A 44,567-nucleotide genomic window follows, 5' to 3' on the forward strand; every position below is an offset into this window, starting at 1 on the left:
CCACCACAGACACCCCGGCCAAACAAACCCTCCAGGTCGTCGACGTCGCACAACTCCTCCTCGACTCCGTCAAAACACCCCCCGACCCCACCGGCGGCGACAGCGAACCGGAACCTCAGCCCGCGCGGTAGCCACGTACGGCACGGCGACTGGAAGTGACGGAGGGGCCGCCCGATGGCGGCCCCTCCGTCACTTCCAGAGCGGCTCGCCGGCAGCCCCCGCAGCGGCGGGCACGCCGTTCCTCACGCCGCCCTGCTGCGGGCGTGCAGCGGTGGGCGTCACCGCGGTGGGCCGTGCCGGTGAACTGCTGCTCAGCGCCCGCCAGGCCGGTCCTGGCCCCTGACGCCGGGACTGGGGACCTCCGGCGCCCGGACAGCGCTCCGGCGCGCGCCAGGGCAACCCGGGCCGGCCCAGGATCCCTGGAATGCGGCGTGAGTCCCGCCGTGCACGGTGGACCGGGGGAGGGTGGACCGCGCCGGAGAGCGTCGACGGCGAGGCGTCCCGGCCTGCCGCTGTCGTCACGTGTTCTCGCTGGTCAAAGGCCACGCAAGGGGGACGGGGGCGGGCTGCGGGGACCGTTCGCGCGCGGCGGCGGCGGCAGGAACCCGGCCGGGGGCGAGCCGGCGCAGTGCCGTGGCGGAACTGTCCAGGAGTGCCACGGCGGTACCAGTCGGAGGCAAGGTCCGCTCACCATATGGAAACCGCCCACGCGGTTTGTTAATCTGAGCACGCGGTTTCCTTCCACCGTGCTCACTCCGACCCAGAAAGGGGGCTGTCATGACGATGGTGTGCAAGCCCTCCGCGCACGAAGCGGAATCGGAATCGGTCTACGCGCGATGCGTCGCGGCCGAGCCGGAGTCGGCGCTCGGTGATACGTCGGAGCCCCTCGTCGGCGGACCGCCGCGACCAAGGGCTGCCAGGCTCCGCCGGCCCGCGCGGCCGAGGAGCGCCGGGCGGATCTGATGCCCCCGCCGAGCGGCCGACCGGGGCCCGGCCGAGGTCGACGACCGCTCCCGGGGCCGCCCCGCCCTTGATGCGCCGCCACGGTGCCGCCAGCAGGAGCACCGGACCGCCGATTTCGTGAATATGGCGAATCCCCACGTCACGTGTACCTTGCAAGCGGCGCGAGATGTCGGTGTTTCTGCCGACTTTACGACGTCCCGTTGCCCAGGAGACAGCACATGGTCAAGCAGGAGCGAGCTGCCCGAACCCGGCGTTCGTTGATTCAGGCCGCGGCCGAGGTGTTCGCCGAGCAGGGCTTCGTCCCCGCGTCGCTGGGCGCCATCAGCAAACGTGCCGGTGTCAGCAACGGGGCGTTGCACTTTCACTTCGCCAACAAGAACATGCTCGCCGAGGCGGTCGAAACGGAGGCCGCCGAGGCCGTCCGCCGGCTCACCGAGGCGGCGCGGGCCCGGCAGGGCAACTCCCTGCAGTCCGTCGTGGACGCCACGCACGACCTGATGCGCAGCCTGCTCCAGGACGCCATCGTGCGCGGCGGCTTCGAGCTCGCCGGTGACATGCAGCGCCGTACGAAGTCCCCGCTGCGCTCGGAGTGGCGGCAGTGGGTGGAGGACAGCCTCCGTGCCGCGCAGCGCGCGGGCGTGCTCGCGGAGGGGGTGTCTGCGGCGGAGGCCGCCCGGGTCGTCGTCGCCGCGACCGTGGGTCTGGAAGTGCTGGGCGGTGCGGACCCCTCCTGGTTAAGCCGCCAGAACGTCACCCGCTTCTGGGAGATGCTGCTGCCGCGGATCGCGGACCGGCGGCGTCTGGGCACGCTGGTGTGCGCGGGCTCCCGGCCGCCGGCCGCCCCCTCCGAATCGGCGCCCGGGCAGTCGCAGTAGAACGGCCGGCGGTACTCGGCAGGCAAGAGCGCACAAAGACGTCCCCGAGCAGTGAGTGCTCGGGGTTTTTGTCGCCGACTGAAAAATACGAACCATGCGGTTTCATTTTGACAGACCGGTCGCGCTGTTTTTAGTGTGCTCGGCGTCGGTCTTGTGGCCGTCAAGGGTGGGACGACCGGAGTACTCGGGCACGAGATAGGGGAAACCCCGTGAACATCAAGGTACTGGGCAGTCTGGACGTCAGGGAGAACGGTGTCTCGGTGGTGCCCACCGCGCCGAAACCGCGTCAGGTGCTCGCGCTGCTCGCGCTCCACGCCGACCAGGTGGTCTCCGTCGCGGCGCTCACCGAGGAGCTGTGGGGCGCCACGCCGCCACGCAGCTTCCGTACGACGCTGCAGACCTATGTGCTGCAACTGCGCGAACTCATCGCCGCCGCGCTGGAGGCGGGCGGGCCCCAGAGGGACGGGCAGGGGCGCACCGCCAAGGACGTCCTGGTCACTCTGCCGGGCGGGTACCTCCTCGCCGGCGGTGACGGGACCAGCGACGTGCGGGAGTTCGAGCGGCTCGCGGGCGTCGGCCACCGGGCGATGGACGCCGGGGACCTGCCGGGCGCGGCGCGGCAGCTGAGCCGGGCCCTCGCGCTGTGGAGCGGGCCGCCCTTCGCCGACGTGCAGGCGGGCGAGCAGCTCCAGACGGAGGCCCAGCGCCTCGAGGAGACCCGGCTGTGCGCGCTCGACCAGCGCATAGAGGCCGACCTGAGACTCGGCCGGCACCGCGACCTGCTCGCCGAACTCACCGTGCTCGTCAACCGCTACCCCCTGCACGAGACCCTGCGTGGCCAGTACATGCTGGCCCTGCACCGTTCCGGGCGGCGCAGCGAGGCGCTCGAGGCGTACCAGCGGCTGCGTGCCGTCCTCGTACGGGAGATGGGGCTCGAGCCGTCGGCGGAGCTGCGGCGGATGCAGCGCCTGATCCTCAGAGCCGAGCCCGACGCCGTGTCGGAGCAGGTGGCGGGCGTGACGGGGCAGAGACGGAGCGGCTGACGCGCAGCGGCTGAGCGGGAGGTGTTCCGCCCGCCGCCGGGCCGAGGGCGGGGGGCCGACGGGCGGTCCGCCGGTCCGGGGCGCACGCGGTCGAGTGTGGGGCAGAAGGTTTTCAAGCGGTTCAGTGTGCTTTTTCGGTCAATTCCAGGCAGGTGAACTTTCTTCTCGCTTTTGCTTTTCTTTAATCTTGATTTACCTTGTTTGTTTGCGCTTTGAGGATTGCTCAAATATCGCTGAAGGAACCGATTCCTCCGCCGCGGGTACGGCTAGCGTGCAAGCTCGCCGACGACTTTCCGCCATCGGGAGTGCCCGACGACGAACGGAGGGAACCATGGAGATTCAGGTTTTGGGTCCGCTGTGTGCCGCCGTAAACGGGGGGTCAATCGTCCCGACCGCCGGGAAGCCCCGACAGATCCTGGCCCTGCTCGCGCTGTACCCGAGCCGCGTCATGCCGGTCTCGACGCTGATGGAAGAGATCTGGGGGACGGATCTGCCCCAGAGCGCGATGACGACGCTGCAGACGTACATCATGCAGTTGCGCCGTTGCCTCGGTACCGCGATGGGCCCCGACGCACCGGGCGCCGCGAAGAACGTGCTGGCGACCCGGCACGGCGGCTACCTGCTGCAGATACCACCGGAATCGGTGGACGTGCACAGCTACGAGCGGCTCGTCGCCGAGGGCCAGGAGGCCTTCGACGAGGGCGACGACGAGCGGGCCGCCCGCTCCTTCCGGCAGGCGCTCGCCCTGTGGCAGGGGCCCGCGCTGGTCGACGTACGACTCGGCCCGGTCCTGGAGATCGAGGTCATGCGCCTGGAGGAGTCCCGGCTGGTGACCGTCGAGCGGCGGATCGACGCCGACCTGCGGCTCGGCCGGCACGCCGAACTGATCGCCGAGCTCACCGATCTGATCGCCCGCCACCCCCAGCACGAGGGCCTGCACGCGCAGGCCATGGTGGCCCTGTACCGGTCCGGGCGGCAGGCCTCCGCCCTGGACGTCTACCGGAAACTGCGGGAGGGCTTAATAGAGGACCTCGGAGTGGAACCCTCGCCGCAGCTGCAGCGCCTGCACCAGGCGATGCTCTCGGTCGACCCGGAACTCGACGTCGTGGCCGGCCCGCGGCGCGGCTCCACCTTCGACCGGTACGCCGCGTAGGGTCCGCCGTCCGGACCGGCCCGGCCGTGAGACGCGGTGCCTCCCGGCCGGCCCGGACGGGATCCGGTGCGTGCGGCCGCAGGGCGGAGGGTGCCGACGCGAGGGGGCCCCTTCCGCGCGAGCGGCGAGCGGAGCCGATCGCGCGGGAGACTGATCGCGCGGGAGGTGGCGATCGCGCGGGAGGCGGCGAGTGACGGCCACGCCGCGATGTGCCGGCCGGACCCTCGACGCCGGAATGATCAGGACGACAGCCCGGGAAGCGCGCCGCGGCTGTGCGTCAGGTGCCCCGTACGCCTCGGTCCGGTTTCCAGCCGGACTCTAGGCGACCGGGGGATTCTCCAAGTGCGCCCGCGCGGGACCGGGGCGGTAGAGGAGGATGCCATGCCTGACGAACAGCCGGTGCGACTCCACTGTTTCGCGCACTCCGCTGAGGGTGTCTTGGCCTTCGACGACTGGGCCGCGCACGTCGGCCCCGGCGTGGAACCGGTCCCGGTCCACCTGCCGGGCTCGCAGCCGCGTCGCACCGAACCCCGGGTCACCACCCACGAGGCGCTTCTCGCCGACGTGCTGCCCCGGTTCACCGAACCACAGCCCGGCCCCTACGTCCTGTACGGGCACGGGCTCGGCGCGATGGTCGCGCTCACCGTGACGCGCGCCCTGCACGAGGCCGGCCTGCCCGGCCCGGCGCTCCTCGCCGTCGGCGCCTGCTCGCCGCCGCACGCGCCCGCCGAGCTGACGGACGCCCGCTCGGCGACGGACGCCGAACTGCTGCACCTCCTCAGCGGCAAGGGCGCGGTGCCGCCCACCAGCGACGAGGGCATCTGGCTGCGGACCATGCTGCCGGTGCTGCGCGCCGACCTGGAACTGGCCCAGGACCTCGACGAGGCGGCCCGCAAGCCCTCCCCGGCCGGCCCGCTCACCACCCCGGTGCTCGTCGTCGCCTCGCAGGACAACCCGCTGGCCCCGCCCTCCACGGCCGACGTCTGGCGCCAGTGGACCGGGGGCCCCATCTGGCAGCGCACCGTCCCCGGCCACCACTTCTTCGTACGAGGCCGGCAGCTGCCGCGGCTCCTGGGCCGCGCCTGCCGTGTCACCCGCCGACTGGTCCGAGAACCGTCGCCGGTCGGCTGACCGGAGTTCCTGGTTACCGGCCCCGGCCATTCGGGAAGCCCCGGTCGAGTCAGAAACGACAAACTGTCGCGCGCCGGTTCACGTCTGCTTGCTCAGCGCTTCATTCGACCCTCATTCCGCTCTTCCTCAAGCGGTTCTCATTCCGTCGTCTGAATTCTGTTCGCGGCCCGGCCGAGGCCATGTGAAGAGAGAGGTGTTCAGATGTTTGGTGAGCGTGTGGGCCGGGCGACCCGGAAAATACGAGTGGCCGCGCCCGCCGGTGTGGTGTACGCCCTGATAGCCGACGCGTCGAAGTGGCCGCTCTATTTCTCCCCGAATGTCCATGTAGAGCGCCTGGAATTCGACGGCGTGCGGGAACGCCTGCGCATGTGGTGCGTCATGGACGGGCAGCTGGCCTCGTGGACCACCTGGCGACGCCTGGACCCGGTCGCGCGCCGCGTCGAATTCCGCCAGGAACTGCCCGGGGCCTCCCTGCACGCCCCCGGCGGCGCCCTGACCGTCCACGAGAAGGGCCCGCACGACACCGAGCTGGAGCTCCGCTACGACTTCAGCGTCAGCGACGACCTGCCCGACGACGTGACCTGGGGGGAGCGGGGCGCCGACCGGTACAGCCGCAGTCAGCTCGTCGACCTCAAGCACTTCGCCGAGCAGTGGACGCGCCTGGACGAACTGGTGCTGTCCTTCGAGGACTCGATCCGCATCAAGGGCCCGGCCGAGCTGGCCTACGACCTGCTGTACCGGGCCGGCGACTGGCCCGAGCTGGTGCCGCACGTCACCCGCGTCGCCCTCGTCGAGGACACCCCCGGCGTGCAGCGAATGACCCTGCAGACACTGAACGAGTACGGCGCGCACAGCAGCGAATCGGTGCGCATCTGCTTCCCGCACGCCGGCCGCATCGTCTGGAAACAGACCGCGATGCCCGCGCTGCTGGCGGGGAGCACCGGCGAGTGGACCGTCGTACCGGACGAGCGGGGAGTCACCGTCACGGTGCGGCAGAGCGCCGTACTGAGCGAGGAGCACGTCACCGGGGTGCTGGGCGGCGGCGCCGGTCTCCCCCACGCCCGCCGGTACCTGCGGGAGGCGCTCGGCGATCACTGTCGCTCTCTGCTCTCGCTGGCCAAGCTGCACGCCGAGAGTGCCGTCCGCATGCTGTGACCGGCCGGACCCGGCGGACCGCTCGAGAACCGATCGAGCTCCGGCCGAGCTCCGTGCCGGTCCGTGGCGGCGCATCGTGGAGTGCGCAGTACCGTGGGCAGGCGATCCGGCCACGGCACGGCACCGCGCGGCGTCCGGGGGCACAGGCGTCCCCGAGCCGTGCCGCCCCGTGCGCGGGCTGCGCTTTTCCGGCCCCGACAGGCCGCCGGAGCCCGCGGGTGCCGACCGGAGCGTACGGGCCGGCCGGTCCGCGCCGGACGGGAGAACCGGCGCCTGCCCCGCCCCGCGCCCGACGTCTTCGCCCTCGTCCGGCCGGGCGCCGACCGCCCGCCGTTCTCGGGCACTGCTCGGGTGCCACTGCACACCCACTTGGGGAAACGGACTTCGGGCGCGTACTGCCACTAGCGTGCACAGCCCGACCGTTGTGGACACCGGCAGGTGCGGAGGCCTCATGGCAGAGCGACAGTACGGCCAGGCCCGGCCCACGGGCGGCGCGTTCCCCGTTCATGTCGCATTCGCCCCTTCCGCCCCGGCCCCGCCGCGGCCCAGCATGACTGTCCGCCCCGCCGCGCCGCCGCCCCGCCGGCCCGGCCCGGGAGGGCGCCCGTAGGCACGGCACGGCGACAGAACAACCCCGAAGCCCCGTATGCCCGTTCGCGCCCCGAGGAAGGAGAGAGGGTACCCGGCCACCCGCAGCGGACCGCACACCCGGACACCATGACTGTTCACCGCTTCCCGCACGCGCCGATCTCCGTGGTCGTCACGCCAGGCCCCCCTCCGAACGCGACACCGTGGGACCTGGAACTGCACGGCCCGCTGGACGCCGCAGCGCTGGAACACCTCCTGGGCGAGCTCACCGCCGCCGACCCGGGCCTGCCCGCCTGGCAGCACCTGCTGCTGCGGCACGGGCCCGACCACCACACCCTGCGGTTCTGCGCGCCGCAGGGCACGCCCGCCGCCTTCGTCCCGGGCCGCGTCGCCGACCGGCTCACCGAGCCGCCGCCGCCCGCCGACCGCCCGCTGACCCCCGCCCAGCGCGCCGCCCTCGCGCGCGGCGCGGGGGACCGGTACGAGGCGGTGCTGGTCGAGCCGGAGACCGTGCCGGACCCGGACACGCTGCGCGCGGCGCTGCGCACCGTCGTGGCCGCCCACCCGCAGCTGCACGCCCGCCTCGATCCCGTGGTCGGCTGGCGCACTGCGCGCGCGCGGGGCGGAGCCAGGGACGGGCGGGAGCAGGATCCGGTGGTGGAGGGGGAGTTCGCCGACGAGGACGGGTTCGCCGCGCTGCTGGAGTCGGCCGGCGGCACGCTGGACGCGCACGCCGGTGTCCAGCTGCGCGCCCTGTTCGCCAGGGACCGCCGCCCGGCCGGGCCGCGTGCCGACCGGCTCGTCGTGATCGCCCACGAACTCGCCGTCGACGCCACGTCCTGGCGCATCCTGCTGGACGACCTGACGGCCGCGCTCGGTACGGCCCGCGGCGCGGGCTCCGGTACGGCTGCCGGAGGGCGCGCTCCCGGGCGGCCCCGGCCCCGGCCCCGGCCGAGGTCCGTGCCCGACGGGCTCGCCGACTGGGTCGCCGAACTGCGGGAGCTGGCCCGCGACTACGCCGAGACCCGGCACTGGAGCCTGGTCGCGGAGCTCCGGTCCCGTGCGGCCGAGGTGGACGCGCGTAGCGTCACCGGGTGGGGGGAACGGCAGGGCGCCGCAGAGGAGGGTGAGGGCGGTGGGCGGAGGCGCACCGGGTTCGTCCTCGACGCGCAGGTGACCGAGCGGGTCATCCAGGGCCTCGCCCGGCGGCTGGCGCTGACCACCCGCCAGGTGCTGACCGGCGTGTTCGCGCTGGCCCTCGCCCGCTGGGAGGAAACCGACGAGGTCGGCTTCGACGTACGCAGCGACCCCAGGGCCGCATGCCAGAGCCTGCGCCGGCACGTCGGCCGGCTCACCGACCCCTACCCGGTCCGGCTCGCCGTGGACACCGGCCGCGACCCGCTCGGCCGGCTCACCGCGCTGGCCGGGGCGCTGGCCGCCTGCGCCGGGCGCGCCGAGGGCGGGGCGGGCTTCGGGGCCTGCCGGGAATGGAGCCCCGACCCGGCGCTGCGCCGCGCCCTGCGCGAACTGCCGCCCGCCCGCGTCTGCCTGACCCTGGACGAGACCGACGGGCCGCTGCCCGTCGGCGCGGCGGGCGGGCCCGCGTACCCGCTCGAGGTGCGGGCCCGGATCGCCGGAGGCCTGCTGCACATCGGCATCGACCGGTCGGCCGGCCACATCGGCGACGCCTCCGCGGCAGCCCTCGAGAAGGTGCTGCGCACAGTGCTGAGAGAACTGGCCGACGCGCCCGTCGCCCCCGTGCCGCTCGTCTTGCGGCCCACGCCCCAGCAGGCGGCGCTGTACCGGGGCGGCGACGCGCGGCCCGGCACCGGGCACCACGTGGAGCAGCTCGTGTGGGTCTGGCACGGCCCGCTCGACCCCCAGCGCTTCACCGCGTCCTGGCAGTCGGTCTTCGACCGCGAGACGGTCCTGCGCACCGCGTTCACCGGCGGCCCCGAGCCCCTGCTCGTGGTGCACGAGCGGGTCGCGCCCGAGATCACCCACCGTGTCGTCGGCGACGGCGACTGGTCACCCCTGATCGAACAGGACCGGCTGCGCGGCTTCGACCTGAGCCGCCCCGGAGCGCTGCGCCTGACCCTGCTGGAGACGGACCGGCCCTCCGCGGACCGGCCCTCCGCGGACCGGCCCCTCCCGGTCCGTGGCTCCGCGCGGGCCGCCGCGCCCGTCCGGATCCTCGTCACCTACCACCGGGCCCTGCTCGACCCCTGGAGCGCGCACATCCTGCTGCGCGAGTTCTACCGTGCCTACCTCGCGGGCGGCTCCCTGCCCGGTGGCGAGCGCCGCCCCGACCTGCGCGACTACACGGCCTGGGTCGCCGCCCAGGATCCCGGGCCCGCCCGCGGATTCTGGACGGCGGACGCGCCGCCCGACGGCGCCGCGTCCCGGCCGGGACGGTTCTCCAAGGTCACCGGTCTGACCGGTGTCGGCCGGGCCCAGGTGCGCCTGGACCCCGTCGACACCAGCCGCCTCGCCCACTGGGCGGCTACCTGGGGCACCACCGAGAGCAGCGTGCTGCAGGCCGTGTGGGCCATGCTGATCCACTGGTCCTCCGGCGCCACCGGACCGGCCCCCGTCTGCTTCGCGGTGACCGTGTCGGGGCGCGGCATCCCCCTCGACGGCGCGGCCCGGCTGCCCGGACCGCTGCGCAACCCCCTGCCGATGTCGGTGGAGGTGGACCCGGCGGGCACCGTGCCGCAACTGCTGCGTCGGCTGCGCGACCGCGCCCTGGACATGGCCGCCTACGAGTGGGTGCCCGCCGACTGGATCCGCGCCTGGAACCGGGGCGGCGCGGACGCCGACACCGTCATCGTCTTCGAGGACTCACCGCACCCCGTGGACGGACTGGAAGCCGAACTCGCCTCCCGCGGCCTGCACGCCGAGTTCTCCGAGACCCTGCCGGCCCGCTCCGCCCTGCCCATCGGGCTGCTCGCCCGGCACGACAGTGCGGGCGGCCTGATCCTGACCGGCGTGCACGACCGGGCCGTGCTCGACGAGGACGAGGCCGCCGAACTGCTCGCGCAGAGCGCCCTGCTGCTGCGCGCGCTGCCCCTGACGGCGGGCGAGTCCACCACCGTCGGGGAGGCACTGGAACTGCTGCGGGGCAGGGCCGTACCGCGCGCGGCCGGGCCCCTCGCGGCCGAACAGCCGGACCCCCCGCTGGTCACGCTGCGCCCGGCACGCCACGACGGGGCGGGCCGGATCTGCCTGATCCCGCCGCCGGGCGCCCCCGCGTCCTGCTACGACCTGCTGGCCCGCGGCTACCCGGGCCCGCAGGAACTGCTCATGCTGCCCGCCGGCACCGACGTCGAGGCCGCGCGCCCCGCCCTCGCGGCACTCGGCACCGGCAGCCCCGTGCTGCTCGCGGGCTTCTCCGGGGCCGGGGTGCCGGCCTGCGAGATCGCCCGGCAGATCGCGGCCGACGGCGGGCGCCCGCCGCGGGTGGTGCTCGCCGGGGCGTCCGCCGACGAGCAGGAACGCGCCCGTGACCTGGCCCGGGTGCTGCAGGACGCCATGGGGGAGTGACGGCTGCGCGGGGCCGGTTCCAGCGAGGTTCATCCCCGGTTCGAGGGTTTCTCGTGTTCCGTCCTGCACTGTGGCATGGATCACTCGCCCGGCCTTCGGCGCCGTACTCGCGGCGCGTGCCGGACCACCATCCCCATCGACACAGACGAATCAGCGGGAGGATCCAAGGTGTACGACACCACAGAGGAGGACGGCAGGCCGGCGGAGGAGCCCGCGGATACCACCCTGGTCGGTACCCCGCCGTCGCTCCGTACCACGCCGCTGCTCCGCACGCCGCCGCTGCTCCTCGCCGGCGTCGACGAGGACGGGTGGGAGCTCCACCTCGTACGCGGCATCGACTGACGCCCCGCCGCAATCGCACCCGTGCCGTCCTCGAGCGATCCGCTAGCCGGCCCTGCGAGCCTGTGCGGAACCCGGCGAGCGACGGCACGGAGGAGGCGAGCATGCGACGGTGGCCGCGGCTGCGGGGTGCCCGGCGTGCGCTGTCCGACTTCGTCGTACGACGGCTCTGGCAGTCCCTCGTGGACTTCGGCGCCGCACACGACCCCTACGCCGCCCGGTACGCCGACGACGAGCAGCCGCCGCGGCAACGCCCCGGAGGACCGCCGCCCGCCCACCCCGAGCGCCTGCGTGAGGACATCCCGCTGAGCGCCGAGGAGCTGCGCATCGCGCGTGAACTGTGGCCGGCGCACTCCGAACGGCACTCCGGCCGCCGGGCCCCGGACGCCACATGAGGCGCCGACCGCCCGGCCGGCGCCCCCCGACGGATGTCGCGGACGGATGTCGAAAAACGGAGCTCAGACGGTCGTGACGACCTCGCCGGCGTCGAGGCGCGGTGAGCGTCCGAGCCAGGCGTCAGGGCCCGGCCTGCCGATGTTGACCACCATCAACGGCGTGTGGTCCTCGTCCAGGAAATCCTTCTGCACGGCCGCGTGGTCGAAGCCGTTCATCGGCCCGGCCGCGAGCCCGGCGGCGCGCACGCCGATGATGAAGTACGCCGCCTGCATCGCGCCGTTGAGCCGCGCGGACGGCTCGCGGACCTCGCGCGAGGCGAAGAACACGTCCTTGGCCTGCGGGAAGTGCGGCAGCAGCCGGGGCAGCTCCTCGTGGAACTCGTTGTCCGCGGCGAGGATCGCCACCAGCGGGGCGGCGGCCGTCTTGGCCCGGTTGCCCTCGGCCATGTGCCCGACCAGGCGCTCACGGGCCTCGGGGGAGCGGACCAGGACGATGCGCAGCGGCGACTGGTTGAACGCGGTCGGACCGTACTTGACCAGGTCGTAGATCGCCTGGACCTGCTCGTCCGTCACCGGCTCGTCGGTGAAGGTGTTGGCCGTGCGGGCCTCACGGAACAGCAGGTCCTGGGCGGCGGGGTCGAGGGCGAGTGACATGCGGGACAACCTCTTCGGCTTCGTTCGGCTTCGGCGGACGGGGCGTTCGGCTGGGGGAGTGACGTGTCGCGGCGGCCCGGCTCACCACTGGACCAGGGCGAAGCTCACGGCCATGCCGCCGCCGAAGCCCGCCAGCAGGATCAGTTCCCCCGGACGGATCCCGCCCGCGCGGACGGCCGCGTCCAGGGTGATCGGGATGGAGGCGGCGCCCGTGTTGCCGTAGTGCTGCACCGTCTGGTGCATCGTGGCGCGCGGCAGGGCCAGGCCCGAGAACACCTCGTCGAGCATCACGCCGTTGGCCTGGTGCGGGATGAAGTGGTCGACGTCCGCGGCCTCCACGCCGGCCTCGTGCAGGAAGGCCTTGACCAGCTGCGGCAGCTGCTCCACGACGAAGCGGCGCACCTCGCGCCCCTCCATCGCGAAGTACTGCAGCCCGGCGTCCAGGGCGGCGTGGTCCAGCGGCTGACGGCTGCCGCCCCCGGGCACCTGGATCAGGCCCGACAGCTCACCGAACGTGTGCAGCGCGACATGCCGGACGTAGGGGCCCTCGGTGGTGGGGCCGAGGACCAGCGCGCCCGCGCCGTCCCCGAACAGCACGACCGTCCTGCGGTCCGCCGGATTGAGGATGCGCGAGTACACGTCGGCGCCGATGACCAGCGCGTAGCCGCCGCGCCGCAGAATCACGCTGCCGACCGCGGACAGCGCGAACACCGTGCCGGAGCACACCGCGTTGACGTCGAACGCGGCCGTGCCGGAGGCGCCGAGGTTCTGCTGGACGTAGGCGGCCGTCGGCGGCTGGGGCCGGTCCGGCGTGGACGTGGCGACCGCGATCACGGACAGTTGTTCGGCGGTGATGCCGGCCGACTTCATCGCGGCTCGCGCGGCTGCCGTGGCCAGGTCCGACGTGGCCTGTTCGGGCTCGGCCCAACGGCGCTCCCGGATCCCGGTCTTGCGGGTGATCCAGGCGTCGTCCACGGCGGCCGGCGCGCCGACCTCGTCGTTGGAGACGACCCGGTCCGGCACGCAGGCACCCGTACCGAGGATCCTGACTTCCCTGATGGGGCTGCCCGTACGATAGATCGTTCCGTCCATCGCGGCTGCCCTCCCCTCACATGGTCTTGATCAACTGTGCGACAGGGCCGGCGGGTGCGCGGCCGTGCGGGGCCCGTGCGCGGGCGGCCGGGACGGGCCGCCCGCGCACGGGCCCGGAAAAGGTGCTCGTGGCGTCGCGTGCGGAGGCGTGCGTGTCCGTGTGGACACGCACGGCGCTCAGCGCTTGGCGTAGAGGCGCTTGTGGTCGCTGATCCCGGCGAGCCGGAACGGCCCGCTGGTCTGCTCCGGGTTGGAGTGGCTGCCGCCGTCGGCCGGGAGCCGGTGTTCGTGCAGCTCGCGGTAGGCGGCGTAGTCGAGCGGCTTGCGCCGGTCGATCGCCTCGCGGTTCGCCTCGGTGCGCAGGTGCTCCTTGTACCCGGGGACGACGGTCCCCGCGAAGAACTCCGCGACCGAGCCCGAGCCGTAGCTGAGGAAGCCGATCGGGCGGTCCGTCAGGTCGTCGGCCTGGTCGAGCAGGGAGGCCAGCGCGAGGTACACCGACGCGGTGTAGCTGTTGCCGGTCACCGTGTTGTACGCGGTGGTCTGCCCGATGGCGCGCGCGATGTCGTCCTTGTCGGTGTCGTAGCCGCAGTAGTTCAGCAGGTGGCGGTGGGCCTTGTACGCCATCTTCGTGAACGGCTGGTGGTAGCAGAACGCGGCGAAGTCCTCCAGGGACCGGCCGCCCTGCTCCGTGTAGTCCTTCCAGGTGCCCTCGACGGCCTGCAGGTAGGCGCCGATCGACTCCTGCCCGTCGACCAGGGCGGCGTCGCGGTAGTTCGGCCGCCAGAAGTCCATGACGTCGGCGGTGAACAGGCCGGACGGGTCCTCGATGCGCACCAGCGCCGGGTCCGCGCTGATCAGCATGGCCACCGCCGCCGCGCCCTGCGTCGCCTCGCCGGGACTGTCCAGGTCGTACTTGGAGACGTCACTGGCGATGACGAGGACCTGCTGCGCGGGGTCGCGCCGCACCAGGCCGATGGCGAACTGCAGGGCCGCCGTCGCCCCGTAGCAGGCCTGCTTCAGTTCGACGACGCGGGTCGCCGACGACAGCCCGATCAGCGAGTGGACGTAGATGCCGGCCGCCTTGGCCTGGTCGATGGACGACTCGGTCGCGAAGACGACGGTGCGGATCCGGTCGGTGCCGTGCCGGGCGACGATCGGCGCGGCCGCCGAGGCGGCCATCGTGACGATGTCCTCGTCGGCGGCGGGCACGCTCATCGACTCCTGGCCGATGCCGACGTGGTACTTGCCGATGTCGGTGCCGTTGTACGCGGCGAGCTCGGTGTGCGGCAGGACGTACTCGGCGGTGGCGAACGACAGATCGTGGATCCCTACGGAGATGGACATGCCCTATGCACCAACCTTTGCGGTCTTGTTGTCGCGTTCCAGCTGGACGTGCGCACGCATCAGTTCGCCCGGGTTCGTCTGTGCCGCGAGCAGGGACAGCTCACCGCACAGCACGGTCGCCGCCGCGATGACGGCGAGGCGGCGCGCGTTCTCCCCGGGCTCCCTCTCGGCGCGGCAGCCCAGCCGGGTCAGGTTCGTCTCCACGAAGCCGAGGCCCTTGCCGTTGCCCACCGAGCCCACGATGAGGTTCGGCAGCGTGCAGGCGAAGTACAGGTCGCCGTCGCGGTCCTCGGCCATGACGACGCCCTGGGAGCCCTCGACGATGTTGGCGGCGTCCTGACCGGTCGCCAGGTAGAAGCCGAGCAGCATGTTCGCGAAGTGGGCGTTGGCCGAGCGGATGCCGCCGGCGAGCAGCGTGCCGAGCAGGTTCTTGCGGATGTTCAGCTCGACGATCTTCGCGGCGGTGGTGTGCAGGACGTTCTCGACGATCTCGCGCGGCACGAGCAGCTCGGTGACGACGTTCTTGCCGCGGCCGAGGATGCCGTTGATGGCGGTGGCCTTCTTGTCGGTGCAGTAGTTGCCCGAGATGGAGGCGTAGGAGATGCCGGGGATCGTCTTCAGCAGGTGACTGAGCAGCGCGTCGGAGGCGAGGGTGGCCATGTTGTGGCCGGAGGCGTCGCCGGTGGTGAACTCGAAGCGGACGAACAGCAGGTTGGCGTTGATCTCGTGCCGGATGTTGATCAGCTGCGCGAACCGGCTGCAGCCGCGCACCACCTCGCGCAGCTCGTCGATGCTCGCGTGGATGGCCTGCGCGGCGTTGTACGCGGTCTGCGCGTCGGTGGCCTCCACGAGCACCGAGCGGGTCATCCGCTCGTCCACGAGGGTGGCGACGATGCCCTTGTCGACCAGCCGGGAGATCTTCGCGCCGCGGCCCACGGACGGCCACAGCGGCGACTCGTAGGTGGCCAGCGGGACATGCGTCTCGGTCTCGGCGACGTTCCCGGATATACGAATGGGGCCCACCCACCGCATGGGGACCCCGGCAATGGCGTGCGTGTCGGTCATCGTGTGCTTCCCGTCGTCTTGTGGAGGTCCCCGGCGGAGCTGGAGCGGCGGGCGAGCGGCCCGGTCTCGATGCCCCGGTCGGCACAGAACGTCCGAAGGGAGCCGTGGATCAGCAGATCGCAGTTCTGCAGGTCGGCGGGGGTGCGGGCGCCGAGCATCGTCTGCAGCGCGGCCAGCTGGTCGAGCCAGGTGGTGAGCTGGCCGATCAGCGCCTCGACGCCGTTGTCGAGCAGCGTGCGCAGGAACCCGCCGGACGAGCCGACGCCGTGCGCGCCGAGCGCGAGGGCGCGGGCGACGTCGAGCGGGTTGCGGACCCCGCCGGAGGCCAGCAGGGGCAGGCCGGCGTCCTGCGCGTCCAGCAGGCAGGCGGCGGCGGACTGGCCCCAGCCGTGCAGGAAGGCGTACTCGCCCAGCGCCCGGCGGCCGTTCTCGATGCGGGCGAAGTCGGTGCCGCCCCGGCCGCTGACGTCGGCCACGGACACGCCGAGGTCCTTGAGCGCGAGGACGGTCTGCCGGCTCAGGCCGTTGCCGACCTCCTTGACGATGACGGGGATGTCGACGGCGGCCGCGATCTTCTCGATCTGCCCGGCCCACGCGGAGAACGACCGGTCGCCCTCCGGCATGGCCGTTTCCTGCGCGGTGTTGATGTGGATCTGCAGCGCGTCGGCCCGGATCAGCTCGACGGCCCGCCACACGTTCTCCACGGAGGCGTTCGCGTTGACGTTCGCCATGACGAACCCGTCCGGGTTCTCCTTGCGCAGCACGCTGAACGTGTCCGCGCACGAGGGGTCCTTGATGAAGGCGTTCATGGACCCGGACGCGATCGGTACGCCGGTCTCCCGGGCGGCGATGGCCAGGTCCCGGTTGATGATGCCGGTCTTGACGCTGCCGCCGGTCATGGCGTTGATGTAGATCGGCACCGGCCAGGAGATCCCGGCGAAGGTCGTGGCCAGGGACACGTCCTCGCGGTCGATGCCGGCCAGCGCGTGGTGCACGAACGACACCTCGTCGAACTGGTTGACCCCGCGGTGCGTGTCCTGCTGCTCGATGGCGAGCCGGACGTGGTCGTCCTTGCGTTGAGCGCTCATTCCTCGATCCCTTCCAGGGCGGGACGGATGGGCAGGGGCAGCACCCCGGCCTCGGCCCACCGTTGCCGTACTTGTGAGATGTCGCGTGACGCCTCGGCGTCCAGCAGGGCGATCCCGCAGTCGCCGCCCCCCGCCCCGGAGGGCTTGGCCGCGCCGCCGACCGCCTCGGCGGCGTCGCACAGCCGCGTCAGTTTGGTGGTGAAGATGCCGAGGCCGACCTCGTCATCCAGCCGGGCGAGCTCGCCGCGGGCCCGGCGGATCTGGTCCAGCAGGCCCTGGTCGTCGCCGCTCTCCATGGCGGTGATCGCGGCGTTCACACAGTCGTTGGTGGCCTCGACGAACCTGTGGTGGGAGGCGCTGCCCCGCCAGTTGCGGCGGTGCAGGTCGGACACGAGGGCCGCGGTGGAGACGGGCTCCCCGGTCCAGCCGACCTCCAGGGTCAGGCCCGCGGGCGCGGGCAGCCGGCGTACCTCGTGTCCCGGCCAGGGCGCCTTCAGGGCCCGGTCGACGCCGACGCGCCGGGCCAGGTCGAGGACGAAGGCCCGGTCGGGCGCGCGGTAGGCGATCCAGCCGCCCCAGGTGCTGGCGGCGAGGTCGCCGCCGGAGCCCTTGGGGTCGAGCCGCGCCGTGGCGAGCAGGGCCAGCCGGTACCGCTCGTCGGCCGACAGGTCGAGCCCGCCGAAGGCCGCCACGGCCGAGACGGTCGCGACGGTCACGGCGCCGCTGGAACCCAGCCCGTACTTGCGGCCGTTGTCGTGCAGCCGGCTGGTGATGGCGATGTTCAGGGCGGGCACGGGCAGGCCGCGTTCGGTCAGCAGCCGGCCCACGGTCTCGACGGCCGACGCGACGTACGCCAGTCCCTTGCCCGCCTCCTGCTCGCCGTCCGGGCCGCAGACGACGAGGCGGCCCTCGTGCCAGCGCCAGGGCACGTTCTGCGAGCCGAGGTCGGTGGAGATCACCACGGCGCTCTCGCCGGGCCCGGGGGCGTCCCCGGTGCCGGACACGGTGACGCCGATGTGCCGGTCGACGGCCGTCAGGATGGCCGGGTTGCCCGGGTCCACCACCGCGTACTCGCCCGCGACGAACAGCTTGCCCGGCGCGTGCCGGACCACGGTGCGCCGGGGGGTCATCGTGCGCTGCGGTGTCATCGTCCGCCCTCGTCCACCAGCCGGGCGCCGGGGCCGGGCCCGGCGACGAGCACGGTGCTGTCCGGTGCGGCGGCGCGTACGGCGTCGGCGACCCGCTGGGCGTCCGCGCGCGGGCACAGCACCTTGACGTTGGGCCCGGCGTCCATGGTCGCGTAGGCCGCGACGCCGTCCCGCCGGAGCTGGAGCACCTGGTCGAGGACGGTGACGGTGGCCGGCGACAGGTACCGCACGGCGGGGCGCGCGGCCAGCATGGTGGCGTGCATGCCGAGCGCGTTGCGCTCCGCGATCTCGCCGACGGCCTCCAGGTCGCCCTTCGTCAGAGCCGCCCGCATGTCCGTCAGGTCGTCCCTGCTGGAGTCGGCCCAGGGCCGGAACAGCGGCGAGGTGTCGACGGTGCGGCGCATGGCCTCACGGCTGGAGACGGGCTTGGGCCCGGCGTTGACGACGGCGATGACGAGGGCGGGGTCGAGGTCGGCGGTGGGCACCGGTTCGGCGTACGAGCCGAGGTCGGCGGCGTCCAGGTCGCCGGTGTCGGGTCCGGCGTGCCAGACGGTGAAGTCGCCGAAGATCGACCGGGAGGCCGATCCGGAGCCGCGCCGGGCGAGCCGGGACAGCGCGGTGTCGTCCAGGCCGAGTCCGTACGCCGCCGCCGCGGCCATGGCGAGCGCGGCGAACCCGCTGGCGGAGGACGCGAGCCCGGCCCCGGTGGGCACGGTGTTCTCCGTGTCCACGACGGCCCGCAGGTCACTGCCGGCCCGTTCCCGGACGAGGTCCAGGAACGCGGTGATGCGGCGGCCGGCCTCGCCCGTCGCGGGCGCGCCGTTCAGCGTCACCTCGTCCTGCCCGGCGCCCGGCGCGAGCCGGACGTGGGTGGTCGTCGGGAAGACGTCCAGCGTCATGGACAGGCTGTCGGTGACGGGCAGGATCAGGCGTTCGTCGCGCTTGCCCCAGTACTTGATGAGCGCGATGTTCGGGTGCGCGACCGCGGTGGCGGCGGCGGAGCCGTCCTGCTCCTGCGTGTCGAGCACGGCGGTCGGGTGTTCACGGCGCATGGTTGTCGAGCCCCTTCAGCGGTACGACCCAGGTCTGTACGGCCCCGGCCTCGTGCAGCCGCCGGGTGACCTCCCGGGCCTGCTCCGGCTGGGCCAGTGCGATCAGGCAGCCGCCAAGACCACCGCCGGTGATCTTGGCGCCGAGGCTCCCGGCGCTCAGCGCGGCGCCGACCAGTGCCTCGATCCGGTCGGTGCTCAGACCGGCCGCACTCAGCAGTTCGTGGTACTCGGTCAGCCGTGTGCCCAGTTCCTTGGCCCGGCCGTCGGCGAGGTCCTGCCGGGCGGCCTCGGTCAGCTCCGTCGCCGTACGGACGAAGCTCTCCTCGGTGCCGGGCCGGCTGCGGAAACCGGAGCGCAGCTGTTCGACGGCCTCCTTGGTGCTGCCCATCTCGCCGCTGTCCGCGACGATGAACAGGCCGTCGCAGCCGATCTCGAGGGCCTCGGTGCGGCCCTGCTGGAACAGCAGCGGGCGGGAGGCGCCGACGGCCGTGGCGTCGACGCCGCTGGCCTTGCCGTGCGCCATGTTCTCCGACGTCTGCACCAGGTCGAACACGGTGCTCTCGGTCAGCTTGCGGCCCACCAGATCGGCGAGGGCCAGGGCGATGGCGCGCGAACTCGCCGCGCTGGAGCCGAGGCCCCGGCCGTGCGGGATGGCGCCGTCGAGGATCACGTCCAGGTGCGGCCCGCCGGTGATGCCCACCCTCTCCTTGAACTCCGCGGTCAGCCGGCGCAGGCCGTCGGAGGCCTGCGTCACCATCGCCCGGGAGGGAGAGCCGGTCATCGTGTAGGACAGGTCGCCCTGGCTGTCGGGGGTGTGGGAGGACCACCCGGCACTTGCCGTGACCGTGAGTTGCGGAATGGGGAGAGCGAGCGCCGGAGCTCCGTAGACCACCGCGTGCTCGCCCAGCAGAATGGCCTTGGCGTGCGCGCGGCCGATACCGACCGAGCGGGCCCGGCGGCTCTCTGTTACCCCCTCCGCTGAGGTCGGTAGAGTCAACGCACTCAGCTCCCTTTGTTTTTTACTGACATGGGAAATAACGCCGCCGCAGAGCAACAGGCGCGGTGAGACGGGAAACGCGTGACGCAGCAAAAGGTGACGCGGGTGTCGCGTGAAGGTGTCGCGTGAAGGTGATGTGCGATGAGGCGACGTCAGAACGTCGCACGGCACGGAACGGAACGTCAGCCGGTGCACGCGGCAGGAAGGTTCGTCGATCGGGCATCGACGCGCCGGGCACCCGGGCGGGGGAATCGGTCCGGTGCGGTGTGAAGGGCGGTGTCGTACGCGCTGGGACGCGGTCTGTCCTCGCACGGGAAGGGCGGGTACGACACGCGATCCGCTGCCCCGCAGCAACTTTTGGGCAGGGGAGACGTGGGTGAATAGTGACACGCCCCCCACCACCACGCCAACACCGCTCGGAAGTGACGTAGGTCACTTCCGGGCGGTGTCGGCGTGGTGCCTGACAGTGCCTCAAAAGGCACAGAACACGACAGCGCCGCGGCTGCCAGGGGCAGCCGCGGCGGGCGGGTCGGGTACGCCGGGTACGGGGAACGGCATCCGGGTCAGGGCCGGCGCTGGAGGGCTATCTCCGTCAGCTCCTCGATGTCGAACTCCGACCGGCGGTACGGGGCGCCGTAGCGCGTGATCTTCCCGCGGCTCACCCACTTGCGGATCGTCGCCTCGGACACCCCCACGGCGAGTGCGGCCACTTTGGTGGGAACGAGCCGGTGGCTCGGTGGCTTGATCATGCGTCGACGCCCTTTCGCTGCCGCTCCATCAGTTTCCTGAGACCGAGCCACTCGCACATTTCCCATGAATGTCCCGAGGAGCAGGTGATTCTGCTGTTTCCGGCGCGCCCCATATGCGCGGGGGCGCTGATCGTGCCGGGGCAGTTGTCCACGACGCACTGTCTGATCAGCGTGTGCAGGGCCGTGGGCTCGGGATCGATGGTCCGGCGCAATTCCTCGACCAGTCCCTCGATCTCGTCCGCCAGGTCGACCGCCGGAGGCTGACCGGCGAGCCAGTCCAGATGCAGCGTCAGGAATCGCGCCAGGGCCGGGACCGTGCGCTGCGGGGCAGGCGTACGGAGCTTTTCCACGACCATCGACGACCACGATTCGAGAATGGCCAGGATGTTGTGCCGGGCGTCGAGGACGGAGATGTCCAGGTAGTCCCTCCTGCGGCTGCCCGATACCTTCGTCGGATTGGTGCGCCGGCCCGTCGGCGACACCTGGTGCAGGCATTCCTGATGCAATGCGGGAAGTGCCCGGAGACTGCGTTGCACCCCCTTGACGCAGGGAGCGCAGAGTACGGATCCGACGGCGGCGAGTCTTTCCTGAGTGTGCTTTCTCGGGCATGGATGGGACTTCATCGAAGCTCCTTCACGAGGCGTCTCGCCCCCACGACCGCTGTACATCACATGCAAATCCCGTGCCGATTGCGGCGATTGGTTCTGTGCTCAGGCCCGGTGGGGCTGCTGCGACGGCCCCGGGCGAGCAGTCCTATTACCCGACCGTCGACTCGAGTCCCGATACAGCCTCGTTCGGGACGGCCTTCCCGACCCGCTCCACCGGCGTTCTCCAGTCGGCTTCCACCCAGAACCGAGCCTCGATTGAGCGCCGGGCCCCACGGTTGCGGTGAAAGGAGGAACTGTGGACCTAATGCACCGAGTCGAGGGCGCGCGGAGCGCCGGACTCGCCACGGAGCCGGTCAGAACGACGGCAACTCAGGTTCTCTCAGGTGGGGGCTTTTCCGAGCACCCGGCGATCAAGGTGTCGGCTGCTCCGCCAACCCGGAAGGGCATGGCGGCGCACCTGGAGATATGCGTGGTAGGTGCTGGTCCGCGAGGCTTCTCCGTGCTGGAACGGCTCTGTGCGCAGGAACGGAAGTCACCCCGCTGGGACACCGTCACCGTGCATGTCGTCGACCCCGATCCGCCGGGTGCGGGGCGGGTGTGGCGCCCCTCGCAGTCGCGGCATCTGCTGATGAACACCGTCGCCTCCCAGGTGACGGTGTACACCGACGCCAGCGTCCGTATCGAGGGGCCGCTGAAGGAGGGGCCGAGTCTGTTCCAGTGGGCCAAGGCCGTGGAGTCGGGTGCCCTCGACGAGGGCCCGGACGGTGAGTGGTCCGAGGAGGTCGTCGCCGAGGCGCGCGCCCTCAGCCCCGACTCGTACCCCACGCGTGCCCTGTACGGCTGCTACCTGACGTGGGCCTTCTGGCGGATGGTGGCGAACGCCGCCGCCCACGTCACCATACGCACCCACGCGGTGCGGGCCGTCGCCCTGGAGGACGGCGGGGCGGGGCACGCGGGACCGCAGACGGTGGTCCTGGCCGACGGGACCCGGCTCACCGGGCTGTCCGCGGTCGTGCTCGCCCAGGGGCACGTTCCGGTCCGGCCCACCGGTACCGAACGTGAGCTGGCAGGATTCGCCTTCCGGCACGGCCTGACGTATCTGCCGCCCGCCAACCCGGCCGACGTCGACCTGTCGGGCATCCAGCCGGGCGAGACCGTGCTGCTGCGCGGGCTCGGGCTCAACTTCTTCGACTACATGGCTCTCTTCACGCGCGGCCGGGGCGGCGTCTTCACCCGCGAGGACGGCCGGCTGGTCTACCGGCCGTCGGGCCGTGAGCCCCGCCTGTACGCGGGGTCCCGGCGCGGCGTGCCCTACCAGGCGCGCGGCGAGAACGAGAAGGGCGCCCACGGCCGCCACCACCCCCGGCTGCTGACCACCGCGTACATCGCGAAGCTGCGGGCCCGTGAACGGCGCGGCGGGGGCATCGACTTCGCCGCCGAGCTGTGGCCGTTCGTCTCCAAGGAAGTGTGCTCCGTCTACTACGCGGCGCTGCTGACGGCACGCGGGGAGCCCGAGGCGGACACCGAGGGCTTCGTGGAACGGTTTCTGCACGCCGAGCCCGGCGAGGCCGAGGACAGTGTCCTCGACGAGGCGGGCATCGACGCGGCCGAACGCTGGGACTGGGACCTCGTCGCCCGTCCTTACGGCCACCGCGCCTTCCCCGATCTGGCCACGTTCCGCACCTGGCTGCGCGGCCATCTCGACGAGGACGTCCGGCTGGCCCGGCAGGGCAACGTCAGCGGGCCGGTCAAGGCCGCCCTCGACGTCCTGCGGGATCTGCGCAACGAGCTGCGGCTCGCCGTCGACCACGCCGGACTGACCGCCGACTCCCACCGTGACGACCTGGACCGCTGGTACACGCCGCTCAACGCCTACCTGTCCATCGGACCGCCCGCTTCCCGCATCGAGGAAATGGCGGCTCTGATGGACGCGGGGATCCTGGACGTCATGGGTCCGGGGCTGCGGGTCGCCGCGGACGGGCGCGACCCGGGGGGCCCGTGCTTCACGGGCACGTCGAACCAGATACCGGGCGTGCGGGTACGGGCCACGGTCCTCGTCGAGGCCCGGCTGCCCGACATCGACGTACGGCGCACCGCGGACCCGCTGATGAGGCGGCTGCTGCGGACGGGGCAGTGCCGCCCGTACCGCATCCCCGGCGCGCCGGCACCCGACGGCGGCATGCGTCCGGGCGCGGACTACGAGACCGGTGGGCTCGCCGTGACCGGGCGCCCGTACCACCTCCTCGACGCACGGGGTGAACCGCATCCCCGGCGCTTCGCCTACGGGGTGCCCACGGAGTCCGTGCACTGGGTGACCGCGGCGGGTGTCCGGCCGGGTGTCGGCTCGGTGACCCTCGAGGACTCGGACGCCATCGCGGCGGCCGTCCTCGCCGTGGCACCGGCGCAGGCGGTGCCGGCCCCCCTGCTCGCCCCGGGTGTGGAGGCCGCGGCGTGACGTTCGCCCGCGAACCGGGGCCGCCCGGACCGGTGGTGCCGTCCCACGCCGACGTGGGACTGCTGTCACCGGTCCGGGCGGGCACCCCCGTGGAAGCGGCCGTGGGCGACACCGCCTGGCTCCAGGCGATGCTCGACGCGGAGGCGGCCCTGGCTCGCGCCCAGGCCCGCTGCGGCACGGTTCCCCCACGCGCGGCGGCGGTCATCTCGGCCGCCGCCCGCGCGGAACTGCTGGACGTACGCGCACTCGCCCTGGCCGCACGGGAGACCGCCAACCCGGTCGTCGCGCTGGTCAAGGCGCTGACCGCGGTCGTCGCCGAACGCTCACCGGAAGCCGCGGAGTACGTGCACCGCGGCTCCACCAGCCAGGACGTGTTCGACACCGGCGCCATGCTGGTGGCCCAGCGGGCGCTGCGGATCACGGTCGCCGACCTCAGGTCGGTGGCCGCGGCCCTGGCCGACCTCGCCGCCGCGCACCGCGACACCGTGATGGCGGGCCGCACCCTCGCCCTGCACGCCGTACCCACGACGTTCGGGCTCAAGGCGGCCGGCTGGCGGCAACTGGTGCTGGAGGCGGCCGAGCGCCTCGAGCGGGTCGCCCGGGACGGCCTGCCGGTTGCGCTCGGCGGCGCCGCCGGAACCCTCGCCGGCTACCTCCAGTACGCCGGTGAGGACACCGTCCCCGCGGTCGTCCTCGACGAACTCGGGGCCGCGTTCGCCGCCGAGACGGGACTGGCCGTGCCCGCCCTGCCCTGGCACGCCCTGCGCACCCCGGTCGCCGACCTGGGCGCGGCCCTCGCCCACACGGCGGGGGCACTGGGCAAGATCGCCGTCGACGTCCTGGTCCTCACCCGGACCGAGGCCGGTGAGGTGGCCGAGCCCGCGGTCGAGGGACGGGGCGCGTCCTCCGCGATGCCGCACAAACGCAACCCGGTGCTCGCCACCATGATCCGCTCGGCGTCCGTGCAGGTGCCCGCCCTGGCCTCGGTCCTGGCGCAGTGCCTGGTCACGGAGGACGAGCGCTCGGCCGGGATGTGGCACGCCGAGTGGCAGCCGCTGCGTGAGGCCCTGCGGCTCACGGGCGGGGCCGCGCACACGGCCGTGGAACTCGTGCGAGGGCTCGTCGTCCGCCCCGAGCGGATGCGCGCCAACCTCGGGGCGACCGGCGGGCAACTCGTCTCGGAGCGGGTATCGGCCGTTCTCGCGCCGCGCATCGGCAAGAGCGCGGCGAAGGAACTGCTCACCCGGGCCTCGCTGCTCGCCGCCGCCACCGGCCGCCCGCTGGCCGACGTCCTGGCCGAACTGCCGGAGCTCGCCGGCGTGCTCAGCCGGGGCCAGGCCGCCGCCCTGCTCGACCCGGACGGCTACACCGGCGCCGCAGGCGCCCTGGTGGACCGCGCGCTGACCGCGCCGGGAAGGAGGCCCGCCCCCACACCGTGACCGTCCGCCCGCCGCGTCCCGCACGCGGCGGGCGGCCCCGGCGCCGCGGGGGAGCGGTCGTACCCGCTCGGGTACCGTGCTGCTCCCCGCGGCCCGCGCCCGCTGCTCGAATGTCCCTCGCGGACGCCTCGACACATCCTCGAACTCTTCCACCGGACCGGCCGAACAACGCCCGTACACATGTCCGCTCCCCGCATGATGCAAGGACAACGCACAAGGAGGGCGGGCGAGTTGGGCGAGATGACGCTGGATGCGGCGGTTTCCGACACGGCTGCCGACGGCCACGCCGTGGTCGTGGGCGCGAGTCTCGCCGGGCTCACCGCGGCGCGGGCCCTGGCCAACTGCATGGACCGGGTCACCGTGGTCGAACGCGACTGGGTGCCCCGCGGACCCGGACGACGCCCCGGCGTGCCCCAGGCGCGGCACACCCACGGCCTGACCACCGCCGCCCAGCGTGGCCTCGAGATGCTGTTCCCCGGCATCGTGAAGGAACTGACCGGCGCCGGCGCCGTCCTCGTCCGCACGCCCGAGGACATGCTGCTGCTCGGCCCGGCCGGCTGGCTGCCCCGTGCCGGCGGCGACCTGTCCGTGCTCAGCGCGAGCCGCGACCTCATGGACGCGCTGATACGCGACCGGCTGCGCGCCGACCCCAAAGTGACCTTCCTGCAGAAACACGAGGCCGTCTCGCTGGAACCCGGCCCGCAGGACACCGTCACCGGCGTGTGGGTGCGCGGCCGGGACCGTGCGGCGCCCGACGGCTGGGGCGAGCGGCGCCTGCTCGCCGCCGACTTCGTCGTGGACGCCACCGGCCGCGGCTCCCGCGCCCCCCAGTGGCTCGCCGACCTCGGCTACACCCCGCCCCGCGACACGACGATCGCCTCCCGCACCGCCTTCGCCACCGCCGTGTTCGCGCCGCCCGTCGGCCACGTCGCCGACTGGAAGAGCCTGCTGCTGATGCCCGCCCCCGGCCACCCGGCCCAGGGCATGCTCAGCCCCCTCGAGGGCGGCCGCTGGTCGGTGTCCGTCTGCACCGACGACGGCGCCCGCCCGCCCGCCGACCACGCCGAACTGCTGCGTGCCGCGGGCGCCCTGCGCGACCCGCTGCTGCGCGACGTCCTGGAGGCCGCCACCCCGCTCGGCCCCGTCTACAGCTGCGGCCCCGGCGACAACCGCTGGCGCCACTACGAGAAACTGCGCCGCTGGCCCGACCAGTTCCTCGTCGTCGGTGACGCCGCCTGCGCCCTCGACCCCGCCCACGGCCAGGGCATGACCGTCGCCGTGCAGTGCGCCCTCGTCCTCGACCAGCTACTGTCCGCGCACGGCACCCCCGCCGGCCTCGGCTACCGGTTACGCCGGGCCGTCGCCCACCGGCTCGCCCCCGCCTGGCGGGCGAGCACCCGCGCCCAGCGCGCCGCTCACGCCGGCCAGGACCCGCGGCCCGGATGGCGCAGCCGCCTCACCGGCCGGTACGCGGCCCGGATCGCGTCCGCCGCGACCACCGACCCGTCCGCCGCGGCCCTGCTGCTCCAGCAGTTGCAGGCCGCCGCCCCGCCCCGCGCGGCCCTGCGGCCCGCCGTGGTGCGGGCCGCGCTGCGCGGCCCGCGGGGCCCCGTCCCGGCCGGCCCGCCCAGCACCACCCACGGCCCGACCGCACGCCGGCGCCGCGCGGTCGCACCGGACAAGCCCGCCATAGGGGTGTCCACCGGCTCCGCGCGCTGGCGGTCCGCCACCGGTTCCTCGGCCCAGTGGCCGCCCGCCGCACCCGCCTGTGACCGGCACCGACCGTGACCGCGACCGCCCGGCGGCCCGGCAGGCCGCACCCGCCCGCAGGCCGCGAAAGGCGCGGTCCTACGCTTCCCCCATGAAGAAAGCAAATCAACTGGCGTTCGCAGTGGCGGACTTGAGTGCCGTGCGGCCGCACGGCACTCGAAACGGGCCCGCAGCCTGCGTCCAGTTGAGCAAGAAGAGGGGCGACATGCACTCCGGCGACTCGCAACTCACTCGAGGACGACTCGAGTTGAGGCCAGGCTTAAGCTCGAGGGCGGTTGTCCGGCCACGTCGCGCGTCGATAGCGTTTCAGCTGCTCCAAGGCACGGGCCCGCTTGCGCCGCGGCAGGCCACCCCGCCCACCGGCCGTGTTCCGGCCGGACCGGGTGTGCCGGTGACGATCGAGCGGCGAGGGAAGGGTGCGCGGGTATGAGTACGACCGAAACAGCGCCGGCCGGTGCGCGCACCGAGCCGCCGTCGGCGGGTGTCCGGGTCGCCGACTGGGCGGACGGGCGACTCGGGATCTACAACTTCCGGTTCCTGGTCCGCAAGGTCTTCCCCGACCACTGGACCTTCATGTTCGGTGAGATCGCGCTTTACAGCTTCATCATGCTGTTGCTCACCGGGTTCTGGCTGACCATGTTCTTCGACCCGAGCATGACGGAGGTCGTGTACGACGGGACGTACGGCCCGCTGCACGGCATCCCCATGTCCCGGGCCTACGAATCCACGATCGAGATCACCTTCGACGTGCGCGGTGGCCTGCTGATCAGGCAGCTGCACCACTGGTCGGCCCTGGTCATGATCGGCGCGCTGTGCATTCACACGCTCCGGCACTTCCTGACCGGCTCGTTCCGCAAGCCGCGCGAGGTCAACTGGCTGATCGGCTTCACGCTGCTGGTCCTGGTCACCCTGGAGGGCTTCCTCGGGTACTCGCTGCCCGACGACCTGCTCTCCGGCACCGGCCTGCGCATTGCCGAGGGTGTCACCCTCGCGATCCCGCTGGTCGGCACGTATCTGACGATGTTCCTGTTCGGCGGCGAGTACCCGGGCCAGGACGTGATCGGCCGGTTCTACAGCTTCCACATCCTGCTGGTGCCGGGCATCGTCCTCGCCCTGGTCACCGTCCACCTGATCCTGGTCTTCTACCACAAGCACACCCAGTTCAGGGGCCCGGCCCGCACCGAGCAGAACGTGGTCGGCCAGCCCCTGATGCCGCACTACACGGCCAAGGCCGGCGGCTTCTTCTTCCTGGTCACCGGCCTGCTGGCGCTGCTCGCCGGTCTCGCCCAGATCAACCCGGTGTGGAGGTTCGGTCCCTACCGGGCCGACCAGATCTCCCAGGGGTCCCAGCCCGACTGGTACATGGGCTTCCTGGAGGGCGCCCTGCGTGCCATGCCGGCCTGGGAGTTCGTCCTGCCCGGCGGCTACACCATCAACATGGGTGTGCTGCTCCCGGCGGTCGTGCTGCCCACCGTGATGATGCTCGTCATCGCGCTGTGGCCGTTCCTGGAGGCCTGGGTCACCGGGGACAAGCGGGAGCACCACCTGCTCGACCGGCCCCGCGACCACCCCACGCGGACCGCGTTCGGCATCGCGTTCGTCTCGCTGTACCTGGTGCTGTTCTTCGGCGGCGCCAACGACGTCCTGGCCGAGCGGTTCCACCTCTCGCTGAACAGCATCACCTACGGGGTGCGGGTCGGCGTCTTCGCCGTCCCGGCGCTGACGTACATCATCACCAAGCGGATCTGTCTCGGCCTGCAGCGCCGGGAGCGCGACAAGCTCCTGCACGGCCGTGAGTCGGGTCGCATCCGCAGGCTGCCGCACGGCGAGTTCGTCGAGGTGCACGAGCCGCTCGACCGCTGGCACGAGTACACCCTGCTGGCCAGGGAGGACTACAAGCCGCTGCCGAAGCCCCAGGCGGAGCACGACGGGGTGCGCAACCCGAAGTACCGCAAGCAGATGCTGCGCTACAAGCTCAGCCGCTGGCTGTACGGCGGACAGATCGCCAAGCCGACGGCGGAGGAGCTGGAGCACGCGGCCCTGGAGCACGGTCACGGCGACCACGCACCGCACGGTCTCGGCTCGTCGGACGGCCACGCGGCGATCGGCGCACAGCGCTCCGCCGACGGCCGTGAGTCGGACCAGGCACTGAACTGACCCGGCAGAGCAGAGGGCCGGGACAGTAACGGCGGCGCGGGTGATCAGGGGACGGTCACCCGCGCCGCTGTCATGTCCACCGTCCCGCCGGCCCGGGCGGGTCCCGTTTCCTTTCCGGTTGTCCGGCGTGCGCGCCGGCGTGTGCACGGAGGCCCGATGAGCAGATTCCCCTGGCAGCGGGACACGTCCCGGCCCGAGTCCATCACCCGGGCGCGCACCGGCCTGACGCGCGACCTGCACGGCCGTCAGCGCCGCTATCTCACGGCGATGCTGGTGCGCACCGCGTGCGTGGTCGTGATGGCCGTGACCTGGAGCCGCTGGCCTGCCGTCGCGGTCTGCGCCCTGGTCGGCGCGGTCGTCATCCCGTACGCCGCCGTGGTCCTCGCCCAGGCCCACTGGCGTCAGCAGCGGGGCACCCGGTACGCGGTGACGCCGATGCCCGCGGTCCGCGAGGAGCCCGCCGCCCGCGTCGTTCTGGAACCGACCCTGATCCTGCCGCCGGAGCGGAACAGGGCCGCCTGAACCACGTCGTACGACGGCTCCCGCGCATCGCTGGGCGATACGCGGGAGCCGTCGTACGGAGGGCGAGGGCGGCTCAGTGTTCGGCCCGCTCCACAGAAACGTTTCTCCAGGGGCGGCAGAGGACGAGCAGCGTGACGATGCCGGCCAGCGCGCTGCCCAGTTGCACCGCGGCCAGCGGCTCGGCCGACTCCTTCCCGGCCATGCCGACGAGGACCGTGCCGAGCGCCCCCATGGAGTAGGTGGCGGTCCCGAGCAGTGCCGAGGCGGAGCCCGCCGCGTGCGGGGTGCGCATCATGGCGAGCGCGTTGGTGTTGGGCAGCACCAGGCCGAGTGCCGAGGTCACCACGAACAGGCAGCACGCCACCGGGACCGTGCCCGTGCCGCCGAACACGCCGCTCGTCACCAGCAGCATCGCCGCACCGGCGGCGGCGATCAGGGACAGCCCGAGCGCGAGGACCTTCTCCAGCCGGACCCGGCCGACCAGCAGCCTGCCGTTGATCCGGCCGACGACCATCATGCCGAGCGAGTTCAGGCCGTAGATCAGTGAGAAGCCCTGAGGGGACGCCCCGTACAGCTCCTGGATCACGAACGGGGAGGCCGCGATGTACGAGAAGAGCACGCCGAAGGCGAAGCCGTGCACGATCACGTACCCGCCGAAGACCCGGTCGGCGGCCAGCCCGCGCATCGTGAACAGCGCCCCCAGCACCCCGCCGCCCCGGCGCCGCGCCGGCGGCAGCGTCTCGGGCAGCCGCCGCCAGACCAGCGCGGTGAGCGCGGCGCCGACCGCGGCGAGGACGAGGAAGACGCCCCGCCAGGCGGTGAACCGCAGCGCCTGCCCGCCCAGCAGAGGAGCGACGACCGGCGCGAGGCTGGACACCAGCAGCAGCATGGAGAAGAACCGGGCCATCTCCAGGCCGTCGCACAGGTCGCGGACGACGGCGCGGGCGATGACGACACCGGCCGCCCCCGCCATGCCCTGGAGCAGCCGGAACCCTATGAGCACCTCGACGGAGGGCGCGGCGGCGCAGCTCACGGAGGCGACGACGTAGACGAGCAGACCGGTGAGCAGTGGCGGACGGCGCCCCCACCGGTCGCTCATCGGGCCGACCACGATCTGTCCGAGCGCCATGCCCGCCAGACACGCCGTCAGGGTCATCTGGCCGGTGGACGCGGACGCGCCGTAGGTGTGCGAGACGTCCGGCAGGGCCGGGAGGTACATGTCCATCGACAGCGGCGGCACCGCGGACAGGGCGCCGAGCATGAAGGTGAGCAGGAATCCGGTGCGGCGCAGCCTGCCGGGCCCGTTGCCGGGGTCGCCGGGCTTGCCCCGTGCCCGTGGCGAGGGGAACCGCTCGGTTTGGACGGTGGCTTCCTCGGCGCGAGTCATTCGCCCTCCGTGTCCGGTGTGGTGGGATACCGGGGCGATGGTGGCAGCTGCCCGCTACAGAGCGGGTCGGGTGCCACTGGCGGGCGGCGCTGCGGGCCCGTTCTGTCTGTCGTCCGCTCCATGAACTCTGCCGAGCACGAGCGCGGTTGGCGTGATCCACGTCACTTCGAGCCGCTCTTGGCGCGCAGTTGGCAGCCGTGTCACTATTTCCGCACACCTCCCCTGCCCAAAAACGTGTTCGAGGCAGTGGGATTGAGCGCCGTGTTTCCCGTTTGTCCCGGTTCTGCCGAGCTCTGAACGCTCGCAGCCGCCCGCACGGCGCGGTTTTCCTCCCCTGAGTGCTCGCCGGACGACGGCCGTCGCCGTGACCGCGCGCTGCGGGCCTGGCCCTCCCTTTTCACGCCCTGCTGTCAGGCGCGCCTGTCTCACCGGACCGACAGGCCGAGCGGGTTTCGCCGCCGGCTCGTCCCGCCGTCCGGCGGCCCTCGAGCGTTCCGCGGCACCGGCCACATGATCGCCGTCAGGAGCCCTTCATGGAGCACCTAGTGCAGCATGCCGTCACCACGATCCGCGAACGCTTCTGGGAACCGCTGACCCTCGACGACCTGGCCCGGACCGCCATGGTCAGCAAGTACTACTTCCTGCGCGTGTTCACCCGGGTCACCGGCGTCACTCCGGGACGGTTCCTGTGCGCGGTGCGCATCCAGGAGGCCAAACGCCTGCTCATGACCACCGAGCTCACCGTCGCCGACATCGCCGTACGCGTCGGATACAGCAGCACCGGCAGCTTCACCCGGCGCTTCACCGAGCTCGTGGGGGCCTCCCCCACGCACTACCGCAGACTCTCGCTCCCGGGCGAGAAGCGGGAGCCGGGGCTGCCCGAGGCGGCGTCGGCCGCCTCGGCACCGCAGCCGGAGCCCGCGTGCTCCGGCACGGTCACCGGGGTGCTGCACACCGCCGGCACCGTGCTCTCACCGGTCTACGTCGGCGCCTTCGACAGCGCCATGCTCCAGGGCACTCCCGCCTCGTGGAGCACCGTGGCCACACCGGGCCGCTTCACCCTCGCCCGTGTTCCCGCGGGCACCTGGTACATCCACGCGGTCGCCCAGGCCCTCCCCGCCGGCAGCGCCGCCGACGCGGAACCCACCCCGCTGACCGCGACCGCCGGACCCGTGCGGGTCAAAGGCGACACCGCACGGCGCATCGACATCACCCTGTCCCCGCCGGACTGGACCCGGCCCCCGATCCTCTCCGCCCTGATGGACCTCGACCCACAGCCGATGGCGGCCTGACCCCGGCCGGACGCTGTGCGAACAGCACGTATCCCCAGGCAGACTCAACAGAAAGCGGATCCGATATGCCCAGGCTATGCAAGCCCGCGGTGCAGGCGCCGGAATACGTCATCACGATGGAAGAGACCCTGGACTTCGCCCAGAAGGTCCACGCAGGCAAGCCCCAACTGCCGCTGGCGCTGCGCCTGATACGCAACACCGGCGTGCAGAAGCGTCACATCGTCCAGCCCATCGAGAAGACCCTCCACCACCCGGGGCTGACGGAGCGCAACCGCATCTACGAGGCCGAGTCGAAGAAGCGCACCCCCGAGGTCGTCGAAGAGGCGCTGAAGAACGCCGACGTCGCGGCCCGTGACATCGACGCCATCATCTACGTGTCCTGCACCGGCTTCCTCATGCCGTCGCTGACCGCGTGGCTCATCAACACCATGGGTCTGCGTCCCGACACCCGGCAGATCCCCATCGCCCAGCTGGGCTGCGCCGCCGGCGGTGCCGCGATCAACCGCGCCCACGACTTCTGCGTGGCCCACCCCGGCAGCAACGTCCTCATCGTCGCCGCCGAGTTCTGCTCGCTGTGCTACCAGCCCGACATGGACGACATCGGCTCGCTGCTGTCCGACGGCCTGTTCGGTGACGCGGTCGCCGCGGCCGTGGTGCGCGGCAACGGCGGCGTCGGCATCGAGCTGGAGCGCAACGCCTCCTACCTCATCCCGAACACCGAGGACTGGATCTCCTACGCCGTCCGCGACACCGGCTTCCACTTCCAGCTGGACCGCCGCGTGCCCGGCACGATGGAGCCGCTCGCCCCCGTCCTGCGCGAGTTCGCCAAGGACCACAGCTGGGACGCCGGAAAGCTCGACTTCTACATCGTGCACGCCGGCGGGCCGCGCATCCTGGACGACCTCGCCAAGTTCCTCGAGGTCGACCGCAACGTGTTCCGGCACAGCTGGTCCACCCTCAGCGAGTACGGGAACATCGCCAGCGCCGTCGTCCTCGAAGCCGCCCGCCGGCTCATGGAGGAGGACACCCCGGCGCCCGGCGCGACCGGTCTCATCGCGGGCTTCGGGCCCGGCATCACCGCCGAGATGGCGCTCGGCACCTGGGCCGACCAGGCACCCCAGACCATCGACTGAATCCGCGTGCCGACAAGGAAGCGACGAGCATGACTGACCTCATCCTCCCGGCGGGCGCGGGCCGGAAACTGATCACCCCGGCACAGGAGGTGACCTTCAAGGCCACGGCCGAGATGGGCTCCTCCGTGTCGATCTTCGAGGTGGTCGTTCCGCCCGGCTTCGACGTCGGGGCGCATGTGCACGACGACGCACAGGAGTTCTTCTACGTCCTGGACGGCGAGCTCGACCTGCTGTGCTTCGAGCCGGTCGAACGCACCACGGACACCTGGCACAGCTGGGAATCCCCCAAGGGCGACCGCGTCGTCCGGGCGGGTGAGGGCAGCTGCATGTTCGTGCCCACCGGCACCCCGCACGCGTTCCGCAACGCCACCGACAAGCCCGCGAAGATGCTCTTCCAGTGCCTTCCCTCGCCCGTTCACGAGGAGTACTTCGAGGAGATCGCCGAGATCTGGTCGCGCGGCACCACGGTCGATCCCACGGCCGTGGAGGAGATGCGCAAGCGCTACGACGTCCAGCAGCTCACGCCGCTGCGCTTCGAACCTCCCACCCCTGCCCCCGCCCGGCCGGCGACCGAGCGCGAGATCTGACGGAGATGACCACGATGGATTCGATACCCCTGGTTCACGCGAGCCTGGGTGAGCGGGAGCTGGCGGCCGTCGCCGAGGTGTTCGCCTCGGGCTGGCCGGCCGGCCAGGGGCCCAAGGGCAAGGCGCTGGAGGCCCGGCTCGCCGAGAAGTACGGCGTGGGCGACGCGGTCGCGGTCAGCAACTGCGGCGCCGCGCTGCACCTGGCCATGCTCGCGTTCGGCGTCAAGCCCGGCGACGAGGTCATCGTCGCCGACTACGGCTTCCCCGCGCCCGCCCAGGCCGCGCTCTACGTCGGCGCCACCCCCGTCTTCGCCGACGTACGGCCCGACACCTACACCGTCGACCCGCAGGCCGTGGCCGACCTGGTCACGCCGCGCACCGTCGGCATCGTCGCCGTGGACACCGTCGGCATGCCCGCCGACTACACCGAACTCCAGGCGATCGCCGACCGCCACAACCTGTTCCTGATCGAGGACGCCGCCTGCGCGGTCGGCGCCACCTACCAGGGGCGGGAGGCCGGCGCGCTCGCCGAAGTGGGCTGCCTGTCCTTCCACGGGCGCAAGGGCGCCTCCAGCGGCGAGGGCGGCGCCCTGCTCGCCCGCGACCCGGCGATCGGCAAGGACGCGCGGCTGCGCTCCTCGTTCGGCATCGGCAGCATCTTCGACATGGGGAACGTCGTCGGCCTGCCCATCCCGACGTTCACCGAGGTCGGCTACAACTTCAAGCTGTCCGACATCGCCGCGGCCATCCTCCAGGTGCAGCTCGGCCGCATCGACGAGTTGCTCAAGCGCCGCAGCGCGGTCGCCGACCAGTACGCCGAACTGCTCGGCGGCGACGAGCTGCTGGGACTGCCGTACGTGCCCGAGGACCGTACGCACGCCTGGCAGACGTACATGGTGACGCTGGACGCGTCCGTCGACCGCGCGGCCGTCGCCACCGAGCTGCGCGGCAAGGGCATCGGCTGCGGACACGGCACGTTCTCGGCCCACATCCAGCCCGTGTTCGACGCGCAGCAGAAGTGCCCGGTCTCACTCGACCTCGCCCGGCGTCAGCTCGCCATCCCCATGCACGCCGAGCTGAGCCAGGACCAGGTCACCCAGGTCGCGCAGGCCCTGCGCAGCGCCGTGCGCACCCACGCCACCGGCCGGCCCGCCGCGTAACGCACGACGGCACCCCGCACGGCGCGTCGTAGATCTCGCAGCGTGCACTGAAGGAGACAAACCCCATGAAGGGCTCCACAGCCTACAAATCGATACAGAAGCGCGGTCTGCACATCGGCCTCCTGCCGGAGATGGCCGCTGCCGTGAACCCGTCGACGCCGATCAGTCTCGACCACGACCTCGACGTCTTCCCGGAGGTGGGGCGGCGGCTGACAGTGGCCCAGTACGCCGACCACGTCGACGACCTCGCCGCCCGGCTGTGGGCGGCCGGGGTCCGGCCCGACGAACACGTCGTCATCTACAAGACGGCCAACGCCGACCACTGGATGCTCGCCGCGGCCGTCTCCCGCATCGGCGGCGTCGTCGTGAACCTGTCGCCGGCCCTGGACCCGGCGACGGCCGGCGTCCTGATGGAGAGGCTCGGCGAGCCCACCCTGCTCACCGACGGCACCAAGCTCGACCTGCTCGCCGACGTGCCGCTGGCCGACCTGACCCGCCGGGTGATCACCTCGGCCGACGACCGGCCCGGCTCGGTCTCCCTGGCCGGCCTCGCCGGCGCGCCGCGCGTCAAGCCGGTGGTCCGGCCGATGGACGAGGCCGCCGTCATCACCCACACCTCCGGCACCACCGGCATCCCCAAGCTCGTGGTGCACACCGCCCGCACCCAGGGCATCCGCCTCGTACCGCAGTGGCGGCTGCTGTCGCTGATGCGGAAACGGGAGACCGTCGCCATCCACGTGCCGTTCGTGCACTCGCGGATGGTCGCGGCGATGTCCCTGGCACTGCTGCGCGCCAACCCGGTGCTGCTCATGCGGGAGACGGACCCGGCCGACGTCGCCGACCAGTTCCTCGAGCACCGCCCGGCCCTCATCGAGGCGCTGCCCAACTCGCTGATGGAGTGGGAGAGCCTGACCGAGGACCCGCGCGAGCCGTTCGGATCGGTGAAGGTCTTCAGCAGCACCTTCGACGCGATCCACCCCGGCACCATGAGCAAGCTGCTCAAGGCGTCGCACCGCCGCGGGGCGCTGTTCTTCCAGATCTACGGGCAGAGCGAGGTCGGCCCCGCCGTCGGCCGCGCCTACTTCCGGCGCTCGGCACACAGGGCGAACGGCCGCTGCGTCGGCTGGGCCATGCCCATGGGCGCCGCCCGGATCCGCGTGGTCAGCCGGGACGGCAACCCGCCCTCCGAGAAGAACCCCGGCTCCATCGAGGTCGCCTGGCCCGGCATCGCCAAGAGCTACTACGGCGAGCAGGACCGCTACGACGAGAACCGCGACGGCGAGTGGTGGCGCACCGGCGACGTCGGCTACCGCACCCGGTTCGGCTGCCTGCACATGCTCGACCGGGAGATCGACATGATCCCCGGGGTGCGCAGCTCCCTGGAGATAGAGGACGTGGTCCTGAGCGAACTCCACGAGCTGACCGAACTGGTCGTGGTGCAGGGCCCGGACGGCAAGCCGATCCCGGTGGTCTGCACCGTCGACGACAAGCCGCTGGACATCGAGCGCTGGCGCGCCACCGTCGTCCCGTTCCCCCAGCTCGGCGAACCCGTGCAGATCAAGAACTCCGAGCTGCCCCGCACCGCCACCTTGAAGGTGCAACGCCTCGCGCTGGCCCGTCGCTTCCAGGAGCGGCTCGAGCAGCAGGCATGAGGTCCGGCCGCGCGCCGGCCGAGCACGACACGAACGGCTGAACACCGCTGCTCATTCCCCGCTCCCACACGCAATCCAAGGAGTTCACGGTGACCACCCTGATGCTACTGCCGGACGGCATGCGCCGCTGGTCGAAGGCCCACGGCGTCTCCCTCGACGACGGCTACGCGGCGATGGGGGACAAGATCGTCGAATTCATGGGCTGGGCCAAGGAAGCCGGCATCAAGACGCTCTACATCACGGCCTCCTCCGCCGCCAACCACAGCCGCCCCGAGGCCGCCGTCACCACGTTCATGAACGCGTTCAACGACGTGGTGCGGCGTGTGTACGACACGTGCCGGTTCGACTTCTCCGGCTCGCTCGACCTGGTCGGCGCCCCCTACCTGGCCGAGCTGGAGGAGCTGCGGGACAAGTCCGACAAGGACGCGGACTTCACCCTGCACTACATCCTGGGCATGTCCCTCACGCACGAGGTCGTCGGCATCTTCAACAAGCTCAACGGCAAGATCCCGGAGATGACCGAGGACATCCTCTTCAAGCACGCGTACGTCCCGACGAACGTCGACTACCTGATCCGCACCGGTGGCGCGATCCGTATGTCGTCGTTCTTCCCGCTCATGTCGCCGTACGCCGAACTGCACTTCTCCCCGTGTCTGTTCCCCGACATGACGAAGGCCGACTTCGACGCCGCCCTCGCCGACCTCCAGGCGCGCGAGCGGCGCTTCGGCGGCTATCCGGCCTGAAGCTCCGGCCCCGACCGTACGGCGAACCCGGGACGCCCCGGGCACAACTCGGGGAACCCCGGTGCCGCGCCCTGACGGGCGGCGCCGGGGTTCCCCCTTTTTTTTTGGCTCTCCCCACGAAGGACGTCCCCCACCAGATGCCCAGGACCGGATCCCCACCCTTGGAGCCTGCCTAGTCATGGACACCCACCAGACCACGTCACTTCTCTTCGGTCTCGCCGCGATGGTGATCATGGCGCGCCTGCTCGGCGCGCTGGCCCGGCGGCTCAACCAGCCGGCAGTGATCGGTGAGGTCCTCGCCGGTATCGCGCTGGGGCCGACCTTATTCGGCGGGGCGGTCTCCGACGCCCTGTTCCCTGGTGACATCCGGCCTCTGCTCAGTGCCCTGGCCGCGGTCGGTGTCGTGGTGTTCATGTTCCTCGTCGGGCTGGAGTGGGACGCCGGGATGATCCGCGGCAGCGGAAGCCTCGCCGCGACCGTGTCGTTCAGCTCCATCCTGCTGCCGTTCGGCCTCGGCATGCTTCTGGCACTGCATCTGATGGACGACTACGGCACCGACGACCAGACCGGGTTCATGCTGTTCATGGGCATCGCCATGTCCATCACGGCGTTCCCGGTGCTGGCCCGCATCCTCACCGACCGGAACATGACGCGCACCCCGCTCGGCATGGTCGCCCTGGCCTGCGCCTCCATCGACGACGTCCTCGCCTGGACCCTGCTCGCCGCGGTCGTCGCCGTCAGCGGCGGCGCCGGCCCCGAGCAGTGGCGCATCCTGCTCGCGATCCCGTACCTGCTGGGCATGTTCTTCGTCGTACGGCCCCTGCTGCGGCGCTATGTGGACCGGCGGCCCGGACTGAAGCTCAACCCGACGCTGTTCGCGTGCGTCCTGGTCGGCCTGCTGCTGTCGGCCGCCGCCACCGAATGGGTGGGCCTGCACTACATCTTCGGCGCGTTCCTCTTCGGGGTGGTCCTGCCGCGCACCGGCACCGAGCAGCTGCGCGAGGACATGGTGGCCCGCCTGTGCCATCTGACGGGCACACTGCTGCTGCCGGTCTTCTTCCTCGTCGCCGGCCTCAAGGTCGACCTGTCCGGTCTGGACGCGGCCGGACTGGGCGCGCTGGTCCTGATCCTGCTCGCGGCCGTCGGCGGCAAGTTCGTCGGCGCGTTCACCGCCGCCAGGCTGAACCGGATGCCGGTACGGCAGTCCGCGGCGCTCGCCACGCTCATGAACACCCGCGGCCTGACCGAGCTCATCGTCCTCAACGTCGGTCTGCAACTGGGCTTCCTCGGCGAGGAGCTGTACTCGCTCATGGTCGTCATGGCCGTCGTCACCACCGCGATGGCGGGCCCGCTGCTGACCTGGCTCCTGGCCGGGACCCAGGAGGGCAAACCCTCCGGAGCGGCCGGCGCGGCCACGACGGAGAACGAGCGCACCAGCGTCTGACCACCCCTCTGTTTCCCCAGGGTGGACGGCCAAACGCCCGACGAATACACCGACCCCCGTAGCCGATGAAGGTCAAGCGGATCTCGAGCGGCCTCCCGCTATCTTTGGGGGGCGACCGAGCACGGGATTCCTGTGGGATCAACGGCTGACGCATGATACTGGAGTTCTGATGTCCCAAGGCGCCGAGGCAGAAAAGCTGTACTCAGCCATCGAGGAAACCTCTCGACTGGTGGGGGCTTCCTTCTCGCGTGACCAGGTCTGGCCCATTCTGGACGCATTCCGGGACGCATTGCTTCCGGACGGCGCGATCATTTTCAGCGCGCAGATCAACGCCGGCCAGGTGGGCGAACTCGAATACACCGTCCAGGTCTCCCCCGGCGCCGAGGGCCCCTACCCGCGGGCGCTCGCCGCCGGCCTGCTGAAGGAGACCGACCACCCCGTCGGCAGCCTCCTCGCCGAGCTCCAGGAACGCGTCCACGTCGACGACTGGTTCATCGACGGCGACATCACCAACGGCTTCAAGAAGGTGTACGCGCAGTTCCCCCGCAGCCTGCAGAAGGTGTCGGAGCTCGCGGACCTGCCCTCCATGCCGCCCGCCGTCGCCGACAACGCCGACCTCTTCGCCCGTCACGGCCTGGAGGAGGTCGCGCTGGTCGGGGTGAACTACCAGCGTAAATCCGCGAACCTCTATTTCCAGCTGCCCGCCGCGGTCGCCGGAAACCTTCCGGCCGAAACGGTCCGCTCCCTGCTGCACGAAATGGGACTCCCGGACCCGGACGAGAAAATGCTGGCCTACGCCACCAAGGCGTACCGGGTATACGCGACCCTCACCTGGGACTCCTCGCGTATTCACCGGATCGCGTTCGCGCCCATGCCGTCGCCCGGCCTGGACTTTTCCGCGCTTCCCGCCCGGCTCGACCCGGAACTCGTGGAATTCCTGAAGACTTCCCCGTACACGTACACGGGTGAGCGCATCAACGCTTCCGCGGCGAAGTGGTCGTCCGCGGGCGACCATCTCGACCTCGCGGTGTACCACCAGATCCCCCCTCGTCTGCTGCAGATGTTCACCGCGAACGCCGCCGCAGCCTGACGACCGTCCGTCCGAGTCACCCCCCACCGCGGCGGACGGCGGGCACACGCCCCGCCGGCCGTCCCCGCGCCGACTCCCGGCCCGACCCGCTCGGCCGCCCTGTCACAGACGGGACCGCGCGCCTCGTCACCCGGGTGACGCATCACGTCCATTCGCCGGCACACAACAAGGAGACGATCATGGCAACACAAAGCGCGGCCGCCGCGGCTGCGCCCAACCCGGGGGCGGGTGCGGAAGCCAAGCGGCGCTGGCTTATCGGGGCCCTGATCTGCACGGCCTACCTCATGATCGGTCTCGACCTGACCGTCATGAACGTCGCGCTCCCCTCGGCGCAGGAGGCACTGGACTTCAGCACCTCCGACCGGCAGTGGGTCGTCACGGCGTACGCCCTGCCCTTCGGCGGTCTGATGCTGTTCTGCGGGCGGCTGTCCGACCTGATCGGCCGCAAGCAGACCTTCCTCATCGGCCTGCTCGGCTTCGCCATCGCCTCCGCCATCGGCGGCGCCGCGACCAACTTCGAGATGCTGGTGACGGCCCGCGCCCTGCAGGGCGCCTTCGCCGCGATGCTCTCCCCGGTCTGCATGGCCCTGCTGACCACCACGTTCACCGACCCGAAGGAACGCGCCAAGGCGTTCGGCATCTTCAGCGGCGTCGTGGCCAGCGGCTCCGGCCTCGGCCTGATCATCGGCGGCGCGCTGACCACCGGCCTCGACTGGCGCTGGTGCATGTACGTCAACCTGCTCCTGGCCGGCGTCGCCCTGTTCGGCGGCATCGCCCTGCTGCAGAAGCAGCCCAGGGCGGACGTCCGCATGGACGTCCCCGGCGTGCTGCTCGCCTCCCTCGGCATGTTCAGCGTGGTCCTCGGCTTCTCCAACGCCCACAACGGCTGGGGCGAGACCTCCACGTGGGCGTTCATAGCCCTCGGCGGTGTCCTGCTGATCGCCTTCTCGGCCTGGCAGACGCGCGCCGCGCACCCGCTGCTGCCGCCCCGCATCGTGCTCGACCGCACCCGCGGCGCCGCCTACTTCACCGTGCTCCTCGTCGGCGCCGGCCTGTTCGGCATCCTGCTGTTCCTCGTCTACTTCATGCAGCAGAACCTGGGCTACTCGGCGATCAAGTCGGGCTGCGCCCTGCTCCCGATGATCGCGCTCACCCCCGTGGGCACCGGCGTCGGCGCGATCAGGCTGCTGCCCAAGTTCGGCCCCCGGCCGCTGATCGCCGGCGGTCTGCTGATCACCGCGATCGGCATGGGTCTGCTGACCCGCATCGAGGCGGGCTCCGGCTACGCCACCCACCTGCTCGCCCCGCTGATCCTGGTCGGCCTCGGCATGGGTCTCATCTACGGCGCCGCGCTCACCGCCGGCACGTTCGGTGTGGCACCGCAGGAGGCGGGCATCGCCTCCGCGGTCATCAGCACCGGCCAGCAGCTCGGCGGCGCCGTGGGTGCCGCCCTGCTCAACACGATCGCCGCCACCGCCGCCACCGACTGGCTCGCCGACAACGCCCAGGGCAAGCCCACGGCGGAGCAGGTCGGCCTCGCGTCCATCGAGGGCGACGTCACCGTGTTCTGGTGGTGCACCGCGATCTTCGCCATCGGCGCGGTCGTCGCCGCCGTACTGCTGCGCGGCGGACCGCTGCCCACCCCGGACACCGACGCCGCGAAGGCGCCGGAGAGCCCGGAGAGTTCGGAACCGGCACGTTCCTGACCCACACGCACGACCCGGACCCGCACACGCGGATCCACCGGCCGGCGCCGCCCGGGGACACCCCCGGAGGCGCCGGCCGCTTTTCGTCGTTCCCCGCCCCGGGCGGGGAGGTTGCTCGGGCTCGAGGAGGAGCTTGCGGTGAGCCGGATCGAAGAGTTCGAAGAGTTTCGGCCCCTGCTGTTCTCGATCGCGTACCGCATTCTCGGCAGCGTCAGCGAGGCCGAGGACGCCGTTCAGGAGACCTGGCTGCGTTTCGAGGCCACCCCGACCCGGCCGGAGTCGGTGAAGTCCTTCCTCTCGGCCGTCGTGACCCGCGTCTCCATCGACGTCCTGCGTTCGGCCCGCGCCCGGCGTGAGGAGTACGTCGGCCCGTGGCTGCCCGAACCCCTGCTCAGCGACCCCTACGACGACCCGGCGCGCGCCGCCGAACTCGCCGACTCGGTGTCCATGGCCGCCCTGGTCCTCCTCGAGCGCCTCAGCCCCCTGGAGCGGGCGGTGTTCGTCCTGCGCGAGGTGTTCGCCTTCGACTTCCCGGCGGTCGCGTCGGCCGTGGGCCGCTCCGAGAGCGCCTGCCGCCAGCTCGTCGTACGCGCCCGCCGCCACATGGCCGCCGGCCGCCCCCGCTACGAGGCCGACCGCCGGATGCGCGACGAACTCGCCGAGCGGTTCTTCTTCGCGCTGCGCGAGGGCGACGTGGACGGCCTGCGCGAACTCCTCGCCGCCGACGCGCAGATGGTCGGCGACGGCGGCGGGAAGACCCCGCAGCTCGCCCGGGCCGTCAGCGGCGCCGGACCCCTCGCCCGGCTGCTCACCACGCTGCTGCCCGTGCTCGCCCGCGTCGACGTGACGGTCGAGCCGTGCCAGGTCAACGGCCAGCCCGGCGCGATCTTCCGCGACCGGGAGCACAAGGTCCTCAACACCTGGACCCTCGACGTGCTCGACGGCCGGGTCCAGACGGTCCGCTCGGTGACCAACCCCGACAAGCTCGGACATCTGGGCCCGGTGGCCGACGCGTGGGCGCTGAGCCGCGAGGCGAAACTGGCCCGCCGCGCCACGGCCTGACGGCCCGCTCCTCCGGGGCCGCGCGCGGCCCCCCACCCCCTGCGCGCGGCCCCGCAAGCCCCGCAAGCCTTCGCCCCTCCTTCGAGCCGGCACAGAGCCGGCCGAGGTCCGGCGAGAAAACGGACCGGTCCCCCACCCGGATTTCACCGCGCGCGATGCGCACCGGCACGCCCGCGTGCCCCGCGCCCACCACGTAACGTCGCAACTTCGCACGGAAAGGGTCCGTCCGTGACCTCGGATTCCTCGACCACGGGTGCCTCGGCACAGGTCAGTCCAGTCAGCCCGGAACAGTTCATCGACCGCAGCCCGATGAGCCGCCGCCAGTGGCTCATCGTGACCATCGGTCTGCTCATGATGATCGCCGAAGGCCTCGACGCCATCGTCGCCGCGTTCGTCTACCCCAAGCTCGAGAAGCAGTGGGGAACCCCCGACAACGCCATCACCGCGACCGTGACGCTGAGCATCCTGGCGATGGTCGTCGGCGGCGCCGCCGTCGGCCCCCTCGCCGACCGCTACGGACGCAAGGGCGTCACCGTCTGCGGCCTGACCGTCTTCAGCCTCGGCACCGCCTGCATGGCCCTCACCCACAGCATCGGCGCCTTCGCGGGCCTGCGCATCGTGGCCTGCCTGGGTCTCGGCGCCGTACTCCCGACGATGATGGCCCTGGTCGCGGACTGGATCCCGGCCCGCCGCAGGGGCCAGATGATCGCGCTCGCCTTCGCCGGAGTGACCGCCGGTACGACACTGGGCGGGCTGCTGTCCTCGCTGCTCATCCCCGCGTTCGGCTGGCCCACGCTGCTTGTTGTGTGCGGGCTGGCGCCGCTGCCGCTGATCTGGCTGCTGATGCGGCTCGTCCCGGAGTCCGTGAGCGTGCTCGCCGCCCGCGGCCGCCCCGCGTCGGACATCCGCCGGGCCCTGGCCACGGCCCTCCCGGGCGAGGACCTGTCCGCGGTGACGCCGGACGGCACCGGTACGACGTCGCAGCAGCGCCGCGGGAGCGCACGCAAGGCGGTCCTGTCCCGGGGCATCGCCTCCACCACGTACCTGCTGTGGCTGTGCTTCCTGGTGGGCCTCGGTGTGGTCGCCCTGATCCTCAGCTACCTGCCCATGCTGATCGAGCGGATGGACCTGACGTCCACCCAGGCGGGCGCGGCCGTCGCGGTATTCGGCTGGGGCGGCCTGGTGGGCCAGCTGGCCGTGTCCTTCGCCCTCAAGCGCTACGACCGCTTCCAGGTGCTGGCGGCGCTGTGGACGGTCGCCGCGGCGGGCCTCGCCGTGGCGCTGGTGTGGGCGGTGCAGTTCGTGACGATCCTGGCCGGGGCGTTCCTCCTCGGCTTCTGCCTGCCGGGCGCGAACTCCGCGCTGCAGGTGATCGCCGCGGTCGCCTACCCGCCGTCCGCGCGCGCCACGGGCATCAGCTGGGCCAACAGCGTCGGCAAGCTGGGCCCGGTGTTCGGCGGCCTGTTCGGCGGCCTCATGGTCGACGCGGGCTGGAGCCTGCGCACGGTCCTGGTGGTCCTCGCCGTACCGGTCGGCCTGTGCATCCTGGCCGTACGGGCTCTGCGGTCGCGCAGCGGCGGCCAGGAGGGCGCGGCGGAGGCGGAGCTGCGGCAGCAGCCGCTGCCGCAGCCGGTGAAGGCGCCGACGCCCGAGCAGGTGTGACGCGCCGTCACCGGCGACGGCAGTGACGATGTCGGGGGACGGGCGTCGGGCCGGCCGTCCGGGGAGGCCCGCCTGTTCAGCAGGCGGGCCGTGACATCGCGTACGCAGGACCCGGCTGGACGGGGTCGGCGTGGTCGCCCCGGGCCCGCCACCTCGGCCGGGGCCCGGGCCGCCCGCGCAGGACACCCCACGTCGGTACCGACGGCCCACGCGTGATCAGCGCGTGCGACAACGCGCCCGAGGTCACCCGCACCATGTGCGGGTGACCTCGGGCGCTTTTTTCGTGCCCCGGGACAGACCGTGCGGACCTGCCCCCAGTGA

The 44,567-nt window shown here is 72.1% G+C and carries 35 protein-coding genes; 24 read left to right on the forward strand and 11 right to left on the reverse strand.

From position 1 onward, the window contains the following. Positions 1-1,181 precede the first annotated feature (1,181 nt). The 8 genes from ABZ354_RS26845 to ABZ354_RS26880 all read left to right on the forward strand — a co-directional run bounded on the left by ABZ354_RS26845 (position 1,182) and on the right by ABZ354_RS26880 (position 11,185). Entirely contained in the window at positions 1,182-1,838 is a 657-nt protein-coding gene (locus tag ABZ354_RS26845) for a ScbR family autoregulator-binding transcription factor (protein ID WP_358660974.1), read from the forward strand. Between the two features lie 209 nt (positions 1,839-2,047). Then, positions 2,048-2,881 (forward strand): AfsR/SARP family transcriptional regulator, encoded by an 834-nt coding sequence (locus ABZ354_RS26850; protein ID WP_358660976.1) that lies wholly within the window; start codon positions 2,048-2,050, stop codon positions 2,879-2,881. A gap of 331 nt (positions 2,882-3,212) precedes the next feature. Next, positions 3,213-4,034, forward strand: coding sequence for an AfsR/SARP family transcriptional regulator (locus ABZ354_RS26855; protein ID WP_358660978.1), 822 nt, complete (start codon positions 3,213-3,215; stop codon positions 4,032-4,034). 381 nt (positions 4,035-4,415) lie between these two features. After that, positions 4,416-5,165 carry a thioesterase domain-containing protein gene (locus tag ABZ354_RS26860; protein ID WP_358660980.1) on the forward strand — a complete coding sequence of 250 codons (750 nt, stop codon included), beginning with the start codon at positions 4,416-4,418 and terminating at the stop codon, positions 5,163-5,165. 201 nt (positions 5,166-5,366) lie between these two features. Then, positions 5,367-6,320 (forward strand): SRPBCC family protein, encoded by a 954-nt coding sequence (locus ABZ354_RS26865; protein WP_358660982.1) that lies wholly within the window; start codon positions 5,367-5,369, stop codon positions 6,318-6,320. 717 nt (positions 6,321-7,037) lie between these two features. Then, on the forward strand, positions 7,038-10,451 hold the full coding sequence (locus tag ABZ354_RS26870; protein ID WP_358660984.1) for a condensation domain-containing protein: 3,414 nt from the start codon (positions 7,038-7,040) through the stop codon (positions 10,449-10,451). A gap of 168 nt (positions 10,452-10,619) precedes the next feature. Then, positions 10,620-10,793: a hypothetical protein gene (locus ABZ354_RS26875; protein WP_358660986.1), complete on the forward strand. Its 174-nt coding sequence runs from the start codon at positions 10,620-10,622 to the stop codon at positions 10,791-10,793. A gap of 101 nt (positions 10,794-10,894) precedes the next feature. Beyond that, the gene (locus tag ABZ354_RS26880; protein WP_358660988.1) at positions 10,895-11,185 is read left to right on the forward strand and encodes a DUF6059 family protein; all 291 of its coding nucleotides are present in this window, start codon (positions 10,895-10,897) and stop codon (positions 11,183-11,185) included. A 63-nt stretch (positions 11,186-11,248) separates the two neighbouring features. On the opposite strand, the gene ABZ354_RS26885 is transcribed toward ABZ354_RS26880, so the two are convergent. The 10 genes from ABZ354_RS26885 to ABZ354_RS26930 all read right to left on the reverse strand — a co-directional run bounded on the left by ABZ354_RS26885 (position 11,249) and on the right by ABZ354_RS26930 (position 21,000). Next, positions 11,249-11,839 carry a malonic semialdehyde reductase gene (locus ABZ354_RS26885; protein WP_358660990.1) on the reverse strand — a complete coding sequence of 197 codons (591 nt, stop codon included), beginning with the start codon at positions 11,837-11,839 and terminating at the stop codon, positions 11,249-11,251. An 81-nt stretch (positions 11,840-11,920) separates the two neighbouring features. Continuing rightward, a complete protein-coding gene (locus ABZ354_RS26890) occupies positions 11,921-12,931 on the reverse strand; it encodes a ketoacyl-ACP synthase III (protein WP_358660991.1) in 1,011 nt (336 codons plus the stop codon). A gap of 177 nt (positions 12,932-13,108) precedes the next feature. Further along, positions 13,109-14,278, reverse strand: coding sequence for a hydroxymethylglutaryl-CoA synthase (locus ABZ354_RS26895; RefSeq protein WP_358660993.1), 1,170 nt, complete (start codon positions 14,276-14,278; stop codon positions 13,109-13,111). Positions 14,279-14,281: 3 nt separating this feature from the next. After that, a complete protein-coding gene (locus tag ABZ354_RS26900; RefSeq protein ID WP_358660995.1) occupies positions 14,282-15,343 on the reverse strand; it encodes a hydroxymethylglutaryl-CoA reductase in 1,062 nt (353 codons plus the stop codon). Then, positions 15,340-16,431, reverse strand: a complete 1,092-nt coding sequence (gene fni / locus ABZ354_RS26905; protein ID WP_358660996.1) for a type 2 isopentenyl-diphosphate Delta-isomerase — start codon at positions 16,429-16,431, stop codon at positions 15,340-15,342. The genes ABZ354_RS26900 and fni overlap by 4 nt, the downstream gene beginning before the upstream one ends. Next, complete coding sequence (locus ABZ354_RS26910; RefSeq protein ID WP_358660998.1) at positions 16,428-17,579, reverse strand: phosphomevalonate kinase; 1,152 nt, start codon at positions 17,577-17,579, stop codon at positions 16,428-16,430. Before ABZ354_RS26910 ends, fni begins: the two co-directional genes overlap by 4 nt. Beyond that, positions 17,576-18,631, reverse strand: coding sequence for a diphosphomevalonate decarboxylase (mvaD, locus tag ABZ354_RS26915; protein ID WP_358661000.1), 1,056 nt, complete (start codon positions 18,629-18,631; stop codon positions 17,576-17,578). Before mvaD ends, ABZ354_RS26910 begins: the two co-directional genes overlap by 4 nt. Further along, a complete protein-coding gene (mvk, locus tag ABZ354_RS26920; protein WP_358661002.1) occupies positions 18,621-19,628 on the reverse strand; it encodes a mevalonate kinase in 1,008 nt (335 codons plus the stop codon). Before mvk ends, mvaD begins: the two co-directional genes overlap by 11 nt. A 563-nt stretch (positions 19,629-20,191) precedes the next feature. Beyond that, the gene (locus tag ABZ354_RS26925) at positions 20,192-20,377 is read right to left on the reverse strand and encodes a hypothetical protein (protein ID WP_358661004.1); all 186 of its coding nucleotides are present in this window, start codon (positions 20,375-20,377) and stop codon (positions 20,192-20,194) included. After that, positions 20,374-21,000 carry a hypothetical protein gene (locus ABZ354_RS26930; RefSeq protein WP_358661006.1) on the reverse strand — a complete coding sequence of 209 codons (627 nt, stop codon included), beginning with the start codon at positions 20,998-21,000 and terminating at the stop codon, positions 20,374-20,376. The genes ABZ354_RS26925 and ABZ354_RS26930 overlap by 4 nt, the downstream gene beginning before the upstream one ends. 430 nt (positions 21,001-21,430) lie before the next feature. On the opposite strand from ABZ354_RS26930, the gene ABZ354_RS26935 reads away from it, so the two are divergent. The 5 genes from ABZ354_RS26935 to ABZ354_RS26955 all read left to right on the forward strand — a co-directional run bounded on the left by ABZ354_RS26935 (position 21,431) and on the right by ABZ354_RS26955 (position 29,328). Further along, entirely contained in the window at positions 21,431-23,440 is a 2,010-nt protein-coding gene (locus ABZ354_RS26935; protein WP_358661007.1) for an FAD/NAD(P)-binding protein, read from the forward strand. Then, positions 23,437-24,879 carry a 3-carboxy-cis,cis-muconate cycloisomerase gene (gene pcaB, locus ABZ354_RS26940; protein ID WP_358661009.1) on the forward strand — a complete coding sequence of 481 codons (1,443 nt, stop codon included), beginning with the start codon at positions 23,437-23,439 and terminating at the stop codon, positions 24,877-24,879. Before ABZ354_RS26935 ends, pcaB begins: the two co-directional genes overlap by 4 nt. A gap of 240 nt (positions 24,880-25,119) precedes the next feature. Further along, positions 25,120-26,667, forward strand: coding sequence for an FAD-dependent monooxygenase (locus tag ABZ354_RS26945; protein ID WP_358661035.1), 1,548 nt, complete (start codon positions 25,120-25,122; stop codon positions 26,665-26,667). A gap of 408 nt (positions 26,668-27,075) precedes the next feature. Further along, positions 27,076-28,806, forward strand: a complete 1,731-nt coding sequence (locus ABZ354_RS26950) for a ubiquinol-cytochrome c reductase cytochrome b subunit (RefSeq protein WP_358661011.1) — start codon at positions 27,076-27,078, stop codon at positions 28,804-28,806. Positions 28,807-28,962: 156 nt separating this feature from the next. Continuing rightward, positions 28,963-29,328: a DUF3099 domain-containing protein gene (locus ABZ354_RS26955; RefSeq protein ID WP_358661012.1), complete on the forward strand. Its 366-nt coding sequence runs from the start codon at positions 28,963-28,965 to the stop codon at positions 29,326-29,328. 73 nt (positions 29,329-29,401) lie between these two features. Here ABZ354_RS26955 and ABZ354_RS26960 read toward each other — a convergent pair whose 3' ends face one another. Further along, a complete protein-coding gene (locus ABZ354_RS26960) occupies positions 29,402-30,589 on the reverse strand; it encodes a multidrug effflux MFS transporter (RefSeq protein ID WP_358661037.1) in 1,188 nt (395 codons plus the stop codon). 659 nt (positions 30,590-31,248) lie between these two features. Here ABZ354_RS26960 and ABZ354_RS26965 point away from each other — a divergent pair. The 11 genes from ABZ354_RS26965 (at position 31,249) to ABZ354_RS27015 (ending at position 44,246) form a co-directional block, all read left to right on the forward strand. Continuing rightward, positions 31,249-32,007 carry a helix-turn-helix transcriptional regulator gene (locus ABZ354_RS26965; RefSeq protein ID WP_358661014.1) on the forward strand — a complete coding sequence of 253 codons (759 nt, stop codon included), beginning with the start codon at positions 31,249-31,251 and terminating at the stop codon, positions 32,005-32,007. A gap of 116 nt (positions 32,008-32,123) precedes the next feature. Then, positions 32,124-33,140, forward strand: a complete 1,017-nt coding sequence (locus ABZ354_RS26970; protein ID WP_358661016.1) for a type III polyketide synthase — start codon at positions 32,124-32,126, stop codon at positions 33,138-33,140. Positions 33,141-33,169: 29 nt separating this feature from the next. Further along, positions 33,170-33,727, forward strand: coding sequence for a cupin domain-containing protein (locus ABZ354_RS26975; RefSeq protein ID WP_358661018.1), 558 nt, complete (start codon positions 33,170-33,172; stop codon positions 33,725-33,727). 14 nt (positions 33,728-33,741) lie between these two features. Continuing rightward, on the forward strand, positions 33,742-34,887 hold the full coding sequence (locus ABZ354_RS26980; RefSeq protein ID WP_358661020.1) for a DegT/DnrJ/EryC1/StrS family aminotransferase: 1,146 nt from the start codon (positions 33,742-33,744) through the stop codon (positions 34,885-34,887). Between the two features lie 65 nt (positions 34,888-34,952). Next, positions 34,953-36,539, forward strand: coding sequence for a class I adenylate-forming enzyme family protein (locus ABZ354_RS26985; RefSeq protein ID WP_358661021.1), 1,587 nt, complete (start codon positions 34,953-34,955; stop codon positions 36,537-36,539). 89 nt (positions 36,540-36,628) lie between these two features. Beyond that, positions 36,629-37,282, forward strand: coding sequence for an undecaprenyl diphosphate synthase family protein (locus ABZ354_RS26990; RefSeq protein ID WP_358661023.1), 654 nt, complete (start codon positions 36,629-36,631; stop codon positions 37,280-37,282). A gap of 178 nt (positions 37,283-37,460) precedes the next feature. Next, positions 37,461-38,726: a cation:proton antiporter gene (locus ABZ354_RS26995; protein ID WP_358661025.1), complete on the forward strand. Its 1,266-nt coding sequence runs from the start codon at positions 37,461-37,463 to the stop codon at positions 38,724-38,726. Between the two features lie 169 nt (positions 38,727-38,895). Continuing rightward, on the forward strand, positions 38,896-39,816 hold the full coding sequence (locus ABZ354_RS27000; protein ID WP_358661027.1) for an aromatic prenyltransferase: 921 nt from the start codon (positions 38,896-38,898) through the stop codon (positions 39,814-39,816). A gap of 179 nt (positions 39,817-39,995) precedes the next feature. Next, a complete protein-coding gene (locus ABZ354_RS27005) occupies positions 39,996-41,522 on the forward strand; it encodes an MFS transporter (protein WP_358661029.1) in 1,527 nt (508 codons plus the stop codon). Between the two features lie 138 nt (positions 41,523-41,660). After that, on the forward strand, positions 41,661-42,584 hold the full coding sequence (locus ABZ354_RS27010; RefSeq protein WP_358661031.1) for an RNA polymerase sigma-70 factor: 924 nt from the start codon (positions 41,661-41,663) through the stop codon (positions 42,582-42,584). A 228-nt stretch (positions 42,585-42,812) separates the two neighbouring features. Further along, positions 42,813-44,246 (forward strand): MFS transporter, encoded by a 1,434-nt coding sequence (locus tag ABZ354_RS27015; protein ID WP_358661033.1) that lies wholly within the window; start codon positions 42,813-42,815, stop codon positions 44,244-44,246. Positions 44,247-44,567 lie beyond the last annotated feature (321 nt).

The organism is Streptomyces sp. NPDC005925 (genome assembly GCF_040638805.1).
Lineage (GTDB): Bacteria > Actinomycetota > Actinomycetes > Streptomycetales > Streptomycetaceae > Streptomyces.

Excerpts from the sequence above, each read along its gene's own strand:
- ABZ354_RS26845 (WP_358660974.1), top strand. The coding sequence starts at position 1,182 with ATGGTCAAGCAGGAGCGAGCTGCCCGAACCCGGCGTTCGTTGATTCAG.
- ABZ354_RS26895 (WP_358660993.1), bottom strand. The coding sequence starts at position 14,278 with ATGTCCATCTCCGTAGGGATCCACGATCTGTCGTTCGCCACCGCCGAG.
- ABZ354_RS26870 (WP_358660984.1), top strand. The coding sequence starts at position 7,038 with ATGACTGTTCACCGCTTCCCGCACGCGCCGATCTCCGTGGTCGTCACG.
- ABZ354_RS26930 (WP_358661006.1), bottom strand. The coding sequence starts at position 21,000 with ATGAAGTCCCATCCATGCCCGAGAAAGCACACTCAGGAAAGACTCGCC.
- ABZ354_RS26890 (WP_358660991.1), bottom strand. The coding sequence starts at position 12,931 with ATGGACGGAACGATCTATCGTACGGGCAGCCCCATCAGGGAAGTCAGG.
- ABZ354_RS26910 (WP_358660998.1), bottom strand. The coding sequence starts at position 17,579 with ATGACACCGCAGCGCACGATGACCCCCCGGCGCACCGTGGTCCGGCAC.
- mvaD (WP_358661000.1), bottom strand. The coding sequence starts at position 18,631 with ATGCGCCGTGAACACCCGACCGCCGTGCTCGACACGCAGGAGCAGGAC.
- ABZ354_RS26955 (WP_358661012.1), top strand. The coding sequence starts at position 28,963 with ATGAGCAGATTCCCCTGGCAGCGGGACACGTCCCGGCCCGAGTCCATC.
- ABZ354_RS26900 (WP_358660995.1), bottom strand. The coding sequence starts at position 15,343 with ATGACCGACACGCACGCCATTGCCGGGGTCCCCATGCGGTGGGTGGGC.
- ABZ354_RS26965 (WP_358661014.1), top strand. The coding sequence starts at position 31,249 with ATGGAGCACCTAGTGCAGCATGCCGTCACCACGATCCGCGAACGCTTC.
- ABZ354_RS26985 (WP_358661021.1), top strand. The coding sequence starts at position 34,953 with ATGAAGGGCTCCACAGCCTACAAATCGATACAGAAGCGCGGTCTGCAC.
- ABZ354_RS26975 (WP_358661018.1), top strand. The coding sequence starts at position 33,170 with ATGACTGACCTCATCCTCCCGGCGGGCGCGGGCCGGAAACTGATCACC.
- ABZ354_RS26925 (WP_358661004.1), bottom strand. The coding sequence starts at position 20,377 with ATGATCAAGCCACCGAGCCACCGGCTCGTTCCCACCAAAGTGGCCGCA.
- ABZ354_RS27000 (WP_358661027.1), top strand. The coding sequence starts at position 38,896 with ATGTCCCAAGGCGCCGAGGCAGAAAAGCTGTACTCAGCCATCGAGGAA.
- ABZ354_RS27005 (WP_358661029.1), top strand. The coding sequence starts at position 39,996 with ATGGCAACACAAAGCGCGGCCGCCGCGGCTGCGCCCAACCCGGGGGCG.
- ABZ354_RS26945 (WP_358661035.1), top strand. The coding sequence starts at position 25,120 with ATGACGCTGGATGCGGCGGTTTCCGACACGGCTGCCGACGGCCACGCC.
- ABZ354_RS26950 (WP_358661011.1), top strand. The coding sequence starts at position 27,076 with ATGAGTACGACCGAAACAGCGCCGGCCGGTGCGCGCACCGAGCCGCCG.
- ABZ354_RS26865 (WP_358660982.1), top strand. The coding sequence starts at position 5,367 with ATGTTTGGTGAGCGTGTGGGCCGGGCGACCCGGAAAATACGAGTGGCC.
- ABZ354_RS26995 (WP_358661025.1), top strand. The coding sequence starts at position 37,461 with ATGGACACCCACCAGACCACGTCACTTCTCTTCGGTCTCGCCGCGATG.
- ABZ354_RS26960 (WP_358661037.1), bottom strand. The coding sequence starts at position 30,589 with ATGCTCGGCGCCCTGTCCGCGGTGCCGCCGCTGTCGATGGACATGTAC.
- fni (WP_358660996.1), bottom strand. The coding sequence starts at position 16,431 with ATGAGCGCTCAACGCAAGGACGACCACGTCCGGCTCGCCATCGAGCAG.
- ABZ354_RS26970 (WP_358661016.1), top strand. The coding sequence starts at position 32,124 with ATGGAAGAGACCCTGGACTTCGCCCAGAAGGTCCACGCAGGCAAGCCC.
- ABZ354_RS26880 (WP_358660988.1), top strand. The coding sequence starts at position 10,895 with ATGCGACGGTGGCCGCGGCTGCGGGGTGCCCGGCGTGCGCTGTCCGAC.
- ABZ354_RS26860 (WP_358660980.1), top strand. The coding sequence starts at position 4,416 with ATGCCTGACGAACAGCCGGTGCGACTCCACTGTTTCGCGCACTCCGCT.
- ABZ354_RS26935 (WP_358661007.1), top strand. The coding sequence starts at position 21,431 with ATGGCGGCGCACCTGGAGATATGCGTGGTAGGTGCTGGTCCGCGAGGC.
- ABZ354_RS26885 (WP_358660990.1), bottom strand. The coding sequence starts at position 11,839 with ATGTCACTCGCCCTCGACCCCGCCGCCCAGGACCTGCTGTTCCGTGAG.
- ABZ354_RS26855 (WP_358660978.1), top strand. The coding sequence starts at position 3,213 with ATGGAGATTCAGGTTTTGGGTCCGCTGTGTGCCGCCGTAAACGGGGGG.
- ABZ354_RS26980 (WP_358661020.1), top strand. The coding sequence starts at position 33,742 with ATGGATTCGATACCCCTGGTTCACGCGAGCCTGGGTGAGCGGGAGCTG.